The sequence below is a fragment of the Pantoea sp. X-Soil-TKNS-1211 genome, from assembly GCF_059730495.1.
Map to the genome: position 1 here is coordinate 172,705 of NZ_AP035953.1, position 57,671 is coordinate 230,375.

Here is a 57,671-nt window from a genome sequence, read left to right on the forward strand (position 1 = left end):
AAACATGGTCTTTTTTCCAGCGATCGTCCAGCCGAAAACCGTTAATTCAGACAGATTCGGACTATGCCTGGCGCAGTGTTTTGTTGTTATAAAACATTGAATTTAAAATTAAATATTAAGCATGGTTAAAGCAGTCAGACGTTTTTTGGCATGGAAATGGATCTCCGCAGGTGTCAGGGGAAACTGCCGGGATTACCTGCTGCCTTAAGGTAAATTTATGGGGGTTGTTTGTAAGCCAGGATGATGATTGATACGCCCTGACCGGCAGGGCGTAGAAGGATTACTGTGGCATCGCGCTGAGAGGAATGATCGCGCCGCGATGTTGAATCACGGTGCTGGCGGTGAGGTGACCACGTGCTGCGGCAGCGTCCGGTGCGGCATCTTGTAAACGCAATGCCAGATAGCCTGCGCTAAAGGAATCTCCGGCGGCGGTGGTATCAATCACTTTTTCTTTTGCCAGCTTGATGGCGGGAACATCGTATAGTGGCGACTCGCCTACGGCGACTAAACAGGATTCGGCACCACGCTTGATCACGATCTCCTGCACGCCTGCTGCCCGAGTGCGGGCAAGCACGGTTTCCAGCGGTTGTTCACCCCAGAGCAGATGCTCATCATCCAGCGTCAGGAAGGCGATATCGGTATGTTGCAGCATAGCGGCATACGCTTGTTGCGCACTGGCTTTATCGGCCCACAGTCGTGGTCGATAGTTATTATCAAAAATCACTTTGCCCCCGTTCTGGCGACAGGTGCTAAGCAGATTCATTAGCTTCTCGCGACTGGCGGCGGGTAAAATCGCGAGGCTGATACCGCTGAGATAGAGATAATCGTAGTGGGCCAGCTGTTGGCAGATGGCATCGGATTGCGGGCTATCGAGCCAGTAGCGCGCAGCGGCATCGCTACGCCAGTACCAGAAGGTACGCTCGCCGTGTTCATCGGTTTCGATGAAGTACAGGCCCGGCATTTTGTTGTCGAGTCGTTGGATCAATGCCGTCTGTACCTGTTCTTGTTGCCAGGCGGCAATCATCTGGTCACTGAAGCTGTCGGTGCCGAGGGCGGTCACGTAATCCACGCGCAGCTGATCAGTGTCAGACTGACGCGCCAGATATACCGCGGTGTTCAGCGTGTCGCCGCCGAAACCGCGTTTGATGTTCTCACCTTTTTCGGACAGCTCAATCATGCATTCGCCAATGATGGCGATTTTTTTCTGCGTCATGGTCTTCGGCCTGTAGTGAATTCTGCCCCTAGTCTCGCGTCTGGTATGGCAGTCGTCAATGTTTTTCAAAACGGTGTTTTAATTCCACTTAAGGTGTGAAACTGTGAGTTTAAGAGTAATTTAGCCGCGAAATTGTTGCTTGTTTTACCGATTAAGCGCGACACGCACTGATACACTCAATAGCTCGTGTGGCTGCTCAGGATGATGATGCTATTTGCAGGCACTCACCACCTACCAGGAAAAAACCATGGTGATGAAGAATTTTAGTCATCGACTGCCTTCTTCAATTGAACTGGAGCAACAACAGGAAACGCGTCTCTTCTGGCAGCAGTGCCAACGATTCTATACTTTCCAGCCGATCTACCAGGTCTCGGGCCACTTACTGGCTATTGAATTACTGACTGCGGTGACACATCCGTCCGCACCAGAAAAAAGGCTGTCGCCGGAAATCTATTTTGACGCGCTCGAGATTCCACAGCGTCTCGACGTGGTGCAGGAGCAGCTGGAGCTGCTGATGCAGTGGTCGGCCCTTTTTAGTCAACGTCAGCTGGTGGCTTCGGTCAATATTGATGGCCCGACGCTGTTGGCGATCCAGCAACATCCACAGATCCGTAACCTGATAGCTCAACTGCCGTGGGTACGTTTTGAACTCACCGAACATCATGTGTTGCCACAGGAAGAGATGATCGCGCAGATGCCGGAATTGGGGCCGCTATGGCTGGATGATTTTGGTTCCGGCATGGCAAATTTCTCCGCCCTGACCGAGCTGCGTTATGACTACATCAAACTGTCGCGTGAACTGTTTATTTTGCTGCGTTCGACCGATGAAGGTCGCACCCTGTTTTCTATGCTGCTGTCCCTGATCAACCGTTATTGCAACGGGGTGATCGTGGAAGGCGTGGAAACCGAGGAAGAGTGGCAGCAGGTACGCAGCTCGCCCGCCCTTGCCGCACAAGGTTATTTCTTCTCCCGCCCGGTTCCGTTTAGCGAACTGGAAAACATGGCACTGGCGCTTCCCTGATACCGTTCCTCAACGTCTCGACTATCTTTAAATGAGACGTGGAAGGACAAGGAGGAAGCAGCATGTCACGAACAGGAAAAGTCCTGAGTTGGGTCATCGGGATTTTTTTGTTGCTGGTTGTGGTGATCATGGTCGTGATCGCGACGTTTGACTGGAATCGCCTGAAACCAACCATCAACCAGAAAGTCTCGGCAGAACTGAATCGGCCGTTCGCCATTCGCGGCGATCTCGGCGTGGCCTGGGTGCGTAATCGTGAAGAACCCGGCTGGCGTAGTTGGGTGCCCTGGCCGCAGGTGCATGCCGACGATATTATGCTGGGCAATCCGCCCACCATCCCCGATGTCACTATGGTGCATTTGCAGCGTGTTGAAGCGACCTTAGCGCCACTGGCGTTGCTACATAAGCAGGTTTATCTGCCGTGGATCAAACTCCAGCGCCCCGATGCGCGGCTGGTACAGACCGCAGATAAACACAACAACTGGACCTTCGACCTTGCCAGCAACACCAACGATGAGGCCAATGCCGCTCCTTCAGCCTGGTCGTTCCGTCTCGATAATATCCTGTTCGATGAAGGGCAGGTGCGCTATCGCGATGCCATCAACAAAGCAGATGTTAGCGTCACCATCAATCCGCTGGGTAAACCCGTGCCCTATACGCAGGTGGCTGGAGGGGATGATCAACAGCAGGGGGCAGGTGACTTTGTCTTCGGCTGGCAGGCGAGCGGCACTTATAACAATCAGCGTTTGGACGGGGAAGGTAAAATTGGTGGCATGCTGTCACTGCGCAGCCAGACCACACCGTTCCCGCTACAGGTTGATGTGCGTAATGGCACCACGCGGGTACGTGTTGAGGGAACATTGCAGGACCCACTTAATCTCGGAGGGCTGGATGTACGTTTGCGCTTCTCCGGTGACACCCTGGCGAATCTGTACGGTTTGACCGGCGTGCTTTTACCGGATACGCCGCCCTATGAAACAGACGGGCATCTGATGGCGCGTTTTAATGACGACAAAGGCGCGCTGTTCCGTTACGAAAAATTCAATGGTCATATTGGCGACAGCGACATTCATGGCTCGCTGGTTTACCGTCAGGGCAAACCGCGTCCGACCCTGACCGGCGATCTCTCGTCGAATCAGCTGCGCATGGCCGATTTAGGGCCGTTGATTGGCGTCAACTCAGGTAAGGGCAGTGAGAAAACGCAGCAGGCAAAAGCGCAGCGTGGCGAAGCCTCGACGCAACCTGCCGATCGTGTTCTGCCGCACGACAAATTCGATACCAAAAGCTGGGACGTGATGGATGCGGATGTGAAGTTTAGCGGCAAGCGCATCGAACACAGCAATTCGCTACCGTTAAGCGATCTTTATACCCATTTGCAGCTTAATAACGGTGATCTACGCCTGGATCCGCTGCGTTTTGGCATGGCCGGTGGGACGCTGAATTCGAGCATCCATCTGGAAGGAAACCGCAGCCCAATGCGTGGCCGTGCCGATTTACATGTACGCAAACTGAAACTGCGGCAGCTGTTCCCTGACGTGCAAGCGATGCAGAAAAGCCTCGGCCAGTTGAATGGCGATGCCACGTTGAGCGGCACCGGTAATTCGGTGGCGGATTTGCTGGCCACCAGCGATGGCGAGTTGAAGCTGTTGATGAACGATGGGTTGATCAGCCGTAGCCTGATGGAGATCGCTGGGCTGAACGTTGGTAACTATGTAGTGGGGAAATTGTTTGGTGATGACGAGGTCCGTATCAACTGTGCGGCCACCGATCTCAACATTCGCAATGGGCTGGCGACACCGAGCTTGTTTGTGTTCGATACCGAGAACGCGGTAATCAATGTGTCAGGCAGCGCCAACTTTGCGAATGAGCGGCTTGATTTGACCATCGATCCGGAAAGCAAAGGTATCCGTATCATTACGCTGCGCTCGCCATTGTATGTACGCGGCACGTTCAAAAATCCGGATGCCGGAGTAAAAGCCGGGCCACTGATTGCGCGTGGTGCCGCAGCCGTCGCGTTGGGCACGGTGCTTGCACCTGCTGCCGCGCTGCTGGCATTGGTTTCACCAAGTGATGCCGACAGCAATCAATGCAGCAACGTGTTGCAGCAGATGAAGCAGAAGAAATGATCAGTTACGCCAGAGTACCTTGATGATGTGGTAGCCAAAGGCGGTTTTCACCGGTCCATAGGGTTGCAGCAACGGGCAGCTGAAGACCGCCTTGTCGAAGGCCGGGACCATCTGACCTTTACGAAACTCACCTAAATCTCCGCCGTTACGCCCGGAAGGACAGGTAGAGTGTTTTTTTGCCAGCTGCTGGAAGTTCGCGCCTTTCTCCAGCTGGGCCAGCAGCGCTTTTGCTTTTGCTTCATCCTTCACCAGGATGTGTAAAGCCGCCGCAGTTTTCGCCATGATTCGGTCCTGTTGTGTATAATCTCGCGCATTATAGCCGCTACATGTGCAATTTTGATCCTGATGAGTGAAATCCCGTTATGCGTTTAAACCCCGGCCAACAACGTGCTGTCGAATTTGTCACCGGTCCCTGTCTGGTGCTGGCCGGTGCTGGCTCGGGTAAAACCCGTGTGATTACCAATAAAATCGCCCATCTGATCCGCGACTGCGGTTATCAGGCGCGTCATATTGCCGCAGTGACCTTCACCAACAAAGCCTCACGTGAGATGAAAGAACGTGTAGCGCAGACGCTGGGGCGCAAAGAGGCGCGTGGCCTGATGATTTCTACCTTCCACACCCTGGGGCTGGAGATTATCAAGCGCGAATATGCTGCATTAGGGATGAAATCGACCTTTTCCCTGTTCGACGATCAGGATCAGCTGGCGTTGCTGAAAGACCTGACCAAACAGTGGCTGGAAGAGGACAAGACCCAGTTGCAGCAACTGATTTCGACCATTTCCAACTGGAAGAACGACCTGGTCGATCCGCAAGCGGCGGCGGGGCTAGCGAAATCTCAGCGTGACCAGATTTTTGCCCATTGCTACCAGCTGTATGATCAACACCTGAAAGCCTGCAACGTGCTGGATTTCGACGATTTGATCCTGTTACCGACGTTGCTGCTGAAACGCAATCAGGAAGTGCGGGAGCGCTGGCAGCAGCGCATTCGTTATCTGTTAGTGGATGAATATCAGGACACCAACACCAGCCAGTACGAGCTGGTGAAACTGCTGGTGGGCGCACGAGCGCGTTTTACCGTGGTGGGTGATGATGACCAGTCGATCTACTCCTGGCGCGGTGCGCGGCCGCAAAACCTGGTGCTGCTGAAGGAAGATTTTCCGACGCTGGAAGTGGTCAAGCTGGAGCAGAATTATCGTTCGTCGCAGCGCATTCTGAAAGCCGCCAACATCCTGATCGCCAACAATCCGCACGTCTTTGAGAAACGACTGTTTTCTGAGCTGGGTATCGGTAGCGAGTTGAAGGTGTTGATGGCGAATAATGAAGACCACGAAGCGGAGCGCGTGGCCGGTGAGTTGATTGCCCATCACTTTATCAACAAGACACGGTACAAGGACTACGCCATTCTCTATCGCGGCAACCACCAGTCGCGCGTGTTTGAGAAGCTGCTGATGCAGAACCGGATTCCGTATCGTATCTCGGGGGGTACCTCGTTTTTCTCTCGCCCGGAGATCAAAGATTTGCTGGCGTACCTGCGTGTGCTCACCAACCCGGCAGATGACAGCGCTTTCCTGCGGATTGTAAATACGCCACGTCGTGAGATTGGTCCCGCCACACTGCAAAAATTGGGTGAATGGGCTACGATGCGTAACAAGAGTTTGTTTAACGCCAGTTTCGATATGGGGCTAGGGCAAACTCTGACCGGGCGCGGACTGGAGCATCTGCAACGCTTTACCGGCTGGCTGAATGAGATCATTCAACTGGCTGAACGCGAACCGATCAACGCGGTACGTGATCTGATTCGCGGCATCGACTATGAAAGCTGGCTATTCGAAACCTCACCCAGCCCGAAAGCCGCTGAAATGCGTATGAAAAACGTCAATATGTTGTTCCAGTGGATGACGGAAATGCTCGAAGGGAGCGAGCTGGATGAGCCGATGACGCTGGCGCAGGTGGTCACCCGTTTCACGCTGCGCGATATGATGGAGCGCGGCGAGAGCGACGAGGATGTTGATCAGGTACAGCTGATGACGTTGCACGCTTCGAAAGGACTGGAGTTTCCCTATGTGTATCTGGTGGGCATGGAAGAGGGGCTTCTGCCGCACCAGAGCAGCATTGATGAAAACAATATCGAGGAGGAGCGCCGTCTGGCGTATGTGGGGATTACCCGTGCGCAGAAGGAGCTAACCTTTACGTTGTGCCGCGAACGCCGCCAGTATGGCGAGTTGGTGCGACCGGAGCCGAGTCGCTTTCTGCTGGAGCTACCGCAGGATGATATGGCGTGGGAGCGCGAGAAGAAAGTGGTGAGCGCCGAAGAACGGATGAAAACGGGGCAGACTCGCGTCGCCGGTTTAAGGGCGATGCTGGAGAATGCGAAAGGGAAGTAGATAAATTAGGAGGATAAATATATGGACAGGATGAGTCCGTCAGCCATAACCCCGGTTCAGGGAGTCCAGCAGCAGAGAGGGACTGAACGCAAATCCGGCGGTGTTATTCGCTGGATAAGAAATACTTTTCAGGGAATGTCCTCGCAACCTGTGACTGCGGTGACACCTCCGCCCCCGCCGCTGAAAATTACCCCGGAGATGAAACGTACTGAACTCCAGCTTCTTTTTGGCGGGCATGTCTTATCCAGTTGGAGTATTTTTGAAAAGTTTGAATCTATCGCGCAGAGTGGGACAGAACCTGAAGAGGTTATTCCTTATGGTACGATGGCAGACTTATCCTTTGTGAAAGCTTTACATAAAGAATTCAGAAATACCTTATTAAATTCACATGCGTCATATAAAAGCTTTCAGTCAATGTATACCAATCTTTTTATGCCCTTAAAAGATTTTGATGCGCCTGCCTTATTCTCCAGCGAAATAGAGCGGATACTGGGAGAGCTTAATAAACTTGGCGAGCCTGGCGAAGAGGGTTCGCTATACTATTGTCATTACGTAGAAAAGAAACAAAAGCTCTATCGGGAATATGTTGAGGCTGAAGGGATTTATTTTAACAATAACTCACAGTTACCTCAGAAAAAACAGCAGAGCTATGAATATCACAAAGTGGATCCAGTGAGGGATACCAGACCGCCTGCAACAGGGGTCTGTTTGGGTGCTGTAGCAAAAGCATTAAATCTAATGCGCAATGATCTGATTACATTGAATAAAGAAGTTAATTGCTTGCTGTTAACACAACCGAGTAACGATGCAGGCAAAGAGAAAGTCTATGAGAAGTTGAAAGATGTTGAAGCCGTATTGTGGAAAATAGGCAGTTATTTTAACTCGGTGTTGAAACATGCGTTGATTAAATTAAACCTTAACACTAACGCTTATTTGAATAAGGTTGTTGATTATGGAGATCATGCGCGAATCTATAGCGATTATGGTGTCAGGATTGAAATCCCCTGCCTGATTACGGAATACAAAATAACTGCTGAAGGAAAGGATTATACGCTAATTAACCTGCTGAAAGAGGCTAAGGTTGCTGATAGCCTTATCAAAAGCATGCATGAAACAAATGCGGCAATCAAAGAGATGTTTCTGATAAAATCATAGTGGCGCGATTTATCGCGCCACGGCAAATCAGGAAATCGTCAGCAGCCAGTGCACATAAGACTGAAAATGGCTCTCCTGCTCCAGCAACTCCGCCCTTAACGGATGCGCCTGCAACCAGCCTGGGGGCAGCGTCAGATGCAGCGCATCATCATCCGCCTGCAAACGAACGGCCGGTAAGGTGTCATCGCGACGACGGCTGGAGAAGATAATCGCCAGGCGCAGCAGACGACACAGACGTTCCGCCAGACGCGGTGGCACCGCATTCTGTTGGGTCAGTAACGCCAGATCGATGCTGCCGCTCTGGTTCTGCAACAGGCAGGCCAGCAGTTTTTTCTGGGCGGGGGTAAATCCGGGAAGGTCGAGGTGGCGAATCAGGTAAGCGGCGTGCTGTGAAGCCTGGCGAAAATCAACGCTCAGGCCAATTTCGTGGATCGAACAGGCGCTAAGCAGCAGATCGCGACATCGATGATCCAGCTTCCAGGCCGGGCTGACCTGGCGGAAAAAACTCTCAGCCAGTTGGCGTACGCGTTCGGCCTGATCAACATCGATGGTGAAACGACGCTGCACGTTTTGCAGGGTGCGGCTGCGAATATCGCGATCAATCGGTTGATGCAGCATGCCATACACCAGCCCTTCGCGCAGTGCGCCACCGGCCAGCGTCATGCTTTCAATATTCAGCTCCTGGAAGATAGCGATCAGGATCGACAGGCCACTGGGGAATACCAGCGCACGCTCCAGCGTTAACCCTTCAATCTCCAGCTCCTCCAGCTTGCCACACTGAATGGCGCGCTGCTTTAGCTGTTGCAGTTTGCTGAGGGTGATACGTTCATCCATCCCCTGCGCCACCATAATTTCCTGTAGCGCCTGCACGGTGCCCGAAGCACCCACACAAATCTGCCAACCTTTTTCCCGCAGTGCCGCCGTGACCGGACGAATCATCTCACGTGCGGCCAGTTCAGCCTGGGCAAAGTTCTCTTTCGCCAGATGGCGATCGCTGAAGTAACGCTCCAGCCAGGTAACACAGCCCATCGACAGACTAAACAACGCCGTCGCATGCGAACCCTCGCCGGTTACCAGTTCGGTGCTGCCGCCGCCGATATCCACCACCAAACGCTGATCGGAGCCGCCCGTGGTATGTGCGACACCCTGATAAATCAGGCGGGCTTCTTCTTCGCCACTGATGACGTTGACCGGACAGCCGAGAATATGTTCAGCGGTGGTGAGAAAGTCTTGGGCGTTGGTGGCGAGACGCAGCGTGGCCGTGGCGACCACGCGAATCTGCTCCGGAGGAATGTCCTGGAGCTGTTCGGAGAAAAGTTTCAGGCACTGCCAGCCGCGCTGCATCGCTTCCGTCGAGAGCTGGCTCTCTTTGTCCAGACCCGCCGCCAGCCGCACTTTGCGTTTTATGCGCGCGACCGTCTGAATGCTGCCAGAGACTTCGCGCACCACCAACATATGAAAACTGTTGGAACCCAGATCAATCGCAGCATAAAGGGACGATGCGCTTAGCATGGTGTGCTTAACCCGAACGTTTACGGTTGTTGTTGCGCGGTGCGCCACTACGACGGTTGGCATTGTTGCCACCACGACGCGGGCCATTACCTGAGCGGTTACGGGTCAAACGTTTCGGCGGTGGCAGGTCACTCAGCAACGCTTCGCTGTTGTATTTGCTCACCGGAATACCGTGGCCGATATACTCTTCAATGGCAGGCAGATTCAGCGCGTACTCTTCACAGGCGAGGCTGATGGAGTGACCGCTGGCGCCCGCGCGGCCAGTACGACCAATACGGTGCACGTAATCTTCACGATCGTCGGGCAGGTCGTAGTTGAACACATGGGTTACCGCAGGAATGTGCAGACCACGTGCGGCGACATCGGTTGCCACCAGAATATCGACATCACCTTTGGTGAAATCGTCGAGAATACGCAGACGTTTTTTCTGTGCCACATCACCGGTCAACAGCCCGACGCGATGACCATCAGCTGCCAGATGGCCCCAGATGTCTTCACAACGGTGTTTGGTGTTGGCGAAGACGATGGCGCGATCCGGCCACTCTTCTTCCAACAGGGTTTGCAGCAGGCGCATCTTCTCTTCGTTCGAAGGATAGAAGAGTTCTTCTTTGATGCGATGGCCCGTTTTCTGCTCGGGTTCCACTTCCACGTACTCAGCGTTGTTCATATGTTCGAACGCCAGTTCACGCACACGGTACGAAAGGGTCGCGGAGAACAGCATGCTCAGACGCTGCGTTGCCGGAGGAATACGGCGGAATACCCAGCGAATGTCTTTGATAAAGCCAAGGTCGAACATGCGGTCAGCTTCATCCAGTACCACCACCTGAATGGCACCCAGGTTGATATGGTTCTGTTTGGCGTAATCGATCAGGCGGCCAGTGGTGCCGACCAGGATATCCACGCCCTGTTCCAGTACTTTCAGCTGTTTATCGTAGCCGTCGCCGCCATAGGCCAGACCCAGCTTCAGGCCGGTGGCTTGTGCCAGCGGTTCTGCATCAGCGTGGATCTGTACCGCCAGCTCACGCGTGGGGGCCATGATTAAGGCGCGTGGCTGATTCACCTGACGGTCTTCAGCCGCAGGATGTTTAAGAAGATGATGAAACGTTGACGTCAGGAACGCCATCGTTTTGCCAGTACCGGTTTGCGCCTGACCCGCGACGTCACGCCCTGAAAGCGTAAGAGGCAACGCGAGCGCCTGAATCGGCGTGCAGTTATGAAAGCCTTTCTTTTCAAGGGCTTCCACTACCTGAGGGTGCAGGGCGAAGTCGGAAAACTTCTGTTCTGTTAAGTGTGTTTTGCTCATAGTGTGGTAGAATATCAGCTTACTATCGCTTTACGAAAGCGTATCCGATGAAATAAAGTCAACCTACGTTGGTAAATATTACGCCAATTCGCCAGGCATAATCTTTGGAGTAAAACATGAGCAGCGATAAAATCGTTCACCTGACCGATGACAGTTTCGACACCGATGTGCTGAAAGCGGCCGGTGTGACACTGGTAGATTTCTGGGCTGAATGGTGTGGTCCTTGCAAAATGATCGCACCGATTCTTGATGAAGTCGCAGAAGAGTACGACGGCAAGCTCACCATCGCCAAGCTGAACATTGACGACAACCCGGGCACCGCGCCGAAGTATGGCATTCGCGGCATTCCGACCCTGCTGCTGTTTAAGAACGGCGAGGTGGCGGCGACCAAAGTTGGCGCACTGTCAAAAGGCCAGTTGAAAGAGTTCCTGAACGCTAACCTGGGCTAAGTCCGGCGCGGTGTTTCGTCCGCAGTGGCGAATTTTTTCTCCACTGCTGGACGTCTCCCTTTTTGCGTGATAAGTTGTCGATACTGCATTACGCTCTTACCTTGTAGTTTGCATCTAAAAGATTTCCCTTGTCAGACCCTATTCGCATTGAACGTTTTCGTGGTTTGGCAATCTGACGGCTAGTACCCCTGGCAACATTATCGACCGTCTCCTCGCATTCTATCGCCATCCCTGACGATATCCGTCGAGCAGAGTCGAAAAAGAGCCATTAAACAGGCATGGAATATTCGCCATACCATTCACGACAAACATTTCGAGAATTACCCCGAGTTTAAGAACCCATCACTATGAATCTTACCGAATTAAAGAATACGCCGGTTTCTGAGCTGATTACTCTCGGCGAAAATATGGGTCTGGAAAACCAGGCGCGCTTGCGCAAGCAGGATATTATTTTTGCCATTCTGAAGCAGCACGCGAAGAGTGGCGAAGACATCTTCGGTGATGGTGTGCTGGAGATACTGCAGGATGGATTTGGTTTCCTCCGTTCCGCAGACAGCTCCTACCTCGCCGGTCCCGACGACATCTACGTTTCTCCCAGCCAAATTCGCCGCTTCAACCTCCGCACCGGTGACACCATTTCCGGCAAAATCCGTCCGCCGAAAGAAGGTGAGCGTTACTTTGCCCTGTTGAAGGTGAATGAAGTTAACTACGACAAGCCGGAAAACGCTCGTAGTAAGATTCTGTTCGAAAACCTCACGCCGCTGCACGCGAACAGTCGTTTGCGTATGGAGCGGGGTAATGGCTCTACTGAAGACCTGACGGCACGTGTGCTGGATCTGGCTTCACCCATTGGTCGTGGTCAGCGTGGTTTGATCGTGGCACCGCCGAAAGCCGGTAAAACCATGCTGTTGCAGAACATTGCACAGAGCATTGCCTACAATCACCCTGATTGCGTGCTGATGGTGCTGTTGATCGACGAACGTCCGGAAGAAGTGACCGAGATGCAGCGCCTGGTCAAAGGTGAAGTTATTGCATCCACCTTCGACGAACCGGCTTCCCGTCACGTACAGGTTGCGGAAATGGTGATCGAGAAGGCCAAGCGCCTGGTCGAGCACAAAAAAGACGTGATCATCCTGCTCGACTCCATCACCCGTCTGGCGCGCGCCTACAACACCGTGGTTCCGGCCTCCGGTAAAGTGTTGACCGGTGGTGTGGACGCCAACGCCCTGCATCGTCCAAAGCGTTTCTTCGGTGCGGCGCGTAACGTCGAAGAGGGCGGCAGCCTGACCATCATCGCTACCGCGCTGGTTGATACCGGTTCGAAGATGGATGAAGTGATCTACGAAGAATTTAAAGGTACTGGCAACATGGAGCTGCACCTTTCCCGTAAAATCGCGGAGAAACGTGTGTTCCCGGCAGTGGACTACAACCGTTCCAGTACCCGTAAAGAAGAGTTGCTTACTTCATCGGAAGAGTTGCAGAAGATGTGGATCCTGCGCAAAATCATCCATCCGATGGGTGAAATTGACGCGATGGAATTCCTCATCAACAAACTGGCGATGACCAAAACCAACGACGAATTCTTCGACATGATGAAGCGTTCCTGACGCTTCAGGTGCGGAAAGTCTCTCAGCTGCTCTTTTCGCACAAATTGCCAGGATTTATCGCTAACGCCACGTCTTAACGTGGCGTTTTTCATTTTCGGGCATTAGGATTATGCGAGCCGGGAGTATTTATAATGACTGTGGCGGAAGTGCTGGATTTTTAACCAATCGCGCACCTCTGGAGCAGAATTAGGACTAGGGATGAACGGCAAAGGCAAAAAAATTGCCTATTGTTGTCCACGATTTTAGCTGAGAGCGTTAATGTGAATTTACTCACTATGAGTACTGAGCTTGGTATAGTTTTTCTGTTTTCCTTAGCGTTCCTGTTTTTTGCTCGCAAAGTGGCTAAAAAAATCGGACTGGTTGACACGCCAAACTCCAGAAAACGCCATCATGGGGCTATCCCGCTCGTCGGGGGGATTTCCGTCTATGCGGGGATCTGCTTCGCGTTTCTCATTTCTAATTATTATCTCCCTCATGCTTTGCTGTATCTCGGCTGTGCCGGACTGCTGGTGCTGGTTGGTGCACTGGACGATCGCTTCGATATTAGTGTGAAAATTCGTGCTGCCGTGCAGGCCATTGTTGCGGTAGTGATGATGGCTGGGGCCAAACTCTACTTGCTCAGCCTCGGGTTTATTATTGGTCCGGTCGAGCTGATCGTGGGGCCATTTGGCTACGTGCTGACACTGTTTGCCGTCTGGGCGGCAATTAACGCCTTCAATATGGTGGATGGGATTGATGGCCTGCTGGGTGGGCTGTCGTGCGTCACTTTTGGTGCAATGGGGATCATTCTTTACTTCGATGGGCAAACCAGCCTGTCGATGTGGTGCTTTGCCATGATTGCCGCCACCATTCCCTATATCTTACTCAACCTCGGTTTCCTCGGGCGACGCTACAAAGTGTTTATGGGGGACGCGGGCAGCACCATGATTGGTTTCACCATCATCTGGATTTTGCTGGAAACCACTCAGGGATTGAGTCACCCGATTACGCCAGTCACCGCGCTGTGGCTGATTGCCATTCCTTTGATGGATATGGTTGCCATCATGTATCGCCGTCTGCGTAAAGGGATGAGTCCGTTTTCTGCCGATCGCCAGCATATCCACCATCTGATTATGCGCGCAGGCTTCACCTCACGGCAGGCGTTCCTGCTGATTACGGTGGCGGCGGCGATCCTCGCGGGTATCGGGGTATTGGGCGAATATCTGGCCTTTATCCCGGAGTGGGTGATGCTGTTGTTGTTTTTGGTGGCGTTTTTATTCTATGGCTATTGCCTGAAGCACGCCTGGCGCGTAGCGCGCAAAGTTCGCCGTATCAAACGTCGCTGGCAAAGTGCTGGCGATGAGAAAAAATAAGTCAGTACCCAGAAAAGGATCCCTTGTTATGACCTCTGGAGTTGTGGAGAACGAACTGGATATTCGCGGCCTGTGCTGCACGTTATGGCGTGGCAGACGCTGGATTATTGGTCTGGCGCTGCTTTTTGCGTTGCTGGCATGGCTGGCATCTATGCTGATGAAACAGGTATGGAGCACCACCGCGATCACAGATCGACCCACGGTTAATATGCTGGAGGATTACTTTATCCAGCAGCAATTTATCAATAACCTTGATGTGCGTAACAACACCCTGAATCTGAGCACTCCCACCCCGACGGTCATGGATGAAGTCTATCAGGAGTTCACCATGCAGCTGGCCTCATGGGATACGCGACGGGATTTCTGGTCACAGACGGATTACTATAAAAGCCGTAAAAGCGGTAACGCCCACAACGATGCGGCGTTACTCGACGATCTCATCAACAATATTCAGTTCATGCCTGCTGACCCGGCGCACAACACCCTGAACAGCATCAAGCTGATGGCCGAAAGTGCCAGTGATGCCAATAATCTGCTGCGTCAGTACATCGCTTATGCCAGTGAGCGGGCTGCGCGTCATCTCAATACGGAATTAAAAGGCGCATGGCAGGCGCGAGCTGAACAGTTACAGGCGCAGGTGAAACGCCAGGAAGACGTCGCTCAGGCGGTATTCGCTCGTCAGCGTCAGCGTATCGAACAGGCGCTGAGGATCGCCAGCCAGCAGGGTATCAAAGAGAACCGCGCTCCGGTGACGGGCGAAACGCTGCCGGACAGCGATCGCTTTCTGTTGGGGCAGCAAATGCTACAGGCTCAGCTCGATACCTTGCAGGCCAGCGGACCGGCTTACGATTTAAGCTATGATCAAAACAGAGCGATGTTGAGTACATTGCAGGCCGGGCCACGTGTGGATAAACAGTTCCAGACCTACCGCTATCTGCGTACACCCGAAGAACCGGTGAAGCGTGATAGCCCACGTCGGCTGTTTATGATGATCATGTGGGGCGTCATCGGCGCGCTGGTGGGTGCGGGGGTTGCATTGGTGCGCCGTCCGCGCCCGATGTCACCAACGAGTCATTGAGAGAAGCCGCGTGAAAGTTCTGACCGTATTTGGTACTCGTCCTGAGGCGATCAAAATGGCTCCGTTGGTGCAGGCGCTGGCCCAGGATGCTGCTTTTGAATCGCGCCTGTGCGTCACTGCCCAACATCGTGAAATGCTCGATCAGGTGCTGCGTCTGTTCAATCTGCAACCTGACTATGATCTCAATATCATGCGTCCGGAGCAGGGGTTAACAGAAATCACCTGTCGCATTTTGCAGGGTATGAAAACCGTGCTGGCCGATTTCCGTCCTGATGTGGTGTTGGTGCATGGCGACACCACCACTACGCTGGCTGCCAGCCTGGCGGCGTTTTATCATCAAATCCCGGTCGGGCACGTGGAAGCGGGCCTGCGCACCGGAAACCTGATGTCGCCATGGCCGGAAGAGGCGAACCGGACCCTGACTGGGCATCTGGCAAGTTATCACTTCACGCCGACACAAACTTCTCGTGAGAATTTGTTGCGCGAAAATCTGCCGGAATCACGTATTTTCGTCACCGGCAACACGGTGATTGATGCGTTGTTGTGGGTGCGCGATCGCGTACTGGACGATGCTGATCTTAATGCCCGGCTGACGGCGCATTATCCGTTTCTTGATCCAGAGAAAAAGCTGGTTCTGGTTACGGGTCATCGGCGAGAGAGTTTTGGCGACGGTTTTGAGCGCATTTGCAGCGCGCTGGCACAGATTGCCCGCCAGCATCCACAGGCACAAATCGTCTACCCGGTGCACCTCAATCCTAATGTCAGCGAGCCGGTAAACCGCATCCTGAGCGGCATTGATAACATCGTGTTGATTGAGCCACAGGAGTATCTGCCGTTTGTCTGGTTGATGAATCGCGCCTGGCTGATCCTCACCGATTCCGGCGGTATCCAGGAAGAGGCGCCGTCGCTCGGCAAACCGGTGCTGGTGATGCGCGACACCACCGAACGTCCGGAGGCGGTTGCTGCTGGCACCGTCAGGCTGGTGGGTACTGATGTGGATAAAATTGTGGCGGAAGTCAGCCTACTGCTGAATAACGATGAAGTCTGGCAAACGATGAGCCATGCGCACAACCCTTATGGCGACGGCCAGTCCTGCGCGCGTATTTTGCAGGTCCTTAAAAATTACAGAGCATAACCATGAGTTTTCAAACCATTTCCGTTATTGGACTGGGTTACATTGGGCTGCCGACGGCAGCCGTTTTTGCTTCTCGGGAAATTAGCGTTGTGGGCGTTGATATCAACGCTCATGCAGTCGACACCATTAATCGCGGCGAGATCCATATTGTGGAGCCGGACCTCGATGAGGTGGTGCGCGAGGCCGTGCGTAGCGGTTATCTGCGTGCCACGACTCAGGTTGAAACGGCCGATGCCTTTCTGATCGCGGTGCCCACGCCTTTTATCGGCGATCACCAGCCGGATCTCAGCTATGTACAGGCTGCAGCGTCCTCCATCGCCCCGGTACTAAAAGCGGGCGATTTAGTGATTCTCGAATCCACCTCCCCGGTCGGGGCAACCGAACAGCTGGCTGACTGGCTGGCGGCCGCGCGCCCGGACCTGCGTTTTCCGCAGCACGGTGATGGCGTGGATATCGCTATCGCCTACTGCCCGGAGCGTGTGTTGCCCGGTAAAGTGATGGTGGAACTGATTGAAAACGACCGCGTGATCGGTGGCATGACGCCCGCCTGTTCCGCGCGCGCCAGCGAGTTATACCGTATCTTCCTGCGCGGTGCATGTGTGGAGACCCATGCACGCACGGCGGAGATGTGCAAACTGACGGAAAACAGCTTCCGTGACGTCAATATCGCGTTCGCCAATGAACTGTCGCTGATTTGTGCCGAACAGGGGATTAATGTCTGGGAACTGATTGCATTGGCGAATCGCCACCCACGCGTCAATATCCTGCAACCCGGTCCGGGTGTCGGTGGTCACTGCATCGCTGTCGATCCCTGGTTTATCGTGGCGCAAAACCCGCAGCAGGCACGCCTGATTCGTACCGCACGGGAAGTTAACGATGCCAAACCGCATTGGGTGCTGGATCAGGTCAAACAGGCGTTAGCCGAGTGTCTGACCGCCAGCGGTAAACGCGCCAGCGAGGCGACCATTGCCTGTTTTGGCCTGGCGTTTAAACCTAATATCGATGACCTGCGCGAAAGCCCGGCGATGATGGTGTCAGAGTTGATCGCTGACTGGCACAGTGGTACCACCTGGGTGGTGGAGCCGCATATCGACACCATCCCTGGGCGCCTGGCAAATAAAGCCACGCTGGTGACCACCGCCGAAGCATTGCAACAGGCGGATATCCTGGTGATGCTGGTGGATCACACGCCGTTCCGTGCTATTGATGCCGATCAGGTCACGCAGTCGTGGATCGTCGATACCAAAGGGGTTTGGCGATGAAACATTTTTCGGTTAGCGACGATGTCGATCCGCGTCAGTATTAACCCACTGCCGTGGGAGAGTGGCTTCTTTGGCCTGAATACCGCGCGCCTTGATGTTGATGGTGACACACCGTTGGCGCAGGTATTGCAGCAACCTTATAGATTATGGCAAATCAAGGTGGCGGCTGACCGTCATGATGTGATCGATGCCATCAGTCAACACCGCTTTCAACTGGTGGAAGGGGAAGCCGATCTCGCCATTAACATCAAACGTACCGAGCGGCAAACCGGTGTACGCATCGCGCGCGAAGCGCAGATCCCGCAATTGCGTGCCGCTGCTGCCACGGCGTTCAGCCAGAGCCGTTTTCGTGCCCCCTGGTATCAGGCCGATGACAGCAGCCGTTTCTATGCGCAGTGGATTGAGAATGCGGTGCGTGGCACGTTTGATAACCAATGCCTGATCGCCTGTGATGAACAAGGTACCTTGCAGGGCTTTGTCTCGATCCGCGAACAGCATGGCGATGCGCGTATCGGGCTGCTGGCGGTGCTGCCGGAATCACAGGGTAAGGGTATCGGCCAACGCCTGCTACTGGCGGCGGCAGACTGGGGGCGGGTACGCCAGCTTAATCGGCTGCGTGTCGCCACCCAACTCAGCAATCTTACGGCGATGCGCCTCTATTTACGCAGCGGTGCACGGCTGGAAAGCACCGCCTGGTGGTTCTACAGGAACGCACATGATCCCATTTAATGCGCCCCCGATTGTGGGCAGTGAAGTTGAATATATGCAGTCGGCGATGGCCAGCGGCAAACTCTGCGGCGATGGCGGTTTTACCCGGCGCTGTCAGCAGTGGATGGAGCAGCACTTCGGCAGCAAAAAGGTGCTGCTGACGCCTTCCTGCACGGCTTCGCTGGAGATGGCGGCGTTGCTGATTGATATCCAGCCCGGCGATGAAGTGATTATGCCGAGCTATACCTTTGTCTCCACCGCCAATGCCTTCGTGCTACGTGGTGCCACTATCGTGTTTGTTGATGTGCGCCCCGATACGTTGAACATCGATGAAACCCTGATTGAAGCAGCCATCACCGAAAAAACCCGCGCCATTGTGCCGGTTCATTACGCGGGTGTGGCCTGCGAAATGGACACGATCATGGCGCTGGCGACGAAGCACAACCTCTACGTGATTGAAGATGCGGCGCAGGGGGTGATGTCGCAATATAAAGGACGTGCGCTTGGCACCATCGGGCATATTGGCTGCTTCAGCTTCCATGAAACCAAGAACTACACCGCAGGCGGAGAGGGTGGTGCTACGCTGATCAATGACGCGAAAATGGTCGAGCGTGCGGAAATCATCCGCGAAAAAGGCACCAACCGCAGCCAATTCTTCCGTGGGCAGGTGGATAAATATACCTGGCGCGATATCGGCTCCAGCTATCTGATGGCGGATTTGCAGGCCGCTTATCTCTGGGCGCAACTGGAAGCGGCCGAGCGTATCAATCAGCAGCGTTTGCGCCTGTGGAATCACTATTATGCGGCACTTCAGCCGCTGGCGGCAGCCGGACGCATTGCCTTGCCGGTGGTACCGGGCAACTGTCGTCACAACGCGCATATGTTTTATATCAAACTGCGCGACAGCCACGATCGTCAGGCGCTGATTAACTGGATGAAAGAAGCGGAAATCCTCACCGTGTTTCATTACATTCCCCTGCATTCATCACCTGCCGGTGAGCGCTTTGGGCGCTTCCACGGTGACGATGTCGTCACCACGTGTGAGAGCGAACGTCTGCTACGTTTGCCGCTGTTCTACAATCTGTCGGACAACAATCAGCGCACGGTGATTAACTCCCTGCTGAGCTTCTTTGCCTGATGTCACTCGCGAAAGCCTCGGTGTGGACTGCCTCGTCGACACTGGTCAAAATTGTCGCCGGTTTGCTGGTGGTCAAATTGCTGGCCGTCAGTTTTGGACCGGAAGGCGTCGGCCAGGCCGGAAACTTCCGTCAGTTGATCACCGTGCTCGGTGTGCTGGCCGGAGCCGGGATTTTTAATGGCGTCACCACCTATGTGGCGCAATTTCAGCAGCAGCCCGCATCGTTACGCGCAGTCACCGGCACGGCATCAGCGTTGGTGCTGGGTTTTTCCACGCTACTGGCGCTGGTGTTTCTGCTGGCGGCGGCACCCATCAGTCGGGCGTTGTTCGGCCACGATCATTATCAGGGCGTGGTACGCATCGTCGCCTTTCTTCAACTCGGTATCGCCTGGGCTAATCTGACCCTGGCCTTGCTGAAAGGTTTTCGCGATGCGCGTGGCAATGCGCTGGCACTGATTGCCGGCAGCCTGACTGGCGTGGTGGCGTATGTGCTGTGCTGGTGGATCGGCGGTTATGCCGGTGCGTTGGTTGGGCTGGCGCTGGTGCCCGCTCTGGTGGTGATCCCGGCGGTGGTGATGTTGCGGCGTCATCAGCAGGTGTTGCCACTGCGCTGGTTAAAACCGGTCTGGGAGCCAGATCTGGCGCGTAATCTGGCGAAGTTTACCCTGATGGCGCTGATCACCTCGGTGACGCTGCCTGTCGCCTGGGTGATGATGCGAAACCTGCTGGCGCAACAGCAAGGCTGGGCGCAGGTAGGGTTGTGGCAAGGTGTGACCAGCATTTCCGATGCGTATCTGCAATTTATTACCGCAACGTTCAGCGTCTGGCTGCTGCCAACACTGGCACGACTGGAGCATAAGCCACAGATTACGCGGGAAATTTTGCGTGCGCTGCGCTTTGTTCTGCCTGCGGTGGCGGCCGCCAGCTTTTGTGTCTGGTTGCTGCGTGATGTCGCCATCTGGCTGCTGTTTTCGAACCAGTTCACCGCGATGCGCGATCTGTTTGTCTGGCAGCTATGCGGTGATGTGTTTAAAGTCGGTGCCTATGTTTTCGGCTACCTGGTGATCGCCAAAGCTTCGTTGCGTTTCTATATTCTGACCGAAGTCAGCCAGTTCATCTTACTGATGGCGTTTTCCCACTGGCTGATTCCGTTACATGGAACTCAAGGTGCCGCACAAGCCTATATGGCGACCTACATTTGTTACTTTGCGCTCTGCTGTGGCGCTTTCATGATTTATTGCCGAAGAAAATGACGTTAACTCACGTGCTGGGATCGGATATCCCTCATCATAATCACACCGTGCTGCGTTTCTTTAATGATGTGCTCAGCACGCAACTGCCGTTGGATGCACCGCGTCGCTTTATGGTGGTCACACCCACGCCCGCAGCGTTACAGGCTTACCCGGCGTTGCAGATTGAAACCTACCCCGATAAACAGGCGCTGGCGCGGGCGGTGATTGCCCTGGCAGCCGACCGCCAGCAACGTTTCTTTTTCCACGGGCAATTTAACCCTGGGCTTTGGCTGGCGTTGCTGAACGGTAAGTTGCGCCGCCATCAGGCATTCTGGCACGTTTGGGGCGCAGACCTGTACGAAGAGGGCAGCGGTCTGAAGTACCGACTGTTCTATCTGCTACGGCGTATTGCTCAGGGGCGTATGGCACGGGTGTTCGCCACCCGTGGCGATCTGCATCATTATCAACCGCGTCATCCGCAGGTGCCCACATCGTTACTCTATTTCCCAACGCGCATGCCGGAGCGTGCGGTGCCTTGTGCAACGGAACAGCATGATTTTACCGTGCTATTGGGCAATTCGGGCGATCGCAGCAACCGCCATATTGCCGGTTTGCAGGCGATAAAGTCACAGTTTGGTGATCAAATAAAGGTGGTGGTACCGCTTGGCTATCCCACTAATAATGATGCATATATTAATGAAATTGCCGCGGCGGCCGCACATCTTTTCCCTGACGGGCAGGTCACGCTGTTACGCGATAAGATCGATTTTGAAGCTTATCTGACGCTGCTAAGCCGCTGTCATCTGGGCTATTTTATGTTTGAACGCCAGCAGGGGATTGGTACGCTCTGCTTGCTGATTCAGGCGGGTATTCCGTTTGTCCTCAACCGTAAAAACCCGTTCTGGCGTGATGTAAGCGAGCAGGGGTTACCGGTATTGTTCAGTGACGATGCGCTGGACAGCGCGCGGGTCGCGGAGGCACAACGCCAGTTGAAGCAGTGCGATCCTGCCGCGATAGCTTTTTTTGCCCCTGGCTATCTGGCAGGGTGGCGCGAGGCACTCACTCTGAGTGAAACGGAGAAATTATGACCTTCATGCAGTTCAGCGGTCTGCTGGTGGTATATCTGTTCTCGCTGGGCTTTATTCTGACCCTGACCTGGCGGGAATTCAAACGGGTGCGTTTCAACTTCCACCTGTTCTTTACTATTCTGTTTTTGCTGACATTTTATTTTGGCTTTCCGCTTACCAGCGTTTTGGTGTTCCGCTTCAATATGGCGGTGGTGCCCGTGGAGTTTCTGTTGCAGGCGCTGCTGGCCGCCACCAGTTTCTATGCCATCTATTACGTCAGTTACAAAGTTCGTTTGCGCCCGGCCACGGTCGCACCGCGTAAACCCTGGTTGCAGATGAATCGGGTCGAAACCCATCTCACCTGCCTGCTGCTGGCGCTGGTGGCGATTGGCACCGTGACGGTGTTCTTTCTGCATAATGGCCTGCTGCTGTTTCGGCTGACGGCTTATAACCAAATCTTCTCCAGCGAAGTGTCCGGTGTCGCGCTCAAACGCTTCTTCTATTTCTTCATCCCGGCGATGTTGATTCGTTACTTCCTCAATCCGACCCTGCGTCAGTGGCTGCTCTTTTTGTTGGTCTCCGTGGCCTTTGGCCTGCTGACCTATGCGCTGGTCGGCGGTACACGTGCGAACATCATCATTGCCTTTGCGCTGTTCCTGTTTATAGGCATTACTCGCGGTTGGATCACGCTGTGGATGCTGGCGGGCGCTGGAGTGATGGCGGTTGTTGGTATGTTCTGGCTGGCGTTGCGTCGTTATAACCTCGATGTGATGGGGGATGAGGCGTTTTATACGTTTCTCTACCTGACACGCGATACCTTCTCGCCGTGGGAAAATCTGGCATTGCTGTTGCAGCATTACGACAAGATTTCGTTCCAGGGGCTGGCACCGATGTGGCGTGATTTTTACGTGTTTATCCCCAGTTGGCTGTGGCCAGGACGCCCTTCAATGGTGCTGAACAGCGCTAACTACTTTACCTGGGAAGTGCTGAACAACCATTCGGGGCTGGCGATATCACCGACGTTACTCGGGTCGCTGCTGGTGATGGGCGGCGTGTGGTTTATTCCGTTGGGTGCCATTGCAGTGGGTCTGTTAATGAAAGGCTTCGATAGCTTGTACGCACGCGGTCGTCACGAGACTAACCGTTATAACGGGGCTATTTTGCAAAGTTTTTGTTTTGGCGCGGTGTTTAACATGATCGTGCTGGCGCGTGAAGGGCTGGATGCGTTCGGATCGCGCGTGGTGTTTTTCTGCGTTATTTTTGCCGTCTGCTTATTAGTGGCGAAGCTGCTTTACTGGCTGCTGGATCGTGCCGGGCTAATTCGGCAACGTGGTGAGCCAGCGTTACCAAGCCCTTTTTAACCTCCGGGCCAAACAGGAAAACCTTTGACGTTGAATACGATAAAAAAAGAGGAGCCGCGTTATCCACTGCGCGGTATCGATCTCTATGCCTTTCAGGATATGGCGACCTTCCTTAACTTTCTGCTGCCGGATGAAAAGCCGCGCAGCGGCACGTTGGTGGCCATCAACGCCGAAAAGATGTTGACGCTGGAAAGTGATGTGGAAGTGCGGGCGTTGATTGAACAGGCCGAATTTAAGTATGCCGATGGCATCAGCATTGTGCGTTCGTTACGCAAGAAATATCCGCAGATTCTGGTTAACCGCATTGCCGGAGCCGATTTGTGGGAGGCACTGATGGAACGGGCGGGGCGCAGCGGTATCCCGGTCTTTTTGATTGGCGGTCGTGAGACGGTGTTGCAGGAAACCTGCGAAAAGTTGCGCCGTCAGTGGGAGGTGAATATTGTCGGCAGCCAGGATGGTTATTTCGCCCCGGATGATCGCGAGGCGTTGTTTGCACGTATCGCTGCCAGCAAAGCGCAGATTGTTACCGTCGCACTGGGATCGCCGCGTCAGGAGCTGCTGATGCGTGATTGCCGTGCCCAGTGGCCCGATGCGCTGTATATGGGGGTGGGCGGCACCTACGATGTGTTTACTGGTCGTGTGGCACGCGCGCCTCGCAGCTGGCAAAAACTCGGGCTGGAGTGGCTATATCGTTTGATTCGTCAGCCTTCGCGCTGGCGTCGCCAAATAAAGTTGCTGAAATATTTAGGTTACCACTGGCGCGGCGATCTCTGATATCGCTGATTAATGCAGCAATTTCCGCTGGGAACAGCGATAAAGTGCAGTATTTATCGACGGAATGCACAAAGCGTAACCAAACGCGTTTTTTTATTAAAAATGCACTGGACAGCCTGATATCAAATCCGTAGTATGCACATCCGCAACGGCGCTACGCGCCCGTAGCTCAGCTGGATAGAGCGCTGCCCTCCGGAGGCAGAGGTCTCAGGTTCGAATCCTGTCGGGCGCGCCATTAAGTTTGTGCGCAAGAGCTTCGGTGGTTTTAAATACCGCGTTAGGCAGTAAAAAGGTTTATGGTGGCTATAGCTCAGTTGGTAGAGCCCTGGATTGTGATTCCAGTTGTCGTGGGTTCGAGTCCCATTAGCCACCCCAGATTTTGCTGGGACATGCGAAGGTGGCGGAATTGGTAGACGCGCTAGCTTCAGGTGTTAGTGTCTTAACGGACGTGAGGGTTCAAGTCCCTCTCTTCGCACCAGGCAAAATATTAAGATAAAAAAATCGGCGAGTAGCGCAGCTTGGTAGCGCAACTGGTTTGGGACCAGTGGGTCGGAGGTTCGAATCCTCTCTCGCCGACCATCTTAATATGAAAAACAACCTGCTAAGAGCAGGTTTTTTTTCGTCCAGAGAAAAGTGATTTCAACCCATTGTCTCCGTTCTGAGACATGCAACATCCTGATTTATCTCGGGTTTACATATCCTTGCATTACCTGTCGTTCGAAAGAGACAGCCTGATGCCCGTTTGTCGCTCTTTCCCGACACTATCGCATGATTTCACTGTGTTGATAAAAATAACCATCTGATAAATATCGATTTATTTTACCATCTGCAAACCTGGCACGCCTTGTGCAATAATATCTGTGTAGATGCTCATTCCACCTCTTATGTCTGCTGATGCTGCATAAACCTGGGAATGATGCAGAGCCCCTTACGGTATCCGTTGTCCGGCCAGGCAGCATCGCGCAAGCCTTACTGCATTCACAGGACATTACGTTGAGTCGGATACCATCAGTTGTCTTACCGACCTGATCTTACACCTGCCTCTGGCAGGTGTTTTTTTTGGCAAAAAAAAGCCGGGCAAGCCCGGCGTGCACAAAAACAACAATCGAAAAATCAGGCGCTGGGGTTGTTCTTCAGCGTCAGCAGTAGCCCTTCACGACGCATTTTTGCCGCCTCTTCCGGCCGATGCATGCGATCGTACACATCCGCCAGCCATGCGTAATCAAACGCATCAGGCCGCTGTGCCAGCGCCTGCTGGAAGGCTTCTGCTGCCTGCTGCCACTCACCATGGCGCATCAGCATCTGGCCCAGCGTGCTATGCAGCAACGGTGTTGCGCCGTGCTGTTTGATTTGATTACGCAGCGCTTTCTCCAGCGTTTGTGGGTCACCGCTTTTGATGCGTGGCATTAGCAGCACCAGACGATCGTCATACTGGCGCTTCAGGCCATCTAACACGATAGCTTGCGCGGTATCCGGGTCATCGCACTCAATCAGATGCTCCGCCATTGCTACCTGCAACGCGATTTCCTGACGGGTTTTACGGCTCTGATTGTTCCACCAGCGTTTCAGGCCATCACTGCCTTGATCGGCCATCGCTTGATTCATCAGGCCCAGCCATGCCTGCTGCTGAAGTGATGCACGTTGTGCGTCATCATTGATCTGCACTTTCTGCATCGATGGCAGGATGTCAAGCAGCGCACCCCAGGCTCCGGTACGGATATAAGCCTGTTCGGCCAGACGTAACACTTCCGGATGGCGTGGTGCCACTTCCAGCAGGCGATCGATACCGTGACGAGCGGCGTGGTCTTCATTGCGTGCCAGTTGCAGACGAACACGGGTGATTTCCACCGGAATGGTGTCGTTTTGCGACAGTTCAGCGGCGCGTTCCAGATGTTGGTTCGCGCGAAGCTCATCACCACGCTGCTGAGCCGCTTCCGCCGCGAGCAGATAGTTAGCCACTGGCTGGTCGGCATGATCGGCATCTTTCGACAGCAGTTTCTCAACTTGCTTGTAATCGCCTTCTGCCAGTTTCATCAGCGCGGTTTGGGTATGGCGCTGCGCACGACGACGTTTACGACCGGTAAACCAGCCACGAGTACGCGCGCCGGTGCGGAACAGGCGACGTAGCACCCATTCAACAAACAGAATCACCAGCAGGCTGAGGATCAGGATGATGGCCAGACCGGTCACGCTGGTTTCAATGTTCCAGTTGTCGGTCTGGATCAGCACATAGCCCTGATGACCGGCCAGCATCGGCCCCAACACCACGCCGGCAATCAACAGCAGAAAAAGCACCAATACTTTTAGCATGCTTAGCCTCCCTGCTGGTCAGCCGCAACCGATGGCTGCGCCAACAGATTACGCACGCGGGTTTGCATCAACTTATCCAGCAGTTGCTGGCTTTCCAACGTATCCGGCACATCCATCGAGATAGTTTGCTGGCTCAGTTCATCCAACTGATCAAGGAAGGCTTTGGTGGCGGCATCATTGGTGTCATACCAGGCGCGCACCCAGCTGGAAACGGCATCAATCGATTGTTTGTAGATCTCGTCCTGATGGCGCGGTACGGCCTGCGCCGCGATCAACAGGCGTGAACGAATGTTTTCCCGTAGATACACATCCTGGTTCGGAGCCAGCAGCGGCTGCGCGGTGTTGTCGCGGCGACGGATAGTAATGAAACCATCCATAAAGTTGTGCCAGCTTTTTACCAGATTTTGCCGCCATTCATGCAAAGAGCTGGAAAGCTCACTGCTGTCGGCATCCATGGGTGAATCGTCGTTGTCGTTATCTGCCAGGCGCAGGTTATCCACGCCGTTCGACAATTGGTTCAGTTTGAGGATGATGCCGTCATAGTCGACCTGGCTTACGGCGGAGAGTGAACTGATATCCTGGGTCAGGGCGCGGCGCACATTCATTACGCTTGGGTCATTCATTTCGGCGAGGCTGGTGTCGGCACTTTTCAGCAGCGCGGCAGCGGTGGTGACATCCTGATCGCTCCACAGCTTACGCCCCGCCAGTTTGACCAGATAATCAGCCTGCGCCAACAGCCAGGTACGGGTATCGTTACCCGAAATGGTGGCGACTTTTTGCCGTAGGGCTTCCAGCTCTTTGGCGCTGGCGTCCTGTTGGTTACGTGCTTCCTGCAAGGCGCTGTTGGCGCTCTCCAGTTGCTGCGTCAGTTGTTGTTTATCGCTGCCCAGTTGCTGTTGCAGTGCGTTAAGCTGCTCACTCAGATTCTGGTTAGTCTGAGTCTGTAAATCGGCCTGGTGTTTCCCATTCAGGTAAAGGCCCGCACCAATCGCCAGCGCAATCACAATCGCTATCGCACCCAGCACTTTGCCATCTCGTTTGCTGTCGCGCGGTGATTTTTTAGCTGGAGGAGTAGCGTTGTCGCCCGCTGGCGTGGTCTCTTCAACCACGGCGGAGGAGGCTTTTTGTTCCGTCATTGCGGCTCATCCCAATGTTAAGTTCAGCGTAACGCACGCAGCAGCGCATCGTTATCGGCACCATCGGCTACATCAATATCCTGCCAGCCCAGTGAGGCTGCCAGGGTAGCCAAACGTTCACTGACGACCACCAGCCGACAGTGTAATAACCATTCCCGCCGATCGATTGGCGGAAACAGCGCAAACAGTTGTTGTAACATTTCGCCGCTGGTCACTACCAGCGTGGTGATCCCGCGATCGCGCCAGCGACGCCCCTCAGCGGCTCCGTCATACGGTTTTTCGCAGCGCTGATAACATTCACAGTAACGGACATCGACGCCGCGTTCCGTCAGTGTATCCGCCAGCAACTCACGACCTGGGCTGCCGCGCAAAATTAATGCGCGCTTGCCACTCACCTGTTGCAGACGGTTGAGACGCACCAGTTCTTCACTGGTTTCTCGCGCATGAGGATAGTCTACTTTCAGATTACTGATGGTATGCAGCGCCAGCGCGGTGCTACGGCCAATGGCGTAGTAATCAAGATGCGTAGGCCAGGCAAAGCCCTGGCGTTGCAACTCCGGGTGGGCGAAGGTCACCACCTGTTGCGACAGCAAAAACACCAGGTCACCGGATTGCAGCGCGGCAAGTTGTTGTGGCAAATGAACAATATCGCGACCCGGCGTGAACTCAATCAGCGGTAAGATCCACGCCAGTTTCCCCTGGGTTCGCAAACGTGCGACCAGTTCGCTGGCGGCTGGCTCGGGACGGGTCACGAGAATGGTCATGCAGGCGGTTGCCCCTGATAAACCTCACGCAGAATCTCGCGTGCGCCATTTTCCAGCAACTCCTCCGCCAGCGAAATCCCCATCTGTTCTGCCTGATCACGTGAACCGCGACGCTCGCCAGTGATCATCTGGCTACCATCCGGTGAACCCACCAGACCGCGCAGCCACAGCTGATCGCCTTCCAGCAGCGCAAAGCTGCCAATCGGCACCTGACAGCCGCCTTCCAGACGGGTGTTCATCGCACGTTCAGCGCGCACGCAAACGGCGGTGTCACCGTCATTCAGCGCCTGCAACAGGGAGATGAGCTCGGCATCGTCGAGGCGGCATTCAATGCCGACTGCGCCCTGACCGACGGCCGGTAACGAGATTTCAGCAGGCAAGGCGAAACGGATACGATCTTCCAGGCCAAGGCGTTTAAGACCGGCGGCGGCGAGAATGATGGCGTCATATTCCCCGGCATCGAGTTTGCCAAGGCGGGTGCCGACGTTGCCACGCAGCGAGCGAATTACCAGATCGGGACGGCGTGCGCTGAGTTGGCACTGACGACGCAGGCTTGAGGTGCCCACCACCGCGCCCTGCGGTAGCGCATCAATAGAATCGTAATGATTGGAGACAAAGGCATCGCGCGGATCTTCGCGTTCGCAAATGGTGACCAGGCCGAGTCCCTCAGGGAAATCCACCGGCACATCTTTCATCGAGTGCACGGCGAGGTCGGCGCGGTTTTCCAGCATTGCCAACTCCAGCTCCTTGACGAAAAGCCCTTTTCCCCCCACTTTAGCCAGCGGCGTATCGAGGATGACATCCCCTTTGGTGACCATCGGGACCAGCTCAACGCGCAGGCCAGGGTGCGCCGCCATCAGGCGTTGCTGGACATATTGTGCCTGCCAGAGAGCCAGGGGACTTTGTCTTGTAGCAATTCTGAAAATTTTGTCTAACATGCTGTTAACCGTTTTGATCGTTCATCGAATATCCTATCATTGATAGGGGAATGCTGTCAGTTTCAACGACCTGAAAAGGCTGCGATGTCAGATTTTGCCGCGATCACCGGGGAATAATCTGAGGTCATAGTCCGAAAACGCAGGGGTTAGTTCGGAACGTGCTAAACTGTTAAGTAGCGCAACTTTCTTTACGGTCAATCTGCCAGGTGTTAGATTGATCACGTTTCCAGCAATAATTTGCCCGATATCTTTACTATTAAGTGGCAGGTTTCGGAAACAGGGTGCTTAACACTGGGACAATCAGGCGAAACGTCTTGTACCTCTACATTGAGACACTGAAACAGAGACTGGATGCTATCAACCAGCTGCGTGTAGATCGCGCGCTGGCTGCGATGGGACCTGCTTTCCAGCACGTCTACAGTCTGCTGCCAACATTACTGCATTATCATCATCCGCTGATGCCGGGTTACCTTGAGGGTAACGTTCCACATGGCATCAGCTTTTACACGCCTGATGAAAACCAACAGCAACTGTTGCAGGATCTGGCGGGTAAACAGCCGCTGCATCTCAGCACCGGTGCCAAAGGTGAAATGCCGATCACCGGCATCTACTCGATGGGCAGCACCTCCTCAGTCGGCCAGAACAGCGTCTCTGATCTCGATATCTGGGTTTGCCATCAATCCTGGCTGGATAATGAAGAACGCCTCAACCTGCAACGTAAATGTACCTTGTTGCAGAAATGGTGCGTCTCAATGGGTGTGGAAGTCAGCTTCTTCCTGATCGATGAGAACCGTTTCCGTCACAACGAAAGCGGCAGCCTCGGTGGCGAAGATTGCGGCTCGACCCAACATATTTTGCTGCTGGATGAGTTTTACCGTACTGCCGTGCGCATGGCCGGTAAACGTATCCTGTGGAACATGGTGCCCGGTGAAGAGGAGCATCATTACGACGATTACGTCATGTCACTGTACGCCCAGGGCGTGCTGACGCCGAACGAATGGCTTGATCTTGGTGGCCTCGGCACCCTGTCAGCCGAAGAGTACTTCGGTGCCAGTCTGTGGCAGCTGTATAAAAGCATCGACTCACCGTACAAAGCGGTACTGAAAACCTTGCTGCTGGAAGCCTACAGCTGGGAATACCCTGATACCCAACTGTTGGCGATGGATATCAAACAACGCCTGCACGATGGCGAAATCGTCTGCTTCGGCCTTGATCCTTACTGCATGATGCTGGAACGCGTAACGCGTTATCTCACCAGCATCGACGATTTAGCCCGCCTCGACCTGGTGCGCCGCTGCTTCTACCTCAAAGTGTGTGAAAAACTTTCCAGCGAAGAGAATCATCATCGCTCAGGCTGGCGACGTGAAATCCTTTCGCAGCTGGTGAAAGAGTGGGGCTGGGACGACGAGAAGCTGGCGGTGCTGGATAACCGTGCGCAGTGGAAGATCGAGCGTGTGCGTGAAGCGCACAATGAATTGCTGGATGCGATGATGCAGAGCTATCGCAACCTGATCCGTTTTGCGCGGCGTAACAATTTAAGCGTCAGCGCCAGCCCGCAGGACATCGGCGTGCTGACGCGTAAACTGTATGCTGCCTTTGAAGCGCTGCCGGGCAAGGTGACGCTGGTGAACCCGCAGATTTCGCCTGACCTGTCGGAAGAGAATCTGACCTTTATTCACGTCCCGGCAGGCCGCGCCAATCGATCGGGTTGGTATCTGTATAACCAGTCGCCGGACATGAGTTCCATCATCAGCCATCAACCGCTGGAATATAACCGCTACCTGAACAAACTGGTGGCGTGGGCGTGGTTTAATGGTTTGTTGACCAGCAAAACGCGCCTGCATATCAAAGGCAATGAATTCTGCGATCTGCCGCGTTTGCAGGAGCTGGTAAATGATGTCTCGCATCATTTCCCGTTACGTGTTCCTGCGCCGACGCCAAAAGCGCTCTACAGCCCGTGTGAAATTCGTCATCTGGCGATTATCGTCAACCTTGAACACGATCCCACCTCGGCGTTTCGCAATCAGGTGGTGCATTTCGATTTCCGTAAACTGGACGTATTCAGCTTCGGCCAGCAGCAGCAATGTCTGATTGGCAGCATTGATCTGTTGTATCGCAACTCGTGGAATGAGGTGCGTACGCTGCACTTCAGCGGTGAGCAGGCGATGATCGAAGCGCTGAAAACCATCCTCGGCAAAATGCATCAGGATGCCGCTCCGCCGGATACGGTGGAGGTGTTCTGCTACAGCCAGCATTTGCGCGGCCTGATCCGTACCCGTGTCCAGCAACTGGTGTCTGAATGCATCGAACTGCGTCTTTCCAGTACACGTCAGGAACCGGGCCGCTTTAAAGCGTTGCGCATGGCGGGCCAAACCTGGGGGCTGTTCTTTGAACGCATGAGCGTGTCGGTGCAGAAACTGGAAAATGCGGTCGAGTTCTATGGCGCGATTTCCAACAATAAGCTGCATGGCCTGTCGATTAAGGTGGAATCGAACCAGACTCCGCTGCCACCGGTGGTGAACGGCTATGCCAGCGAGGGCATCATTCAGTTCTTCTTTGAAGACACCAATGATGATCGCGGCTTCAACATTTATATCCTCGACGAAACTAACCGCGTTGAGGTCTATCACCATTGTGAAGGCAGCAAAGAAGAACTGGTGCGTGATGTCAGCCGTTTCTATTCGTCATCGCATGACCGTTTCACCTACGGTTCCAGCTTTATCAACTTCAACCTGCCGCAGTTTTACCAGATTGTGAATGCAGGCGATCGCTTCCAGGTTATCCCATTCCGCAGCCAGACGTTGACGCAACTGTGCGCCACGCAGCCTGACAACGACAACGGCGATTTCCAGCCTCGCTATCAAATGCACTGATCCTGCCCGCCCTCGCGTGGCAGGTGTCAGACCTGTAACGCGTTTGCGGGTATTTCCTGTTGCTTTTACAACGTCAACTGCGATGATAAGCATCCAGGAAAGGACAGAAAGAGCAGACAGAATGAGACAAATGATACGTCAGCTGGGATTGGCGCTGGCACTGGTCGGCTTAGCAGGCTGTGGTCTGAAAGGCCCCTTGTATTTTCCGCCTCCGGAACAACCAAAAAAAACCACCACCCAGCCGACTGAACAGCAGCAGCAAGCAGCGAAAAGTGCGGATGTGAATGGTTTAGTCACCGACAAACAAGGCATGCAGGGGAATTAATCTCCCATGAGTAATCCGGCGGAGCAGAAAATGCAGTTCTCGAAAATGCACGGTCTCGGCAACGACTTTATGGTTGTGGACGCCGTGACGCAAAATGTCTTTTTTTCGCCGGAGCTGATTCGCCGTCTGGCGGATCGCCATCTGGGGATCGGTTTCGATCAGCTACTGATCGTCGAACCGCCTTACGATCCGGACCTTGATTTCCACTATCGAATTTTCAACGCTGACGGCAGTGAAGTGGCGCAGTGCGGTAACGGCGCACGCTGCTTCGCCCGTTTTGTGCGCCTGAAAGGTTTGACCAACAAAAGCGATATCCGCGTCAGTACGCAAACCGGACGGATGGTGTTAAGTGTCACCAATGACGAACTGGTGCGCGTCAATATGGGTGAACCGAACTTCGAACCCCAACAGGTGCCGTTCCGCGCCAACAAAGCTGAGAATATCTATCTGCTGCGCGTGGCCGAGCAGACGGTGATGTTTGGTGCGGTGTCGATGGGCAATCCACATTGCGTGATCCAGGTTGAGAACGTGAAAACCGCACCGGTGGAAACCCTCGGCCTGGTACTGGAAAGCCATGAGCGTTTTCCGGAGCGCGTGAACGTCGGCTTTATGGAAGTGGTCAATCCAGAACACATTCGTCTGCGCGTGTATGAACGCGGCGCGGGTGAAACCCAGGCTTGTGGCAGTGGTGCTTGTGCCGCGGTTGCCTGCGGTATTCAGCAGGGCATTCTGGCGGAAAAAGTCCGCGTTGATCTGCCCGGCGGAACACTGCATATTGCCTGGAAAGGGGCCGGCCAACCGCTGTTTATGACCGGGCCAGCCACACACGTCTACGATGGGTTTATTCATCTATGAAAAATGTCGAAGAGCAGACCGACAGCGCGGTGCTGCTGGACGATCAGGCGGTCAGCGCATATTTGCGTCAGAACCCCGATTTCTTTATTCGCAATGCGCGCCAGGTCGAACAGATGATGGTGCCGCATCCGGTGCGCGGCAGCGTGTCGCTGGTGGAATGGCATATGGCGCGGCAGCGCAACCATATCCAGCAGTTGGAAGAGGAGATCACGCTGTTGATGGAGCAGGCGACGGCCAACCATCAACTGTTTGATCGCCTGCTGTCGTTACAGGGGCATCTCGCCGCCGCAGATAGCCTGCAAGATATGCTGACGCGTCTGCATCGCTGGGCGCGTGAGTTGGGCCTTGCCGGAGCCAATGTCCGCTTGTTCAGTGACAAATGGCATATCGGCGCACCGTCGGATTTCACCCAACTGGCCCTGTCGCGTCAGGCGTTCGAACCGCTACGCATCCAGCGTTTCGGTGATGAACACCATTATCTTGGGCACCTCAATGGCCCTGAATTGCTGCTGCTGTTGCCGCAGGCGAAAGCCATCGGTTCAGTGGCGATGTCGCTGATGGGCGATCGCGGTGAACTGGGCGTGTTGATCTTCAGCAGCCGTGACAACCAGCATTATCAGGCGGGAATGGGGACGTTGCTGCTGCAACATCTGGCGCTGATGCTGCCGGAATTGCTGTCGCGCTGGGTTGAACGTGCATGAGCAGCGACAGCCCGCTGCACCCCGCCGTTGAGGGCTTCCTGCGTTACCTGAAAGTCGAACGGCAGCTCAGCCCGTTGACGCAGAAAAACTATGCGCGTCAGCTCCAGGCCATTATCACGATGGCCGATGAGATGAAAATCACCGCCTGGACACAGCTGGAACCGACGCAGGTACGTAATATCGCCGCGCGCAGTCGTCGTGCAGGTTTAGGTGCCAGTAGCCTGGCATTGCGCTTGTCGGCACTGCGCAGTTTTCTTGACTGGCAGGTGAGCCAGGGGATGCTGAGCGGTAATCCGGCCAAAGGCATCGCCACCCCACGTAATGCGCGCCATTTACCGAAGAATATGGATGTTGATGAGGTCAGCCAGCTACTGGAAATCGACCTCAACGATCCGTTGGCGGTACGCGATCGCGCGATGCTGGAAACCATGTATGGCGGCGGTTTACGCTTGTCGGAACTGGTGAATATGGATATCCGCCATCTCGATCTGGAGGCGGGCGAAGTCTGGGTGTTGGGCAAAGGCAGCAAAGAACGCCGCGTGCCGATTGGCGGCACCGCCGTGACCTGGTTACAGCACTGGCTGCCGCTGCGCGCCAGCTTTGCACCGCAGGATGATGCTGTTTTTGTCTCCAGTCGCGGCAGTCGCATTTCGGCGCGTAACGTGCAAAAACGCTTTGCCGAATGGGGCGTTAAACAAGGTGTTGCCAGCCATATCCACCCGCATAAGCTGCGTCACTCTTTTGCTACGCATTTGCTGGAATCGAGCGGCGATCTGCGCGCGGTGCAGGAACTGCTCGGCCACGCCAATCTCTCGACCACGCAAATCTATACCCATCTTGATTTCCAGCATCTGGCCTCGGTGTACGATTCCGCACACCCGCGTGCCAAACGAGGAAAGTCGTAATGAAGTTTTATCGTCCACTGCGTCCGATCAAAGCGATCACTTTTGATCTCGACGACACCTTATATGACAACCATCCGGTAATCCGCAAAACTACCGCGGAGTCGCATGCCGCGTTACAGGCTTATCACCCGGCATTGGGTGATTTCACCCCGGCAGACTATCAGGCGCTGCGTGATGAATTGCTGGTGCGCGAGCCGGAGATTTATCACGATGTGTCCGAGTGGCGTCGTCGCTCGGTGGAGCTGGCGCTGATCAATGTCGGCTTATCCTCTGAGGCCGCGACCGCCGGAGCCAGTGAAGTGATGAGCGTGTTTCACCGCTGGCGCAGTGAAGTGGACATGCCGGAAGAGACGCATGCAACGTTGACGGCGCTGGGTAACAAAGTCCCGCTGGTGGCGATCACCAACGGCAATGCCGATCCGCAAAAACTCGGTATCTCGCACTATTTTGAGTTCGCGCTGCGCGCCGGGCCGCATGGTCGCGCGAAGCCGTGGCAGGATATGTATCAACTGGCTTCTGAGCGTTTAGGTATTGCGCCGGAACACATTCTGCATGTCGGTGACGATCTCACCACTGATGTTGCCGGTTCGCTGCGGGCCGGGATGCAGGCGTGCTGGATTAACCTGCGCGACGGCAACCTGATGCGCATTGATGATGCTCGCCTGCTGCCGCACGTTGAAATTTCGCAGTTGGCATCACTGACCTCGCTGCTATAATCAACATCTGTAAATCCATCCAGTATTTGGATGTTCTCATTTTTAAACGGTGCTTATGGACGTTTCTGATCTGCTTAACGGCTTAAATGACAAACAGCGCGAGGCGGTCGCCGCACCGCGCAGCAACCTGCTGGTGCTGGCCGGAGCAGGCAGTGGCAAAACCCGTGTGCTGGTGCATCGCATTGCCTGGCTGCTGTCGGTGGAGAATTGCTCGCCTTATTCGATTATGGCGGTGACCTTCACCAACAAAGCGGCGGCGGAGATGCGTCATCGTATCGATCAACTGATCGGCACCAGCCAGGGTGGCATGTGGATCGGGACGTTCCACGGCCTGGCGCACCGTTTATTGCGCGCCCACCATCTTGATGCCGGGCTGCCGCAGGATTTCCAGATTCTCGATAGCGAAGATCAGCTGCGCCTGTTGAAGCGCCTGATCAAAGCGATGAACCTTGATGAGAAACAATGGCCTGCACGTCAGGGCATGTGGTACATCAACGGCAAGAAAGATGAAGGGCTGCGCCCCAAACATATCGAAAGCTACGGCAACCCGGTGGAGCAAACCTGGCTGCGCATTTATCAGGCGTACCAGGAAGCCTGCGATCGCGCCGGTCTGGTGGATTTTGCCGAGCTGCTGCTGCGTGCGCACGAACTGTGGCTGAACAAACCGCATATCCTCAATCACTATCGCGAGCGCTTCAGCAACGTGCTGGTGGACGAATTCCAGGACACCAACAACATTCAGTACGCATGGATTCGCATGCTGGCGGGAGATACCGGTCGGGTGATTATCGTCGGCGACGATGATCAGTCGATCTACGGCTGGCGTGGAGCGCAGGTAGAAAACATCCAGCGCTTTTTGCAGGATTTCCCCGGTGCGGAAACCATCCGTCTGGAACAAAACTACCGCTCCACCAACAACATCCTGAAAGCGGCGAACGCCCTGATTGCCAACAACAATGGCCGCCTCGGTAAAGAGTTGTGGACCGATGGCAGCGATGGCGAACCGATCTCCCTCTACTGCGCCTTTAACGAGCTGGACGAAGCACGCTTCGTGGTGAACCGCATCAAAGCCTGGCATGAGAACGGCAATGCGCTGGCGGACTGCGCAATTCTGTACCGCAGTAACGCCCAGTCGCGTGTGCTGGAAGAGGCGCTGCTCCAGGGGAGCATGCCGTACCGTATCTACGGTGGCATGCGCTTCTTCGAGCGTCAGGAAATCAAAGATGCGCTGGCATATCTGCGTCTGATGGCGAACCGCAACGATGATGCGGCATTTGAACGCGTGGTGAATACCCCGGTGCGCGGCGTGGGCGATCGTACCCTTGATGTGGTGCGTCAGACGGCGCGTGAACAGCAACTGACCCTGTGGCAGGCGACGCGTGAACTGCTGCAAAACCGGGTGCTGGCCGGTCGTGCCGCGTCGGCGCTGCAACGTTTCTGCGAACTGGTAGACTCGCTGGCGAGTGAAACCGTTGAACTTCCGCTGCATGTGCAAACCGACCGGGTAATCAAAGATTCCGGGTTGTGGTTAATGTATGAGCAGGAGAAGGGCGAAAAAGGCCAGGCGCGTATTGAAAACCTTGAAGAACTGGTGACGGCAACGCGTCAGTTCAGCTATCAGGATGAAGACGAAGATTTGATGCCGTTGCAGGCATTTCTCTCCCATGCAGCGCTGGAAGCGGGTGAAGGTCAGGCTGATAAATGGCAGGATGCCGTCCAACTGATGACGCTGCACTCGGCCAAAGGTCTGGAGTTTAGCCAGGTGTTTATCGTCGGGATGGAAGAGGGGATGTTCCCCAGCCAGATGTCACTCGACGAAGGTGGACGCCTCGAAGAGGAGCGTCGTCTGGCCTATGTGGGTGTGACGCGTGCTATGGAAAAACTGACGCTGACGTATGCCGAAACGCGGCGTCTTTATGGTAAGGAAGTGTATCATCGGCCATCACGCTTTATCGGTGAACTGCCGGAAGATTGCGTGGAAGAGGTACGTTTGCGCGCCAGCGTGAGCCGCCCGGTCAGCCATCAGCGGATGGGGACGCCAATCGCGAAAAACGACAGTGGCTTCGCGCTGGGTCAACGTGTACGGCATGCCAAATTTGGTGAAGGTACCATTATCAATCTCGAAGGCAGCGGCGAACACAGCCGTTTGCAGGTGGCTTTTCAGGGGCAGGGCATTAAATGGTTGGTCGCCGCCTATGCCCGACTGGAAACGGTGTAGCGCGGTTGCGCTGCCTTGACGACTTTTTCGTCTCAGCGTAACATGCGCCCACTATTATCATGAGAGGACAATGCCTTGGACACGCCCAGTCGATGCTGGCTCAACCCCCTGGTTCACAGGAATAACATCTAAGGCTACCTCTTTGCTGGTAGCCTTAGCGGTTATCAGCGACCTCCCTTTTTATCCCGTCGCATGAGTCAGCTATGCCTTGAGGCGAAAGTCTCGGTGTTCAGGCTTTGCCGTGCCCGTTCTGCGTAAGCGCAACGGTTCACCGCCTTGTCCCATTAAGTCTGCAATGGGGAGTATTGCTATGCTGAGCGCATTTAAACTGGATCGTAGCCGCCTGACGCGTCTCGAACTGGAAGACCATAACGACAAACTCAACGCGTCCGTGTGGGTTGATCTGATCGAGCCGGATGAAAGCGAGCGCGATCGGGTACAAAGCGAACTGGGGCAGAGCCTGGCGACACGTCCGGAGCTGGAAGATATCGAAGCCTCGGCGCGTTTCTTTGAAGACGAAGACGGCCTGCACATCCACTCATTCTTCTTTTATGAAGATGCGGAAGATCATGCCGGTAACTCGACGGTGGCGTTCACCATCCGTGAAGATCGCCTCTATACCCTGCGCGAACGTGAATTACCTGCGTTTCGTCTCTATCGTATGCGCGCCCGTAATCAAACGTTGATTGACGGCAATGCTTTTGAACTGCTGCTGGACCTGTTTGAAACCAAAATCGAACAGCTGGCGGATGAGATCGAGAACATCTACAGTGCGCTGGAAAAACTGAGCCGCGTAATCATGGAAGGGCAGCAGGGCGACGAGTATGACGAAGCGTTGTCGCGCCTGGCAGAACTGGAAGATATCGGCTGGAAGGTGCGTCTGTGTCTGATGGACACTCAGCGCGCGCTGAACTTCCTGGTACGTAAAGCGCGTTTACCGGCGAATCAGCTGGAGCAGGCGCGTGAGATCCTGCGCGATATCGAATCCCTGCTGCCGCACAACGAATCGCTGTTCCAGAAGGTTAACTTCCTGATGCAGGCGGCGATGGGCTTTATCAACATTGAGCAGAACCGCATCATCAAAATCTTCTCGGTGGTGTCAGTGGTGTTCCTGCCGCCAACGCTGGTGGCGTCCAGTTACGGAATGAACTTCGAGTTTATGCCAGAACTGAAGTGGAGCTTCGGCTACCCGGCCGCGATTGGCTTGATGATCCTCGCGGGTCTGGCACCCTATCTCTACTTCAAACGTAAAAACTGGTTGTAACATTGCGCGATAAATCGCGCCGCTACGCATGCAATATGTAACAATTGTGGGGCCGTCTATACGGCCCGATTTTCTGGCTATACATCACAATTCTGCGTAACCTGTTGCTTCCTGCTGATTAACTAACTCGTTGCATCCCACCTTATGGCGCGTCTCTCTTTGCGACAGCAGTGGACCATTCTGCTGATTGCTTCACTGATTCTGGGGATTATCTTCCAGTTGTTTCACCTGCCTGCGGCGTTGTTGCTCGGTCCGATGATTGTCGGCACCGTCATGGGGCTATCTGGTGCGTCGGTGCGCATCGATAAACGTTTTTTTGTGCTGGCACAGGCGGTATTGGGCTGCATGATCGGGCAAACCCTGTCACCGGCGATTTTGCCGCCGCTACTTCAGGATTGGCCAGTGGTGTTGGCGGTGCTGGCCCTGACGCTGGCCGCCAGCGGGTTGTCCGGTTTTTTGCTGGTGCGTTTCAGTAATCTACCCGGACCGACCGGTGCCTGGGGGTCGTCACCTGGTGGTGCCTCGGCGATGGTGGCGATGGCCGGTGATTTTGGTGCTGACGTGCGGCTGGTGGCGTTTATGCAATATCTGCGCGTGTTGTTTGTCGCCACGGCAGCCGCGGTGGTGGCGCGTATCGGGCTGGGTAGCAGCGGCGGCAACGCCGACCTGATATGGTTTCCTGCGCTGAACGGCAGCTTTATCCTGACGCTGGTGGTGATGGTGGCGGGTGCATGGCTGGGGCAGAAGCTGCGGATTCCATCGGGTGCCTTATTATTACCGGCGCTGATCGGCGCGACATTGCAGGGAACCGGCGTGGCGACGTTGCAGGTGCCGGAATGGTTGCTGGCGCTGGCTTATGCGCTGATTGGCTGGAGTGTCGGATTGCGTTTCACCCGGCCGATTTTCCTGCTGGCGTTACGCACCTTGCCGCAAATGGTGGTATCGATTATTGGTCTGATGATGCTGTGCGGTGGGCTGGCGTGGATGTTGACGCGGGTACTGCACGTCGATCTGATGACCGCCTATCTGGCAACCAGCCCTGGCGGGCTGGATACGGTGGCGATTATTGCCGCAGGCAGCCGGGTCGATATTGCATTTGTGATGGCGTTGCAAACTTTACGTCTGTTCACCATTCTGCTCACCGGCCCGGCTCTGGCGCGTTTTATCTCACGCTACGCGCACGCGCGAGCGAGCTGAGGCAATAGCGGCATCGATAATGAAAAAGGCGAGTGCCAGCCAGATAAAGCCAAAGGTCACCATTTTGTCTGGTGTGACGGTCTCGCCATAGAACAGCACCGCCAGCAGAAACATCAAAGTCGGGCCGAGATACTGGAAGAAACCGATCGTCGAGAGACGCAAGCGCGTACAGGCTGCGGCAAACAGCATCAGCGGCACGGTGGTAACAATCCCGGCGGCGACCAGTTTTAGATTGAGGCTCATCGGATTGGCGCTCAGATGGCTGGTGGCGCTGTCGGCAAAGCCAAACAGATAAATCACCGCCAGTGGGAACATCCACAACGTCTCAATCAGCATGCCACTCTGTGCATCAACCTGAATCTTCTTACGCATCAGGCCATAAAATGCAAAGGTTAGCGCCAGCCCGAGGGCAATCATCGGCACTGAACCAAACTTCCACAGTTGCACCAGCACCCCCAGCGCAGCGAGCAGCACCGCCAGCCATTGCAGGGGACGGAAACGTTCCCGCATAAACAGCATCCCCAGCACCACGTTAAACAGCGGGCTGATGAAATAGCCGAGGCTGGCTTCGAGGATGTGCTGATTATTCACCGCCCAGATATACAGCAGCCAGTTCCCCCCGATGGTGAAGGCGGTGATGGCCAGCAGTAGTACTTTTTTCGGCTGACGCATCACGCCGCACACCTGGTTCCAGTTACGACTCAGAGTGATCAGTAGCAGCATGAACAGCACGGACCAAATCACCCGGTGCGTCATGATTTCCGTCGGCGGCACCTCTTTGACCAGCTTGAAGTAGGCAGGTGCAATGCCCCACAGAAAATAGGCACCGAGGGCATAACCGATACCCTGGCGCGTTTGTTGTGTATCCATTATTTCCTAGCCGATCAGATAAGTAGCAGTAGCAGTAGCGATGTAATCACCCTGCTGGTTATGCATTTCAACGCGGGCGACTGCGACTTTGTTACCGGCGCGCAGCAGGCTACTGGTGGCAACAAAACGTTCGCCGCGGCCAGGCCGCAGGTAATCCACGCGCATATCAATGGTGCCCATGCGTGACAAGCGCTGGCGCAGTTCCTCTTCGCTGATGCTTTCCTGACGTGTGAGCGAGTGGCTGACGCAGACCAAACCGGCGGCAACATCCAACACCGAGGCAATCACGCCACCGTGCAGAATGCTTTGTGCCACATTGCCTACCAGCATGGTTTTATTGGCAAAGCCCAGCTCCGCGTAATCGGGTTCGAGCCGATCCAACTCCAGCCCAAGTGACTGATTAAACGGCATATGATAAACAAAAATTTCGCCAATCAGACGGCGTGCTTCCTGCGGTGTCAGCATCGGTGATGACATGGTGGTGGCCTTAAAACCCCCAGGTTCGGGGCGATAGATGTTAAAGAGTTGTGTATATTATGCCGCGTTCGAGCTGCTTTCCAGTTTCAGAAATCGTCGCTAATCAATGGGTAAGTTTGTGTGTAGAATGACCTGCTTTTTTAAACCGTCCCCCAACGACTTTGATATGCAGTGCCCACTGGAGAATTCTATGCGTAAGCAGCGCGCCTTGCTGGCAGCGGCTCTGTTAATTCCTGCTTTGGCGCAGGCAGAAGAAGCTTCGATAAAAGAAGTTCATGATGCACCTGCGGTCAGGGGCAGTATTATCGCCAACCTGCTGGAGAAACACGATAACCCATTTGTGCTTTATCCCTACGAAAACAATTATCTGCTTTACACCTACACCAGTGACATAAATAAAGAGGCGATTTCCTCTTACAACTGGGCAGACAAAGCCAAAAAGGATGAAGTAAAATTCCAGCTCAGTCTGGCCTTTCCGCTGTGGCGCGGTATTCTGGGCGACAATTCGGTGTTGGCGGCATCTTATACCCAGCGTTCCTGGTGGCAGCTCTCCAACCGTGGCGCTTCTTCACCGTTTCGCGAAACCAACTATGAGCCGCAGATTTTCCTCGGCTGGGCAACGGATTACTCGCTGGGCGGTTGGACATTGCGCGATGTGGAAATGGGTCTGAACCATCAGTCGAATGGCCGCAGCGATCCGACTTCTCGTAGCTGGAACCGGGTGTATGCGCGTCTGATGGCGGAGAACGGCAATTTCCTCGCCGAGATCAAACCCTGGTATCGTATCCCGGAAAGTGCCAACAACGACGACAACCCGGACATCACCAAATACATGGGCTATTACCGCGCGAAGCTGGGCTATATGTACGGCGAAAGCATTTTCAGCGTGGAAGGCAATTACAACTGGAACAGTGGCTACGGCGGTGCAACCTTTGCCTGGAGCTATCCTATCAGCGAGCATGTGCGTTTTTACACCCAGCTGTTTAGCGGCTATGGTGAATCGCTCATCGACTACAACCACCGCCAGACGCGCGTGGGTGTCGGCGTAACGCTCAACGATCTGTTCTGATAAAGCAAACAACAGGATTACCGTGGCAACATCGGCAGTGCTCAATCAGGAAACGCTGGCGCAGCAGGTATTACAGGATACCTTTGGCTACCAGCAATTTCGTCCCGGCCAGCAAGCCATCATCGAAACGGCGCTGGCAGGGCGCGATTGCCTGGTGGTTATGCCCACCGGTGGTGGCAAATCACTGTGTTATCAAATCCCGGCACTGGTGCGTGAGGGATTAACGCTGGTGGTTTCGCCGTTGATTTCACTGATGAAAGATCAGGTCGATCAACTGCTGGCCAACGGCGTGGCGGCTGCCTGCCTCAACTCCACCCAAACGCGTGAAGAACAGCAGCAGGTGTTTGCCGATTGTCGTAGTGGTCACCTGAAACTGCTGTACATCGCGCCTGAACGTCTGATGATGGATAACTTCCTCGACAGCCTGCACCACTGGAATCCGGTGATGCTGGCGGTGGATGAAGCGCACTGCATTTCGCAATGGGGCCACGATTTCCGCCCGGAATACGGTGCGTTGGGCCAGTTGCGCCAGCGCTTTCCGGAGCTGCCGGTGATGGCGCTGACCGCCACCGCAGACGAAACCACGCGTAATGACATCGCGCATCTGTTGCAGATGCACGATCCCCTGATTCAAATCAGCAGCTTTGATCGACCCAATATCAGCTACACGCTGGTAGAGAAATTTAAACCGACCGAACAGTTGCTGCGTTACGTACAGGATCAGCGTGGCAAAAGCGGCATCATTTACTGCAACAGCCGCGCCAAGGTGGAAGACACCGCGGCGCGCCTGCAAAGCCGTGGCCTGAGTGTGGGTGCCTACCATGCGGGCATCGACAGTGCACAGCGTGCGCGCGTGCAGGAAGCCTTCCAGCGCGACGACCTGCAAATTGTGGTGGCTACCGTGGCGTTCGGTATGGGCATCAACAAGCCCAACGTCCGTTTTGTGGTGCACTTTGATATCCCGCGTAACATCGAATCCTATTATCAGGAAACCGGTCGTGCCGGACGTGACGGCTTGCCCGCCGAAGCCATGATGCTGTATGACCCAGCTGATATGGCATGGCTGCGGAAATGTCTGGAAGAGAAAACACCGGGTCCGTTGCAGGATATCGAGCGCCATAAACTCAATGCGATGGGCGCGTTTGCTGAAGCGCAAACTTGCCGCCGCCTGGTACTGCTCAACTATTTTGGCGAGGGACGTCAGCAGCAGTGCGACAACTGTGATATCTGCCTCGATCCGCCACGCCGTTACGATGGTCTGGTGGAGGCGCAGAAAGCCCTCTCCAGCATTTATCGTACCGGACAGCGCTTTGGTATGGGCTATATTGTTGAGGTTTTGCGCGGTGCCAGTAACCAGCGAATTCGCGACAACGGCCACGACAAATTGCCGGTTTATGGCATTGGCCGCGATAACAGCACTGAACATTGGGTCAGCGTGCTGCGTCAGCTCATCCATCTCGGTATGGTGACGCAAAATATCGCTATGCATTCCGCGTTACAACTTACCGAAGCCGCTCGCCCGGTGTTGCGTGCCGAAGTGCCGCTGATGCTGGCGGTGCCACGGATCGTGACCGTGAAAACGCGCAGCAGCTCGCCGAAGGTGTATGGCGGCAATTACGATCGCAAACTGTTCGCTAAACTGCGTAAGTTGCGTAAAGCAATTGCCGACGAAGAGAACATTCCGCCGTATGTGGTATTTAACGACGCCACGCTGATCGAGATGGCGGAACAGATGCCGGTGAGCGCGTCAGAAATGCTGAGCGTGAACGGTGTCGGCCATCGCAAACTGGAACGCTTTGGTAAACCGTTCCTGGTGATGATCAAAGAACATCTTGATGAAGAGTAAAGGAAAACAAGTATGTTGATGTTGTTTGCTACCATCGCACTGGTGCATCTGGTGGCACTGATGAGTCCTGGCCCGGACTTCTTTTTTGTCTCACAGACCGCCGCCAGCCGTTCACGCAAAGAAGCGATGATGGGGGTGCTGGGTATTACGCTAGGCGTGATGGTGTGGGCCGCTGTGGCGTTGATGGGCCTGCATCTGATCATGGAAAAGATGGCGTGGCTGCATCAGATCATTATGGTCGGCGGTGGCTTGTATCTGCTGTGGATGGGTTGGCAGTTGATGCGTTCGGCGCGTCAACGTCACAAGCAACCTCAGGTTGATGCGCCGGTGGTTGAGTTGCCAAAAAGGGGCATGAGCTTCCTGAAAGGCTTGTTGACCAACCTCTCCAACCCCAAAGCGATTATCTACTTTGGCAGCGTGTTCTCGCTGTTTGTTGGCAATGATGTGGGTGCACTGGAGCGCTGGGGATTATTCCTGCTGATTCTGGTGGAAACCTTTGCCTGGTTTACCGTGGTGGCGGCGATTTTTGCTCTGCCGTGGATGCGTGATAAATATCAGCGCCTGGCGAAATGGGTGGATGGTATGGCGGGTGTGCTGTTTGCCGGGTTCGGCATTCACCTGATCATTTCACGGTAATCTTATCCGTAGCGGCGCGATTTATCGCGCGCCTTTCAAAACTCGCGCGATAAATCGCGCCGCTACGGATCATCAGGCGATACGCCGTGCGCTGGCTAACAGCGCACCAACGGCCATAAACAAACCACCAAAAGTTCGGTTCATCGCCTTCATCTGTTTCGGCCCCTTAATCCAGCCTGCGATGCGGGTGGCGAGGGTGGCGTATCCCACCATCACGATAATATCGACCACGACGGTGGTGACGCCGAGCACCAGATATTGCATCAGCTGAGGCTGGTGTGGCTGAATGAATTGCGGGAACAACGCGGCCAAAAACACGATGCTTTTGGGGTTGGTAAGGTTAACCAACACCGCGCGCTTAAACAGACGGCGCCGGGGCATCGCTTTGGCGACAGCATTGAGATCCAGCGCGCCACCCGAGCGCCATTGCTGAATACCCAGCCATACTAAATAGGCGGCCCCGGCCCACTTCAGGATTTCAAATGCCAGCAGCGACTGGGAAAACAACGCGCCGAGACCCACACCCACCAGCACAATATGTACCGACAGACCAATTTGCAGGCCAGAGATTGATGCCACTGCGCCGCGATAGCCGTGACTGATGCCGGTGCTCATGGTGTTAATCGCGCCGGAACCGGGCGAGAGGCTAAGGATGGTTGTGGTAAGCAGGTAGGTTAACCACCATTCAATGGTCATGTGTGACATTCCCTGATGTAAGCGAAGTGTGACACAATACGCCAGAAAATCGCGGCACGCTATGGACTGGACGTGTGGCGTTGACGTTTTTTCAGGAGGGCGGATGCAGCAGATAAAACAGAGTTGGCTCAGGCGTGAAAAGGCGTTTGCCTCCTTTGCTACCGGACCGCTGCTCGACTTCTGGCACCGCCGCGAAGAGTGTGAATTTACCGGCGTGGGTAATCTCACCCTGCGCTATGTTCGCTTCACGTCCCCGCAACATCACCGTGTCATTCTGATTGTTCCCGGACGTATCGAAAGCTACATCAAATATCCGGAACTGGCCTATGACTTGTTCCATTGTGGCTTTGACGTGGTGATCATTGATCATCGTGGTCAGGGGCGCTCCGATCGCCTGCTGGAAGACTCTCACCGCGGGCATGTGGTGGATTTCAATGATTACGTCGACGATCTGGAAACGCTGTATCTGAAAGAGATTGTCAGTGGTCATTATCGGCACCGCTATGCACTGGCGCACTCGATGGGCGGGGCGATTCTTGCGCTGTTTCTGGCGCGCCAGCCACGGGCGTTTCACGCCGTGGCGCTGGCGGCACCGATGTTTGGTATTACCTTGCCGCTGCCACCTTTCCTCGCGCACCGTATTCTTGATTGGGCGGAGAAAATGCCTGCGCTGCGTGACGGGTATGCTCTGGGAACCGGGCGCTGGCGTGCCCATCCCTTCGGCATCAACCAACTGACCCACAGCCGGGAACGCTATCAGCGCAATTTACGTTTTTACGCTGACGATCCGGCGATTCGCGTCGGCGGCCCGACTTACCATTGGGTGCGTGAAGGGGTGCAGGCGGGACGTAGCATCATTAGTCAGGTGAATAACATCACCACGCCGATGCTGCTGATGCAGGCAAGTGAAGACCGAGTGGTGGATAACCGCTCGCAGGATTTATTTTGTGAGGCGATGGCAGCCGCAGGACATCCCTGCGAGGGAGTCACGCCTTATGTGATTGAAGGCGCGCGCCATGAGATCCTGTTTGAAACAGACGCGATGCGCGCTCAGGCGCTAAACGCGGTGGTGGATTTTTTTGCGCGCCACGTTTAATGATTTTTTTATTTTCCGGCTACGGCCAACCGACATCAATACCAGAGGTTTCCATGTACCACATCGTCGCATCCGACCTGGATGGCACGCTGCTCTCCCCGGACCATCGTTTGACCCCTTTCGCCCGCACCACGTTGCAGGAACTGGTGGCACGTGATGTCCATTTCGTTTTTGCCACCGGTCGTCACTATATCGATGTGGGCCAGATGCGCGACAAACTCGGCATCCCGGCTTATATGATTACCTCCAACGGCGCTCGCGTGCACAACGCTGATGGCGAGTTGATTTTCAGCCACAACCTGGATGCCGATATCGCCCTGGACCTGTATGGCCTGAAATACCACGATGAACAGGTCCTGACCCACGTTTATCGCGACGACGAATGGTTTATCAGCCGCCACCGCCCGGCAGAGCAGGATTATTTTCGCGAGTCCGTGTTTAACTACCAGGTCTATCAACCGGGGATGCTGCCGAGCGATGGCATCAGCAAAGTGTTCTTTACCTGCGACGATCCTGAACATCTGATCCCGATGGAGCAGGCGATAGAAGCGCGTTGGGGCGACCGGGTTAACGTCAGCTTCTCGCTGCCGACCTGCCTCGAAGTGATGGCGGGCGGTGTCTCCAAGGGGCATGCGTTGGAAGCAGTCGCGAAACAGCTCGGCTACTCATTGAAAGAGTGCATCGCCTTTGGTGATGGCATGAACGATGTTGAAATGCTCAGCATGGCCGGTAAGGGCTGCATTATGCGTAACGCGCATCAACGCCTGAAAGATACCTTGCCTACACTGGAAGTGATTGGCAGCAACGCCGAAGACGCCGTGCCTGTTACCCTGCGTAAATTGTTCCTGGCGTAACCTGATCCGTAGCGGCGCGATTTATCGCGCTAATGTGCGCCGTTCGGATTGCGCGATAAATCGCACCGCTACGGGTGCTGGTGTTTTGTTCGGTTGTAAACCAGATAATTCAACGAGACAGCGACAGTTTGTTTACACTGGCGGCACTGTTCATTTTGGGGTCGTTACCGTGCTGTTATTGATCGTTACCACCATTCTGTGGGCTTTTTCCTTTAGTTTTATCGGGGAATATCTGGCGGGCCAGGTGGATTCCTGGTTCTCGGTGCTGATGCGCCTGACGCTGGCAGCCATCGTGTTCCTGCCGTTCCTGCGCTGGCGTGGTTATCGCGCCTCAACCATCCTGCTGTATATGCTGGTGGGGATGTTGCAACTGGGCGTTATGTATCTGCTGAGTTTCGAGGCTTACCTCTATCTGAGCGTCACGGAATTCCTGCTGTTTACCGTGATGACGCCGCTGTATGTCACCCTGATTTACGATCTGCTCAGCCGACGCCCATTGCGTATCGGCTACGCCTTTAGCGCCATGCTGGCGGTGATTGGCGCGGCGATTATCCGGTACGACAAAGTCAGTGATCATTTCTGGTTTGGCCTGCTGCTGGTGCAGGCGGCGAATATCTGCTTTGCCATCGGCATGGTGGGTTACAAGCGCTTGCAGGAGACGCGCCCGATGCCGCAGCACACCGCCTTTTCCTGGTTCTACCTCGGCGCGGTGATTATTGCGGTGATCGCCTGGAGTTTGTGGGGTAATCCCAACAAACTGCCCACCACCTCGCTGCAATGGGGCATTCTGGTGTGGCTGGGTGTCGCGGCGTCCGGGTTGGGTTACTTTATGTGGAACTACGGCGCGACCCAGGTGGATGCGGGGACGCTGGGCATTATGAACAATATGCATGTCCCAGCGGGATTACTGGTAAATCTGGCGATTTGGCAGGAAAAACCACACTGGCCCAGCTTTATCGCCGGGGCGATTGTGATTTTTGCGTCACTTTACGTGCATAAACGCTGGGTGCTGGGGAAAGTGTCTAACAGCAACGCATAAGTCTGAAGGGAAGGAATAACGCGGCAGAGGAGCAAAGCATCCGAGCCAGGATGGCGAGGCCGACCCACAGGGATGTGGGGGGTCTTTGCGATCTGACGCGTTATTCCTGACCAGAGAACGGAACTAACAGCAACTACGCCTTTTTCACCGGCGCAGGGCGCTGGATTAACGTCAATCCCTTCAAAAAGTTACGCAGAATCTGGTCGCCGCACTCGCGGTAGTTTTTATGGTCGGGGTTACGGAAAATCGCGCCAATCTCCGCCTGCGACACTTTAAAGTTCGCCTTTAGCAATATCTCGGGAATATCCGTGGTCTTCAGGGCAAACGCGATGCGCAGCTTCTTCAGGAAAATATTGTTATTCATTTTGCGCTCAACTGACGGCGCAGGCGCATCCTCACTTTTACCGCGACGATGGAAAATCAAACCATTGAGAAAATACCCCATCAGTACGTCCGGGCAAGGACGATATGCGGCGTCATCATCCTTCTTCAGCCATGCCTGCACATCTTCCAGCGGCACATCACAATTGGCCAGGGCAAAAATCTCCACCACTTTGCTGTCGCTCAGGTCCAGCATATAGCGCACGCTGCGCAGTACATCGTTATTGGTCATGGTGAAAATCTCCTGGTCACGGGTTGAGGCGGCGCATTATAGAGCAGGCGAACTCAGGATGACAGGGGCTGTAACGAACCCGGGCGTGCAGCATCGCGCACAAAGGGCAGATGCTCACAAGCATGCTGGCGGGCGAAGCGGACAAACGCCTCCAGTACCGGCTGACGCTGCTCGCCATCACGCATCGCTGCGTACAAACGGCTCCACAACCCGTCACCCAACGTTTTGGTGACGACCAACCCCTGATGCTCAAAACTCTCCACCACCCAATGGGGTAACGCCGCAATCCCCATACGCGCCGACACCATCTGAATCAACAACAAGGTGTTATCTACGCTCTTCAGTGCCGGGCTGATGCCTGCGGGTTGCAGAAAATTCCGCCAGATATCCAGCCGCTGACGTTGCACCGGATAAATCATCAGGACTTCATCTGCCAAATCTTCCGGTGCAATATGCGCAACGTGCGCCAGCGGATGATCCGGTGCCATCACCAGTCGCACCTCAAAATCGAACATCGGCGAATAGAACAAGCCGCTGCGCGGCAGAATATCCGAGGTCAACACCACATCCAGCTCGCCTTGTTGTAAGGCGGGCTGCGGGTCAAAAGTCACGCCAGATTTAAAATCCATCACCACCTGTGGCCAGCTCTGACGGAAGTTGTTCAGCGCAGGCGTTAGCCACTGAATGCAGCTATGGCACTCAATCGCAATGCGTATCGTGGTTTGATGCGGCTCATGGCAAGCCTGCAATGCCTGCTGGATCTGCGGCAGGATCTGTTCAGCCAGCTGCAACAGGATCTCCCCCTGTGGCGTAAAACGTAGCGGCTGGCTCTTACGCACAAACAGGCGGAAGCCCAGCCGTTGCTCCAGGTCGCTGAACTGATGAGACAACGCCGATTGCGTTTGATGAAGCTGGGCGGCGGCGGCGGCCAGAGAGCCGGTATTCCGTAACGCCTGTAGCGTCCGCAGGTGTTTGAGTTCGATCATGAGAATCCTTCACATCGAGATTGAACAATTTGCGCTTGAGGAACATACAGTACCCGCAGAAGATAGCGGTGTAAACATCTGGACGGCTAAACATCTCCAGCAGGCGTTACGACCAGGATACGTTGGCCCTGATTTGAAGCGCGTGCTGCACAGCTAAGAATACCTGGAGAACAGTAAATGACCATTCTGAACCACACACTCGGTTTCCCTCGCGTCGGCCTGCGTCGTGAATTGAAAAAAGCCCAGGAGAGCTACTGGGCAGGTAACAGCTCGCAAGATGAACTGCTGGCGGTGGGCCGTGAACTGCGAGCGCGCCACTGGCAACAACAGAAAGAGGCTGGCGTGGACCTGCTGCCCGTGGGTGACTTTGCCTGGTACGATCACGTACTGACCACCAGCCTGTTGCTGGGTAACGTCCCTGCGCGTCACCAGAACAAAGACGGTTCAGTCGATCTTGATACCCTGTTCCGTCTTGGTCGTGGCCGTGCACCGACTGGTGAACCGGCTGCTGCCGCTGAAATGACCAAATGGTTCAACACCAACTATCACTACATGGTGCCGGAATTCACCCGAGGCCAGCACTTCAAACGGACCTGGACCCAACTGCTGGACGAAGTAGACGAAGCGCTGGCGCTCGGTCACAACGTCAAACCCGTACTCCTCGGTCCGGTGACTTACCTGTGGCTGGGTAAAGTGAAAGGCGAGCAATTTGACCGCCTGTCACTGCTGAAAGACATCCTGCCGGTCTACCAACAGGTGCTGGCTGAACTGAAAAATCGCGATATCGAATGGGTGCAGATTGATGAACCGGCACTGGCGTTGGAGCTGCCGCAGGAATGGCGTGCGGCGTTCAAACCGGCTTACGACGCCCTGCAAGGTGCAACCAAACTGCTGTTGACCACCTACTTCGACAGCATCGGCCAGAACCTTGATGTGATTAAAGCGCTGCCGGTGCAGGGCCTGCACGTTGACCTGGTACACGGCAAAGACGATATACAACAACTCAACCAACAACTGCCTGCCGCATGGCTGCTGTCGGTCGGAGTGATCAATGGCCGTAACGTCTGGCGTGCTGACCTCAGCAGCTGGTTTGAGCGTCTGCAACCGCTGGTAGGGCTTCGTCAACAGCTGTGGATTGGTTCCTCTTGCTCCCTGCTGCACAGTCCGATCGACCTGAGCGTGGAAACCCGTCTGGATGGTGAAGTCAAAAGCTGGTTCGCCTTTGCCTTGCAAAAATGTGCGGAACTGGCGCTGCTGAGCAAGGCATTGAATAACCATGATGCCAAATCACTGGAAGCCTGGAGCGCACCAATCCGTGCCCGCGCCCACTCCAGCCGGGTACACAATGCCGCCGTGGCGCAGCGCCTGGCGAATATTCAGGCCAAAGACACCGAGCGTCACAGTGCGTACCGCGAACGCGCCACAGCGCAACGTAACCGTTTCAATCTACCCGCATGGCCAACCACCACCATCGGTTCATTTCCGCAAACCACGGAAATCCGCGGTCTGCGCCTCGACTTCAAAAAGGGCAACATTGACGGCGGTCACTACCGCACCGGTATCGCGGAACACATCAAACAGGCGATTGTCGAGCAGGAACGTTTGGGCCTTGATGTGCTGGTACACGGCGAAGCTGAGCGTAACGACATGGTTGAATACTTCGGTGAGAACCTTGACGGCTTCATCTTCACCCAGAACGGATGGGTACAGAGCTACGGTTCACGCTGCGTAAAACCGCCGGTGATCATCGGTGACGTCAGCCGTCCGGCCGCCATCACCGTGGAGTGGGCGAAGTACGCGCAGTCGCTGACTGACAAACCGGTGAAAGGTATGCTCACTGGTCCGGTCACCATCCTGTGCTGGTCGTTTCCGCGTGAAGACGTCAGCCGTGAAACCATTGCCAAACAGATTGCGCTGGCACTGCGCGACGAAGTGGTAGATCTGGAAAAAGCCGGTATTGGCATTATCCAGATTGACGAACCGGCACTTCGGGAGGGCTTGCCGCTACACCAGTCTGACTGGGCGGCGTACCTGACCTGGGCGGTGGATGCGTTTCGCCTCAACGCTGCCGTGGCGCAGGATGACACTCAGATCCACACCCATATGTGTTATTGCGAGTTCAACGACATCATGGACTCGATTGCCGCGCTGGACGCCGACGTGATCACCATCGAAACCTCACGTTCTGACATGGACCTGCTGGATGCGTTTAAAGCGTTTGAATACCCGAATGAAATCGGCCCGGGTGTGTACGACATCCACTCCCCGAATGTCCCGAGCGTTGAGTGGATGGAAGACCTGCTGCGCAAAGCCGCGCTGAGTATCCCGGAACAACGTCTGTGGGTGAACCCGGATTGCGGTCTGAAAACCCGTGGCTGGACGGAAACCCGTCAGGCACTGGCGAACATGGTCATCGCAGCGAAACACCTGCGCGGTGAAACGGCGTAATCGGGTGTTGGCACTTTGGGGCGCCCAGGCGCCCCTTTTTTATTACGCGTCAGGTGCTACGCCATACTGTTGAAACCACGCCAGCATGCGCGCCCAGCCATCTTTGGCGGATTCAGCGTGATAGCTCGGACGATAATCAGCGTTGAACGCATGACCTGCCTCGGGATACACCACAATCTCCGCTTTGGCATTGGCGGCATGTAGCGCCTGGCGCATCAGCTCAACGCTCTCCAGCGGAATTCCTTCATCCTGACCACCGTACAGGCCCAGCACCGGCGCATTCAGGTCAACCGCAATATCAATCGGGTGCTTCTGTTGCTTCAGCGTCTTATCACCCACCAGACGGCCATACCAGGCGACTGCCGCGCGTACCTGCGGATTATGTGCGGCAAACAGCCAACTGATGCGACCGCCCCAGCAGAAACCGGTAATCGCCATACGACGAATATCACCGTCGTTGCGCGCGGCCCAATTGGCGACATGGTCGAGATCGGACAATACCTGTGAGTCCGGCACTTTACTCACCAGCTCTTTGAACAGGGTAGGGATATCGGTGTATTCGCTCGGATCGCCCTCGCGGAAATAGAGTTCCGGTGCCACTGCGAGATAACCCTCCAGCGCCAGGCGACGGCAGATATCACGGATGTGCTCATGCACGCCGAAAATTTCCTGCACCACCAACACCACCGGCAATGTCCCTTGATACTCTTTCGGGCGGGCATAAAACGCGGGCAGATTTTCTCCCTGGCTGGGTACGGAGGTCTCCCCGGCATGGATCGCCTCGCTGTGGGTAAGGATGGTGCTGCTGGCGGTCGGTTGGACGGCGAGGGCAAAGCCGCCGGTTGCAGATTTTTGTGCCATATTGTCTTCGGTTTTCATTGTTCTCTCCATGCTGGCAAGTGCGCAATCACGTAACTATAGCCTGGCCGTGGAGGCCGGGCGGGTGTAGGTTTCAGAGGGGATACGCATGAATTCTTCTTCTCTATTAACACCGCCGCCTGGACTTACACAGCACCGGATGTAGCAATTCAGAATGGCAGACTATTAATGTGTGACATAAATCACAAAATTATTCTCATATAATGTAATTCTCATTATTTATAGTGAAATTACTCACATATTTATCCCGCATGCTGACGTAAAGTGGCGCGCATATCCCTTATCTACCAGGAGTCTGTTATGGCCCAGTCTGACGTTTTCCACCTTGGCATCACCAAAGCCAGCCTGAAAGGAGCCACACTGGCCATCGTTCCCGGTGACCCGGAGCGCGTGAAGAAAATCGCGGCGTTGATGGACAACCCGCAACATCTGGCGTCGCATCGTGAATTCACCACTTATCTGGCGGAGTTGGATGGCAAACCGGTGGTGGTGTGCTCTACTGGCATCGGCGGGCCATCTACCTCGATTGCGGTCGAAGAGCTGGCACAACTCGGCGTACGGACTTTCCTGCGCGTGGGAACCACCGGCGCGATTCAGCCGGACATCAATGTCGGTGATGTACTGGTCACCACTGCGTCAGTACGCCTGGACGGTGCCAGTCTGCATTTCGCACCGATGGAGTTCCCGGCGGTGGCGGATTTCACCTGCACCACGGCGCTGGTGGCGGCGGCAGAAGCTTGCGGCGCGAAAACCCATATCGGTATTACCGCGTCGTCAGACACCTTCTATCCGGGCCAGGAACGCTACGACACCTTTTCCGGGCGCGTGGTCAGCCGTTTCCAGGGATCAATGCAAGAGTGGCAGCAGATGGGCGTCCTCAACTATGAGATGGAATCCGCTACACTGTTAACCATGTGCGCCAGCCAGGGGCTGCGAGCCGGTATGGTGGCGGGGGTCATCGTGAATCGTACGCAGAAGGAGATCCCGGATGCGGCGACCATGAAACAAACCGAAAGCGATGCGGTGAAAATTGTTGTCGAAGCTGCGCGTCGGTTAATGTAGCGCGCCCGGCAGCGGGGCAAAGTCCGCTGCCAGTTAAGGATGCGTGCAAGTTCAGCGGATTACTGAGAGTCTTTTATGCGCAAAACTGTTGCTGTTCAACGTCCGGCCTTTATGACCAATCCTGCTGCGCTGCAATCGCGTGTCGAAGGCGCGGCAGCGCGCTTTCGCCAGGCAATGGCGGCAGCGGATTACCCTGCCGCCCGTCGCTGCTGTGAAGAAGTGCTGCGTGTGATGCCGCATAACATGCAGGTGTTGAGTGACTACGCGCTGACGCTGATGCGCACCGGTGATTACCACAAATCGTACAAAACCTACCAGAAAATCTATCAAGCCCCCGCCGACCAACGGGCGCAGGCGTCTGAAACCTGGCTCGATGGCCTGGCTGAAGTGTGTGGCTGGCTTAACAAAGCGGATGAGGTGGCGCGTTACGGGCTGGAATCGTTGCAGCAATCTGATGCGAAGTTCAGTACCGGGCAGAAATACCCGTTTCCGACTGAGGTTCCTCCTGCCTTTGCTGCCAGCAACCCGCTGGAAAACGTCATCGCTTTTAGCCTGTATGGCAACCAGCCGCGTTATTGTGAAACCCTGATCAAAAACGTTGAGGTGGCGCGCGAACTCTATCCGGCGTGGACGTGCCGTATTTATCTGGATGACAGCGTACCGCAGCATGTCTGGCAGCGTCTGAAGCAGCCCAACGTGCAGCTGGTGGACATGTCAGAGGAAAAAACCGTGTTCCCAACGCTGTGGCGTTTCCTGGTGATCGATGATGCCAGCGTGAAACGCTACATCGTGCGCGACGCCGATTCGCTGCTGTCCGAGCGCGAAGTCGCGGCCGTCGAAGCCTGGCTGCATTCGCCGTATTGGTTCCACCATATGCGCGACTACTTCACTCATACCGAACTGCTACTGGCAGGGATGTGGGGCGGTTGTCATGGCGTATTTAACCAGGTTGAACAGCAGATACGTGATTTCATCGCACAGTATCAGGGCAGCGAACGTTTCACCGATCAGTATTTCCTGAAACGGGTGCTGTGGCCGACGGTACGCGACAGCATCCTTAATCACGACGATATTTTCCGTTTTCATCATGCCCAGCCGTGGCCTGCGCATCCCCCGATCCGCTGGCAGACGGACAAGTTTCATGTCGGCAGCAATGCCGGATTCTCCAGCATGACGGGCAAAGCCAGCGTGCTGGATGCCGAGTGGCAGCAGGTTGAACTGACCTATGCCGGGCAGAGCTGGAGCTACCCTGCCAGAGTGCGCAACGGCGAATGGGAATTGCCGATGCCTTTTTTCCTGATTGAGGCGTGGAAAGCGGGCGAGCTAAAGGTGCACGCGTAATAAGCCGCCATCCGGAAAAATTATCTGGACATTCATACAGTGCGCCTCTACCTTTTCCCTCAGCGAGACGATCCGCGGGGGAATTATGGATCAGCAACTTATCATCATCAGCGGTGCGTTGGCGCTGGCCGGTTTCGGCATCGGCTGGATTGTGGCGCAGATGCGCGCCGGTCATCAACAGGCCAGCTTCTTAACGGAGCGCCGCTTACTGGAAGAGGCGCAACAGCGTCAGCAGCAGCAACTGGAACTGGCACAGCAACAAGTACAGCAGCGCGAACAGGAGTTGCGTCAGTTACACGGCACCCTGAGTGGCGCACAGGAGCGTCTGCAACAACTCGATTACTGGCGTGGTGAAAGCGAGCAGCTTAGCCGCGAATTGCGCAACCAGCTGGAAGTGAACAGCGCGCAGGAAGCCGAGTTACGCGAAGTGACCATCCGCCTTGAAGAGACGCGCTTTGCCGCCGAGGAGAAGCAGCGTCTGTTGACCAATAGCGAACAACGCCTGAGCGCGCAGTTCGAAAATCTTGCCAATCGCATTTTTGAAAATAGCGGTCGCCGTGTTGATGAACAAAACCGTCAAAGCCTGAACAGCCTGATCGGTCCGTTACGTGAGCAACTGGACGGGTTTCGACGTCAGGTGAACGACAGCTTTGGCCAGGAAGCACGCGAACGTCACACGCTGGCGCATGAGATCCGTCAGTTGCAACAGTTGAACGCGCAGATGGCGCAGGAAGCTGTCAACCTCACCAAGGCATTGAAGGGCGATAACAAAATTCAGGGCAACTGGGGTGAGGTGGTGCTCAGCCGGGTGTTGGAGGCTTCTGGCCTGCGCGCAGGGCACGAGTATGAAACCCAGGTCAGCGTACAGCTGGAATCGCAGGGCAGGATGCAACCGGATGTGATCGTGCGTCTGCCGCAGGGCAAAGATGTAGTGATTGATGCCAAAATGACGCTGATCGCCTATGAACGCTACTTCAACGCCGATGATGAAGCCACGCGCGAGCAGGCGATTCAGGAACACGTCAACGCAATGCGTGGTCATATTCGCCTGTTGGGGCGAAAAGATTATCAACAATTGCCCGGTTTACGCTCCCTGGATTATGTGTTGATGTTTATCCCGGTTGAACCGGCCTTTTTGCTGGCGATTGATCGTCAGCCGGAGCTGATCAGCGAAGCGTTGCAGCAGAACATTATGTTGGTCAGCCCCACCACCTTGCTGGTGGCGTTGCGCACCATCAATAATTTGTGGCGTTATGAGCATCAAAGTCGTAATGCCCAACGCATTGCTGACCGCGCTGCGCGCTTGTATGACAAGATGCGGCTGTTTGTCGATGATATGAGCGGTATCGGCCACAACCTGGATAAAGCGCAGCAAAGTTATCATCTGGCGATGAAAAAACTGGCAGAGGGACGCGGTAACCTGATTGCGCAGAGTGAAGCCTTCCGTTCGCTGGGTGTGGAGATTAAACGTCCGATTAATCCGCAATTGGTGGCGCAGGCGCAGCCGGATGAGTCTGATAATGATTGGGCCGATGACGACGAGCCTGATGAAAAAGCAGCAGATTCTTCCGCCGCTTCCCTGCGACGCATCAACGAATAACGCGCCGGTCGCGTGCCCGGGCAGCGCAACTCTGATACACTTCGGCAAGTATTGTTTGTGGAACAGGTAAAACCCATGGCAGA

The 57,671-nt window shown here is 54.9% G+C and carries 51 protein-coding genes and 4 tRNA genes (1 of these 55 running past the window's edge); 41 read left to right on the plus strand and 14 right to left on the minus strand.

Features of this window, described 5'->3' with window-relative positions:
- Positions 1-280 precede the first annotated feature (280 nt).
- On the minus strand, positions 281-1,213 hold the full coding sequence (kdgK, locus tag AC6I8W_RS00745) for a 2-dehydro-3-deoxygluconokinase (protein WP_497836583.1): 933 nt from the start codon (positions 1,211-1,213) through the stop codon (positions 281-283).
- A 247-nt stretch (positions 1,214-1,460) separates the two neighbouring features.
- On the opposite strand from kdgK, the gene pdeH reads away from it, so the two are divergent.
- A complete protein-coding gene (pdeH, locus tag AC6I8W_RS00750; RefSeq protein WP_497836584.1) occupies positions 1,461-2,234 on the plus strand; it encodes a cyclic-guanylate-specific phosphodiesterase in 774 nt (257 codons plus the stop codon).
- Between the two features lie 62 nt (positions 2,235-2,296).
- On the plus strand, positions 2,297-4,357 hold the full coding sequence (locus AC6I8W_RS00755; protein ID WP_497836585.1) for an AsmA family protein: 2,061 nt from the start codon (positions 2,297-2,299) through the stop codon (positions 4,355-4,357).
- On the opposite strand, the gene ppiC is transcribed toward AC6I8W_RS00755, so the two are convergent.
- Positions 4,358-4,639, minus strand: a complete 282-nt coding sequence (gene ppiC, locus AC6I8W_RS00760; protein WP_013507331.1) for a peptidylprolyl isomerase PpiC — start codon at positions 4,637-4,639, stop codon at positions 4,358-4,360.
- A gap of 80 nt (positions 4,640-4,719) precedes the next feature.
- On the opposite strand from ppiC, the gene rep reads away from it, so the two are divergent.
- Together rep and AC6I8W_RS00770 are read left to right on the plus strand one after the other, a co-directional pair.
- Positions 4,720-6,741, plus strand: coding sequence for a DNA helicase Rep (rep, locus tag AC6I8W_RS00765; RefSeq protein WP_497836586.1), 2,022 nt, complete (start codon positions 4,720-4,722; stop codon positions 6,739-6,741).
- Between the two features lie 30 nt (positions 6,742-6,771).
- Positions 6,772-7,896: a hypothetical protein gene (locus AC6I8W_RS00770; RefSeq protein ID WP_497836587.1), complete on the plus strand. Its 1,125-nt coding sequence runs from the start codon at positions 6,772-6,774 to the stop codon at positions 7,894-7,896.
- Between the two features lie 27 nt (positions 7,897-7,923).
- Here AC6I8W_RS00770 and gppA read toward each other — a convergent pair whose 3' ends face one another.
- Both gppA and rhlB read right to left on the minus strand, forming a co-directional pair.
- Positions 7,924-9,408, minus strand: coding sequence for a guanosine-5'-triphosphate,3'-diphosphate diphosphatase (gene gppA, locus AC6I8W_RS00775; protein ID WP_497838081.1), 1,485 nt, complete (start codon positions 9,406-9,408; stop codon positions 7,924-7,926).
- Between the two features lie 7 nt (positions 9,409-9,415).
- The gene (gene rhlB, locus AC6I8W_RS00780; protein WP_497836588.1) at positions 9,416-10,711 is read right to left on the minus strand and encodes an ATP-dependent RNA helicase RhlB; all 1,296 of its coding nucleotides are present in this window, start codon (positions 10,709-10,711) and stop codon (positions 9,416-9,418) included.
- A gap of 116 nt (positions 10,712-10,827) precedes the next feature.
- Between rhlB and trxA the strand changes: the two genes are divergently transcribed.
- The 16 genes from trxA (at position 10,828) to AC6I8W_RS00860 (ending at position 24,453) form a co-directional block, all read left to right on the plus strand.
- Positions 10,828-11,160 (plus strand): thioredoxin TrxA, encoded by a 333-nt coding sequence (trxA, locus tag AC6I8W_RS00785; RefSeq protein WP_480367083.1) that lies wholly within the window; start codon positions 10,828-10,830, stop codon positions 11,158-11,160.
- Between the two features lie 347 nt (positions 11,161-11,507).
- Positions 11,508-12,767, plus strand: coding sequence for a transcription termination factor Rho (gene rho / locus AC6I8W_RS00790; protein ID WP_480367086.1), 1,260 nt, complete (start codon positions 11,508-11,510; stop codon positions 12,765-12,767).
- Positions 12,768-13,042: 275 nt separating this feature from the next.
- The gene (gene wecA / locus AC6I8W_RS00795) at positions 13,043-14,119 is read left to right on the plus strand and encodes a UDP-N-acetylglucosamine--undecaprenyl-phosphate N-acetylglucosaminephosphotransferase (RefSeq protein WP_497836589.1); all 1,077 of its coding nucleotides are present in this window, start codon (positions 13,043-13,045) and stop codon (positions 14,117-14,119) included.
- A 28-nt stretch (positions 14,120-14,147) separates the two neighbouring features.
- Positions 14,148-15,197 (plus strand): ECA polysaccharide chain length modulation protein, encoded by a 1,050-nt coding sequence (gene wzzE / locus AC6I8W_RS00800; protein WP_497836590.1) that lies wholly within the window; start codon positions 14,148-14,150, stop codon positions 15,195-15,197.
- A 10-nt stretch (positions 15,198-15,207) separates the two neighbouring features.
- Complete coding sequence (wecB, locus tag AC6I8W_RS00805; protein ID WP_497836591.1) at positions 15,208-16,332, plus strand: non-hydrolyzing UDP-N-acetylglucosamine 2-epimerase; 1,125 nt, start codon at positions 15,208-15,210, stop codon at positions 16,330-16,332.
- A 2-nt stretch (positions 16,333-16,334) separates the two neighbouring features.
- The gene (gene wecC, locus AC6I8W_RS00810; protein ID WP_497836592.1) at positions 16,335-17,594 is read left to right on the plus strand and encodes a UDP-N-acetyl-D-mannosamine dehydrogenase; all 1,260 of its coding nucleotides are present in this window, start codon (positions 16,335-16,337) and stop codon (positions 17,592-17,594) included.
- A 21-nt stretch (positions 17,595-17,615) separates the two neighbouring features.
- The gene (rffC, locus tag AC6I8W_RS00815) at positions 17,616-18,323 is read left to right on the plus strand and encodes a dTDP-4-amino-4,6-dideoxy-D-galactose acyltransferase (protein WP_497836593.1); all 708 of its coding nucleotides are present in this window, start codon (positions 17,616-17,618) and stop codon (positions 18,321-18,323) included.
- Complete coding sequence (rffA, locus tag AC6I8W_RS00820; RefSeq protein ID WP_497836594.1) at positions 18,310-19,440, plus strand: dTDP-4-amino-4,6-dideoxygalactose transaminase; 1,131 nt, start codon at positions 18,310-18,312, stop codon at positions 19,438-19,440. The genes rffC and rffA overlap by 14 nt, the downstream gene beginning before the upstream one ends.
- The gene (wzxE, locus tag AC6I8W_RS00825; RefSeq protein ID WP_497836595.1) at positions 19,440-20,693 is read left to right on the plus strand and encodes a lipid III flippase WzxE; all 1,254 of its coding nucleotides are present in this window, start codon (positions 19,440-19,442) and stop codon (positions 20,691-20,693) included. Before rffA ends, wzxE begins: the two co-directional genes overlap by 1 nt.
- Entirely contained in the window at positions 20,690-21,760 is a 1,071-nt protein-coding gene (gene wecF, locus AC6I8W_RS00830) for a TDP-N-acetylfucosamine:lipid II N-acetylfucosaminyltransferase (protein ID WP_497836596.1), read from the plus strand. The genes wzxE and wecF overlap by 4 nt, the downstream gene beginning before the upstream one ends.
- Positions 21,757-23,100, plus strand: coding sequence for an ECA oligosaccharide polymerase (gene wzyE / locus AC6I8W_RS00835; protein WP_497836597.1), 1,344 nt, complete (start codon positions 21,757-21,759; stop codon positions 23,098-23,100). The genes wecF and wzyE overlap by 4 nt, the downstream gene beginning before the upstream one ends.
- Positions 23,101-23,124: 24 nt before the next feature.
- A complete protein-coding gene (wecG, locus tag AC6I8W_RS00840; RefSeq protein ID WP_497836598.1) occupies positions 23,125-23,874 on the plus strand; it encodes a lipopolysaccharide N-acetylmannosaminouronosyltransferase in 750 nt (249 codons plus the stop codon).
- A 158-nt stretch (positions 23,875-24,032) separates the two neighbouring features.
- Positions 24,033-24,109, plus strand: a tRNA-Arg gene (locus AC6I8W_RS00845).
- Between the two features lie 64 nt (positions 24,110-24,173).
- Positions 24,174-24,249, plus strand: a tRNA-His gene (locus tag AC6I8W_RS00850).
- 16 nt (positions 24,250-24,265) lie between these two features.
- Positions 24,266-24,352: transfer RNA gene (locus AC6I8W_RS00855), tRNA-Leu, on the plus strand.
- A gap of 24 nt (positions 24,353-24,376) precedes the next feature.
- Positions 24,377-24,453, plus strand: a tRNA-Pro gene (locus AC6I8W_RS00860).
- Positions 24,454-24,987: 534 nt separating this feature from the next.
- Here the strand turns inward: AC6I8W_RS00860 and hemY are convergent.
- From hemY to hemC, 4 genes are read right to left on the minus strand one after another with little or no spacing between them, the layout of a single operon-like run.
- The gene (gene hemY, locus AC6I8W_RS00865) at positions 24,988-26,184 is read right to left on the minus strand and encodes a protoheme IX biogenesis protein HemY (protein ID WP_497836599.1); all 1,197 of its coding nucleotides are present in this window, start codon (positions 26,182-26,184) and stop codon (positions 24,988-24,990) included.
- Between the two features lie 2 nt (positions 26,185-26,186).
- On the minus strand, positions 26,187-27,320 hold the full coding sequence (gene hemX, locus AC6I8W_RS00870; RefSeq protein ID WP_497836600.1) for a uroporphyrinogen-III C-methyltransferase: 1,134 nt from the start codon (positions 27,318-27,320) through the stop codon (positions 26,187-26,189).
- 23 nt (positions 27,321-27,343) lie between these two features.
- A complete protein-coding gene (gene hemD / locus AC6I8W_RS00875) occupies positions 27,344-28,084 on the minus strand; it encodes a uroporphyrinogen-III synthase (protein ID WP_497836601.1) in 741 nt (246 codons plus the stop codon).
- Entirely contained in the window at positions 28,081-29,022 is a 942-nt protein-coding gene (gene hemC / locus AC6I8W_RS00880; RefSeq protein WP_497836602.1) for a hydroxymethylbilane synthase, read from the minus strand. The genes hemD and hemC overlap by 4 nt, the downstream gene beginning before the upstream one ends.
- Before the next feature lie 314 nt (positions 29,023-29,336).
- On the opposite strand from hemC, the gene AC6I8W_RS00885 reads away from it, so the two are divergent.
- The 10 genes from AC6I8W_RS00885 to AC6I8W_RS00930 all read left to right on the plus strand — a co-directional run bounded on the left by AC6I8W_RS00885 (position 29,337) and on the right by AC6I8W_RS00930 (position 40,076).
- Complete coding sequence (locus AC6I8W_RS00885) at positions 29,337-31,895, plus strand: class I adenylate cyclase (RefSeq protein ID WP_497836603.1); 2,559 nt, start codon at positions 29,337-29,339, stop codon at positions 31,893-31,895.
- A 121-nt stretch (positions 31,896-32,016) separates the two neighbouring features.
- Complete coding sequence (gene lptM, locus AC6I8W_RS00890; protein ID WP_497836604.1) at positions 32,017-32,220, plus strand: LPS translocon maturation chaperone LptM; 204 nt, start codon at positions 32,017-32,019, stop codon at positions 32,218-32,220.
- 30 nt (positions 32,221-32,250) lie between these two features.
- A complete protein-coding gene (dapF, locus tag AC6I8W_RS00895) occupies positions 32,251-33,075 on the plus strand; it encodes a diaminopimelate epimerase (RefSeq protein ID WP_497838082.1) in 825 nt (274 codons plus the stop codon).
- Positions 33,072-33,776: a DUF484 domain-containing protein gene (locus tag AC6I8W_RS00900; protein WP_497836605.1), complete on the plus strand. Its 705-nt coding sequence runs from the start codon at positions 33,072-33,074 to the stop codon at positions 33,774-33,776. The genes dapF and AC6I8W_RS00900 overlap by 4 nt, the downstream gene beginning before the upstream one ends.
- Positions 33,773-34,681 (plus strand): tyrosine recombinase XerC, encoded by a 909-nt coding sequence (gene xerC, locus AC6I8W_RS00905; RefSeq protein ID WP_497836606.1) that lies wholly within the window; start codon positions 33,773-33,775, stop codon positions 34,679-34,681. The genes AC6I8W_RS00900 and xerC overlap by 4 nt, the downstream gene beginning before the upstream one ends.
- The gene (yigB, locus tag AC6I8W_RS00910) at positions 34,681-35,397 is read left to right on the plus strand and encodes a 5-amino-6-(5-phospho-D-ribitylamino)uracil phosphatase YigB (RefSeq protein WP_497836607.1); all 717 of its coding nucleotides are present in this window, start codon (positions 34,681-34,683) and stop codon (positions 35,395-35,397) included. The genes xerC and yigB overlap by 1 nt, the downstream gene beginning before the upstream one ends.
- Positions 35,398-35,452: 55 nt before the next feature.
- Positions 35,453-37,615: a DNA helicase II gene (gene uvrD, locus AC6I8W_RS00915; RefSeq protein WP_497836608.1), complete on the plus strand. Its 2,163-nt coding sequence runs from the start codon at positions 35,453-35,455 to the stop codon at positions 37,613-37,615.
- A 75-nt stretch (positions 37,616-37,690) separates the two neighbouring features.
- The gene (gene ysgD / locus AC6I8W_RS00920; RefSeq protein WP_367617716.1) at positions 37,691-37,747 is read left to right on the plus strand and encodes a YsgD/CorL family protein; all 57 of its coding nucleotides are present in this window, start codon (positions 37,691-37,693) and stop codon (positions 37,745-37,747) included.
- Positions 37,748-37,925: 178 nt separating this feature from the next.
- On the plus strand, positions 37,926-38,879 hold the full coding sequence (gene corA / locus AC6I8W_RS00925; protein ID WP_480367137.1) for a magnesium/cobalt transporter CorA: 954 nt from the start codon (positions 37,926-37,928) through the stop codon (positions 38,877-38,879).
- A gap of 144 nt (positions 38,880-39,023) precedes the next feature.
- Positions 39,024-40,076, plus strand: a complete 1,053-nt coding sequence (locus AC6I8W_RS00930) for an AbrB family transcriptional regulator (RefSeq protein ID WP_497836609.1) — start codon at positions 39,024-39,026, stop codon at positions 40,074-40,076.
- Here the strand turns inward: AC6I8W_RS00930 and rarD are convergent.
- On the minus strand, positions 40,047-40,946 hold the full coding sequence (gene rarD / locus AC6I8W_RS00935) for an EamA family transporter RarD (RefSeq protein WP_497836610.1): 900 nt from the start codon (positions 40,944-40,946) through the stop codon (positions 40,047-40,049). The genes AC6I8W_RS00930 and rarD overlap by 30 nt on opposite strands.
- Before the next feature lie 6 nt (positions 40,947-40,952).
- Positions 40,953-41,423: a thioesterase family protein gene (locus tag AC6I8W_RS00940; RefSeq protein ID WP_497836611.1), complete on the minus strand. Its 471-nt coding sequence runs from the start codon at positions 41,421-41,423 to the stop codon at positions 40,953-40,955.
- Positions 41,424-41,613: 190 nt separating this feature from the next.
- On the opposite strand from AC6I8W_RS00940, the gene pldA reads away from it, so the two are divergent.
- Genes pldA through rhtC form a run of 3 tightly spaced genes read left to right on the plus strand, consistent with a single transcriptional unit; the run spans position 41,614 to position 44,974 of the window.
- The gene (pldA, locus tag AC6I8W_RS00945) at positions 41,614-42,492 is read left to right on the plus strand and encodes a phospholipase A (protein ID WP_497836612.1); all 879 of its coding nucleotides are present in this window, start codon (positions 41,614-41,616) and stop codon (positions 42,490-42,492) included.
- Positions 42,493-42,514: 22 nt separating this feature from the next.
- Positions 42,515-44,338 (plus strand): ATP-dependent DNA helicase RecQ, encoded by a 1,824-nt coding sequence (gene recQ, locus AC6I8W_RS00950; RefSeq protein WP_497836613.1) that lies wholly within the window; start codon positions 42,515-42,517, stop codon positions 44,336-44,338.
- Between the two features lie 12 nt (positions 44,339-44,350).
- On the plus strand, positions 44,351-44,974 hold the full coding sequence (rhtC, locus tag AC6I8W_RS00955) for a threonine export protein RhtC (protein WP_497836614.1): 624 nt from the start codon (positions 44,351-44,353) through the stop codon (positions 44,972-44,974).
- Between the two features lie 72 nt (positions 44,975-45,046).
- Here the strand turns inward: rhtC and rhtB are convergent, their stop codons facing one another.
- Positions 45,047-45,670, minus strand: coding sequence for a homoserine/homoserine lactone efflux protein (rhtB, locus tag AC6I8W_RS00960; protein WP_480367152.1), 624 nt, complete (start codon positions 45,668-45,670; stop codon positions 45,047-45,049).
- Between the two features lie 103 nt (positions 45,671-45,773).
- Between rhtB and pldB the strand changes: the two genes are divergently transcribed.
- The 3 genes from pldB to AC6I8W_RS00975 all read left to right on the plus strand — a co-directional run bounded on the left by pldB (position 45,774) and on the right by AC6I8W_RS00975 (position 48,659).
- Positions 45,774-46,766, plus strand: a complete 993-nt coding sequence (pldB, locus tag AC6I8W_RS00965; protein ID WP_497836615.1) for a lysophospholipase L2 — start codon at positions 45,774-45,776, stop codon at positions 46,764-46,766.
- 53 nt (positions 46,767-46,819) lie between these two features.
- A complete protein-coding gene (gene yigL, locus AC6I8W_RS00970; RefSeq protein WP_497836616.1) occupies positions 46,820-47,620 on the plus strand; it encodes a sugar/pyridoxal phosphate phosphatase YigL in 801 nt (266 codons plus the stop codon).
- A gap of 169 nt (positions 47,621-47,789) precedes the next feature.
- Entirely contained in the window at positions 47,790-48,659 is an 870-nt protein-coding gene (locus tag AC6I8W_RS00975) for a carboxylate/amino acid/amine transporter (protein WP_497836617.1), read from the plus strand.
- 133 nt (positions 48,660-48,792) lie between these two features.
- On the opposite strand, the gene AC6I8W_RS00980 is transcribed toward AC6I8W_RS00975, so the two are convergent.
- Entirely contained in the window at positions 48,793-49,272 is a 480-nt protein-coding gene (locus AC6I8W_RS00980) for a YehS family protein (RefSeq protein ID WP_497836618.1), read from the minus strand.
- A gap of 53 nt (positions 49,273-49,325) precedes the next feature.
- A complete protein-coding gene (metR, locus tag AC6I8W_RS00985; RefSeq protein ID WP_497836619.1) occupies positions 49,326-50,258 on the minus strand; it encodes an HTH-type transcriptional regulator MetR in 933 nt (310 codons plus the stop codon).
- A 177-nt stretch (positions 50,259-50,435) separates the two neighbouring features.
- On the opposite strand from metR, the gene metE reads away from it, so the two are divergent.
- The gene (gene metE, locus AC6I8W_RS00990; RefSeq protein WP_497836620.1) at positions 50,436-52,706 is read left to right on the plus strand and encodes a 5-methyltetrahydropteroyltriglutamate--homocysteine S-methyltransferase; all 2,271 of its coding nucleotides are present in this window, start codon (positions 50,436-50,438) and stop codon (positions 52,704-52,706) included.
- A gap of 42 nt (positions 52,707-52,748) precedes the next feature.
- On the opposite strand, the gene AC6I8W_RS00995 is transcribed toward metE, so the two are convergent.
- Positions 52,749-53,585: a dienelactone hydrolase family protein gene (locus AC6I8W_RS00995; RefSeq protein WP_497836621.1), complete on the minus strand. Its 837-nt coding sequence runs from the start codon at positions 53,583-53,585 to the stop codon at positions 52,749-52,751.
- A 300-nt stretch (positions 53,586-53,885) separates the two neighbouring features.
- Here AC6I8W_RS00995 and udp point away from each other — a divergent pair, with 300 nt between their 5' ends.
- The 4 genes from udp to ubiE form a co-directional block, all read left to right on the plus strand.
- The gene (gene udp / locus AC6I8W_RS01000; RefSeq protein ID WP_480367169.1) at positions 53,886-54,647 is read left to right on the plus strand and encodes a uridine phosphorylase; all 762 of its coding nucleotides are present in this window, start codon (positions 53,886-53,888) and stop codon (positions 54,645-54,647) included.
- A gap of 75 nt (positions 54,648-54,722) precedes the next feature.
- Entirely contained in the window at positions 54,723-55,988 is a 1,266-nt protein-coding gene (locus tag AC6I8W_RS01005; protein WP_497836622.1) for a tetratricopeptide repeat protein, read from the plus strand.
- Positions 55,989-56,073: 85 nt separating this feature from the next.
- Entirely contained in the window at positions 56,074-57,588 is a 1,515-nt protein-coding gene (gene rmuC, locus AC6I8W_RS01010; RefSeq protein ID WP_497836623.1) for a DNA recombination protein RmuC, read from the plus strand.
- A 75-nt stretch (positions 57,589-57,663) separates the two neighbouring features.
- Positions 57,664-57,671, plus strand: partial view of a bifunctional demethylmenaquinone methyltransferase/2-methoxy-6-polyprenyl-1,4-benzoquinol methylase UbiE gene (ubiE, locus tag AC6I8W_RS01015; RefSeq protein ID WP_021183817.1) — the 5' portion only. Its footprint extends 751 nt past the window's final position; only the first 8 of its 759 coding nucleotides appear in the window; the start codon lies at positions 57,664-57,666; the stop codon falls past the right edge of the window.

Bases quoted from the DNA above. Each gene is read 5' to 3' on its own strand.
- rarD (WP_497836610.1), bottom strand. From the start codon at position 40,946: ATGGATACACAACAAACGCGCCAGGGTATCGGTTATGCCCTCGGTGCC.
- AC6I8W_RS00770 (WP_497836587.1), top strand. From the start codon at position 6,772: ATGAGTCCGTCAGCCATAACCCCGGTTCAGGGAGTCCAGCAGCAGAGA.
- rho (WP_480367086.1), top strand. From the start codon at position 11,508: ATGAATCTTACCGAATTAAAGAATACGCCGGTTTCTGAGCTGATTACT.
- hemD (WP_497836601.1), bottom strand. From the start codon at position 28,084: ATGACCATTCTCGTGACCCGTCCCGAGCCAGCCGCCAGCGAACTGGTC.
- wecA (WP_497836589.1), top strand. From the start codon at position 13,043: ATGAGTACTGAGCTTGGTATAGTTTTTCTGTTTTCCTTAGCGTTCCTG.
- rhtC (WP_497836614.1), top strand. From the start codon at position 44,351: ATGTTGATGTTGTTTGCTACCATCGCACTGGTGCATCTGGTGGCACTG.
- wecF (WP_497836596.1), top strand. From the start codon at position 20,690: ATGACGTTAACTCACGTGCTGGGATCGGATATCCCTCATCATAATCAC.
- corA (WP_480367137.1), top strand. From the start codon at position 37,926: ATGCTGAGCGCATTTAAACTGGATCGTAGCCGCCTGACGCGTCTCGAA.
- wecC (WP_497836592.1), top strand. From the start codon at position 16,335: ATGAGTTTTCAAACCATTTCCGTTATTGGACTGGGTTACATTGGGCTG.
- pdeH (WP_497836584.1), top strand. From the start codon at position 1,461: ATGGTGATGAAGAATTTTAGTCATCGACTGCCTTCTTCAATTGAACTG.
- pldA (WP_497836612.1), top strand. From the start codon at position 41,614: ATGCGTAAGCAGCGCGCCTTGCTGGCAGCGGCTCTGTTAATTCCTGCT.
- trxA (WP_480367083.1), top strand. From the start codon at position 10,828: ATGAGCAGCGATAAAATCGTTCACCTGACCGATGACAGTTTCGACACC.
- yigB (WP_497836607.1), top strand. From the start codon at position 34,681: ATGAAGTTTTATCGTCCACTGCGTCCGATCAAAGCGATCACTTTTGAT.
- rmuC (WP_497836623.1), top strand. From the start codon at position 56,074: ATGGATCAGCAACTTATCATCATCAGCGGTGCGTTGGCGCTGGCCGGT.
- udp (WP_480367169.1), top strand. From the start codon at position 53,886: ATGGCCCAGTCTGACGTTTTCCACCTTGGCATCACCAAAGCCAGCCTG.
- hemY (WP_497836599.1), bottom strand. From the start codon at position 26,184: ATGCTAAAAGTATTGGTGCTTTTTCTGCTGTTGATTGCCGGCGTGGTG.
- rep (WP_497836586.1), top strand. From the start codon at position 4,720: ATGCGTTTAAACCCCGGCCAACAACGTGCTGTCGAATTTGTCACCGGT.
- uvrD (WP_497836608.1), top strand. From the start codon at position 35,453: ATGGACGTTTCTGATCTGCTTAACGGCTTAAATGACAAACAGCGCGAG.
- wzxE (WP_497836595.1), top strand. From the start codon at position 19,440: ATGTCACTCGCGAAAGCCTCGGTGTGGACTGCCTCGTCGACACTGGTC.
- wzzE (WP_497836590.1), top strand. From the start codon at position 14,148: ATGACCTCTGGAGTTGTGGAGAACGAACTGGATATTCGCGGCCTGTGC.
- AC6I8W_RS01005 (WP_497836622.1), top strand. From the start codon at position 54,723: ATGCGCAAAACTGTTGCTGTTCAACGTCCGGCCTTTATGACCAATCCT.
- metE (WP_497836620.1), top strand. From the start codon at position 50,436: ATGACCATTCTGAACCACACACTCGGTTTCCCTCGCGTCGGCCTGCGT.
- rffC (WP_497836593.1), top strand. From the start codon at position 17,616: ATGTCGATCCGCGTCAGTATTAACCCACTGCCGTGGGAGAGTGGCTTC.
- AC6I8W_RS00900 (WP_497836605.1), top strand. From the start codon at position 33,072: ATGAAAAATGTCGAAGAGCAGACCGACAGCGCGGTGCTGCTGGACGAT.
- AC6I8W_RS00930 (WP_497836609.1), top strand. From the start codon at position 39,024: ATGGCGCGTCTCTCTTTGCGACAGCAGTGGACCATTCTGCTGATTGCT.
- rffA (WP_497836594.1), top strand. From the start codon at position 18,310: ATGATCCCATTTAATGCGCCCCCGATTGTGGGCAGTGAAGTTGAATAT.
- xerC (WP_497836606.1), top strand. From the start codon at position 33,773: ATGAGCAGCGACAGCCCGCTGCACCCCGCCGTTGAGGGCTTCCTGCGT.
- hemX (WP_497836600.1), bottom strand. From the start codon at position 27,320: ATGACGGAACAAAAAGCCTCCTCCGCCGTGGTTGAAGAGACCACGCCA.
- rhtB (WP_480367152.1), bottom strand. From the start codon at position 45,670: ATGACCATTGAATGGTGGTTAACCTACCTGCTTACCACAACCATCCTT.
- hemC (WP_497836602.1), bottom strand. From the start codon at position 29,022: ATGTTAGACAAAATTTTCAGAATTGCTACAAGACAAAGTCCCCTGGCT.
- lptM (WP_497836604.1), top strand. From the start codon at position 32,017: ATGAGACAAATGATACGTCAGCTGGGATTGGCGCTGGCACTGGTCGGC.
- AC6I8W_RS00940 (WP_497836611.1), bottom strand. From the start codon at position 41,423: ATGTCATCACCGATGCTGACACCGCAGGAAGCACGCCGTCTGATTGGC.
- dapF (WP_497838082.1), top strand. From the start codon at position 32,251: ATGCAGTTCTCGAAAATGCACGGTCTCGGCAACGACTTTATGGTTGTG.
- AC6I8W_RS00755 (WP_497836585.1), top strand. From the start codon at position 2,297: ATGTCACGAACAGGAAAAGTCCTGAGTTGGGTCATCGGGATTTTTTTG.
- AC6I8W_RS00995 (WP_497836621.1), bottom strand. From the start codon at position 53,585: ATGAAAACCGAAGACAATATGGCACAAAAATCTGCAACCGGCGGCTTT.
- pldB (WP_497836615.1), top strand. From the start codon at position 45,774: ATGCAGCAGATAAAACAGAGTTGGCTCAGGCGTGAAAAGGCGTTTGCC.
- yigL (WP_497836616.1), top strand. From the start codon at position 46,820: ATGTACCACATCGTCGCATCCGACCTGGATGGCACGCTGCTCTCCCCG.
- AC6I8W_RS00980 (WP_497836618.1), bottom strand. From the start codon at position 49,272: ATGACCAATAACGATGTACTGCGCAGCGTGCGCTATATGCTGGACCTG.
- ppiC (WP_013507331.1), bottom strand. From the start codon at position 4,639: ATGGCGAAAACTGCGGCGGCTTTACACATCCTGGTGAAGGATGAAGCA.
- gppA (WP_497838081.1), bottom strand. From the start codon at position 9,408: ATGCTAAGCGCATCGTCCCTTTATGCTGCGATTGATCTGGGTTCCAAC.
- kdgK (WP_497836583.1), bottom strand. From the start codon at position 1,213: ATGACGCAGAAAAAAATCGCCATCATTGGCGAATGCATGATTGAGCTG.
- wzyE (WP_497836597.1), top strand. From the start codon at position 21,757: ATGACCTTCATGCAGTTCAGCGGTCTGCTGGTGGTATATCTGTTCTCG.
- rhlB (WP_497836588.1), bottom strand. From the start codon at position 10,711: ATGAGCAAAACACACTTAACAGAACAGAAGTTTTCCGACTTCGCCCTG.
- metR (WP_497836619.1), bottom strand. From the start codon at position 50,258: ATGATCGAACTCAAACACCTGCGGACGCTACAGGCGTTACGGAATACC.